This window comes from Aeromonas sp. S5(2024), from assembly GCF_041403025.1.
Classification (GTDB): Bacteria; Pseudomonadota; Gammaproteobacteria; order Enterobacterales; family Aeromonadaceae; genus Aeromonas; species Aeromonas hydrophila.
The window spans coordinates 1-57,259 of the sequence record NZ_JBGLRI010000012.1 but is presented as its reverse complement, the minus strand read 5'-3'; the positions used below and the strand labels follow the sequence as shown (position 1 = coordinate 57,259).

Genomic DNA, 57,259 nt, shown 5'->3' with positions numbered 1-57,259 from the left:
GGGCCCGCTCACCAGCATCATCTTCATCATCTTGCTGGCCCTCGGCGCCTGCTCCGGCTCCACCGCCGGCGGCCTCAAGATCTTCCGGGTACAGGTGGCGTTCGCCCTGTTCAAGAAGCAGATGCGCCAGCTGATGCACCCCTCCGGCGTCTTCCCGCAGAAGTACAACGGCCGCCCGGTCAACGACGCCATCATCCGCTCGATGATTTCGTTCGTGCTGGCCTACTTCGCCGTCATCCTGCTGATCGCCGCCCTGCTCGCCGCCATCGGGCTGGATCCCCTGACCGCCATCTCGGGCTCCATCACCGCCGTGGCCAACGTGGGTCCGGGCATGGGACCGGTCATCGGCCCCAGCACCAACTTCGCCACCCTGCCCGACTCGGCCAAGTGGATCCTGTCGTTCGGCATGCTGCTGGGACGGCTCGAGATCCTGACCGTGGCGGTGCTCTTCTTCCCCTCCTTCTGGAAGCAGTAACCAGCGAGTTCGCGAGATCGAATGGCGAAGGGTATCAAGACGAAGAAATGCAGAAGGGCAGCCACTGGCTGCCCTTCTTGTTGCATGAAGCATGAGGCCCCGCCTCACTCGGCCGGGTCTTCCCGCTCCAGCGCCCGGTTGACCAGCGGTTCGGGCAGGGTCTTGGTCACCTCCACCCCCAGCTCACGAAAGCGCTCCACCTGGGCGATCAGGTTGCCGCGCCCGTTGACCAGCCGCCCCATCGCCTTGTCGTAGCTCTCCTGTGCCCGGTGCAGGCTGCCACCCAGCTGCTGCATCTCCTCCACGAACAGCCGCAGCTTCTCGTAGAGGCGGCCGGCCCGCTCGGCGATCTGGCGGGCATTCTGGTTCTGCCGCTCGTAACGCCACAGGTTCTCTATGGTGCGCAGCGCCACCATCAGGTTGGTGGGGCTCACCAGCAGGATGTTGTTGTCGAGCCCGAATCGCACCAGCGAGGGATCGGCCTCCACCGCGGTGAGGAAGGCGGGCTCCACCGCCACGAACATCAGCACGTAATCGAGGGTGCGCACCCCGGGCAGCTGCTGGTAATCCTTGCGGCCCAGCTCGCGGATGTGGTTGCGCACCGAGGCGACGTGCTCTTTCAGCGCCACCGCCTTCTCCAGCTCGTCATCGCTGTTGTACCAGCGCTCGTAGGCGGTCAGCGACACCTTGGCGTCGATGATGATGTCCTTGTCCTGCGGCAGGTGAACGATGACGTCAGGCTGATAGCGCTTGCCCTTGTCCACCTCGATGTTGACCTGGGTGTGGTACTCGTGGCCTTCGCGCAGGCCGCATTCGCTGAGGATCCGCGCCAGCACCACTTCGCCCCAGTTGCCCTGCTGCTTGCTGTCGCCCTTGAGGGCGCGGGTCAGCGCCGCCGCCTCCTCGGTCATGCGGGCGTTGAGCTCGGCCAGGCGCTCCAGCTCGAACTTGAGGCTGTGGCGCTGGGCCGTCTCCTGGGCGTGGGTCTCCCCCACCTGGCGACGAAAGCCCTCGAGCTGCTCCTTGAGCGGCGTCAGCAGCAGATCCAGGCTGTTCTGGTTCAGCTCGCGGAAGTTGCCCGAGTTTTGCTCGAAGATCCGGTTGGCGAGGTTCTCGAACTGCTGGCTGAGCCGCAGCTCTGCCTCCTGTTGCAGTTGCAGCTTCTCGGCGGCGGCCAGCCGCTCGCTGCGCAGGGTGGCCTCGGCATCCTTGAGACGCGCGGTGAGCTTGATCAGCAGAGTCTGCTGCTGCTCCAGCTTCTGCTGGCTCTGCAACTTTTCATCCTGCAGCTCGTCACAGCGATCCTGCAGCGCCTGCTGGCGCTCCTCGCTCAGCAGCACTTGCTGGGCCAGCTGGGCCGCACCACGCCGGCCCGCCAGCCAGCCAAGGCCGACCGCCAGCACGGCGCCAGCCAGCAGCAGGCTCCAGAGCCCGGGCTCGATCATTTGCGGCTCCGCTGACGCAGAAAGAGTTCGAGATAGCGGTTGAGCAGCAGCCAGAGCAGCACGTAGAGCAGATAGGCGGCCAGCACCACCCACTTGTGACTGTTAACTCCGGTGTCGAGCTCGACGAATTCGATCCCCTTGATGCGGCAGTAGCCCCACATCAGCAAGGGGAAGACATAGAGCAGAGAAGCACGCCACAGAAATAACCACATGAGTTCATTCAATCCTGCAAAAAGACCCGCCTAGCTTACACAAGGGCAACCCGGCTTGCGATCCTGGCCGGCGCTATTCTCTGGCTTGCGAAGGGAAACTTGGATAAAATTAACCCCTAATAGGTATCAGGGGTGAGCATGACTCATTTTTTCTGTCGCTGGCTGACGCAAGCATTGGGGGGCTCTCGCAAACCGGAGGTGGTTTGTCACGAAGCGCGTCCCCCCTGGGCCATCGAAGAGTCCCAGTTCCTCTCTCTCTGCTCCCGCTGCGGTGAATGCTTCAAGGCCTGTCCCAACGGCCTGCTCAAACCGGCCAACCAGCCCGAATATGACGACACCCCCATCGCCGGCACTCCCGTGCTGGATCTCGCCTGCGGCCAGTGCAGCTACTGCGGCAGTTGCGCCAGAGCTTGTCCGACCGGCGCCCTCGACCTGCAGCTGGGCCGCCAGGTGCAGACCCGGGTGCGGATCGAGGCCAGCTGCCAGGCCCGGCAAGGCTTCTACTGCCTGCTGTGTGAAGATGCCTGCCCCCAGCAGGCGATCAAGGCCACCGCCGACGGCGTCAGCATCAACATGGCGGCCTGCGACGGCTGCGGCGCCTGCGGTCTCGCCTGCCTGCACGGCGCCATCACCCTGATCCCCCAGCTCTGAACCCAAATCCCGGACATGACAAAGGGGCCCGTGGGCCCCTTTGTCATGCTTGCCTGGCTTATGCCATGGCCAGAATCGAATCCTGTTCGATGCCGAGCAGGTGGCAGAGCCGGGTCGGATCACGCACCGCATCGGCCAGAGTGTACTCCCCCAGCACCTCGAGGAAGGCGTTCATGGCGCGGCGCAGAATACCCTGAATACGGCAGCCACCGGAGAGGCGGCAGTTCTCGCGCTTGCAGTCCACCGGGCAGAGCACGTGCTCCATGTCCATCACCACGTCACGCAGGTTGATGGAGACTGCTGAACGGCCGAGGCGGATGCCGCCATGCTTGCCACGCACCGTCTCTATGTACCCCTTGATGCCGAGCTGATGCACTATCTTGACCACGTGGTTGCGGGAGATGGCAAAGGTATCGGCCACCTCGGTGATGGTCGACAGGCGATCTCCCGGCTGAACCGCCAGAAAAGTCAGGGTACGCAGGGCATAGTCGGTAAATCGTGTCAGTTGCATGGTCGCACTTGCCTCTTACTACAAGTCAGAAATCAGGACGACAACCTAAAGCTAAGAGGCGGGGAAGCGCTTGCGCCCGCGCAAGATCCGCATCTTAATCTGAGTCGTGGAATGACAAGGTTAAGAGCAGCTCAGGCGGGTGTCGATGAAGATGCACATAAATCGACACTTTCTTTGATTGATCGCAAACTTGCAGAGTTAGTCCAAGGTTTTGGGGGGTTATGGCGGTTAAATTCGCCGGTTTTCCCCTCCGCCTCGGCCCGTGCAAGGCGACCTCATCGGCAAGGGTTCATGGCGGCTCAGTGCGGCAGCCTGAGCCAGTTTTTCAGGGCGCTGGAGGGGATGGAACTCTCGGAAGCGACCGCGAAGGCGCCCCAGTCCACCGCGCACTGCAGCGCATCCCGGATCGCCATGCCTCGTGCCAGCCCGTGGATCAGGCCGCCGGCGAAGGCATCCCCCGCCCCCGTGGTGTCCACCACCGACACCGGCCGCGCCGCCACCCGGATCTGCTCCTCGCCGTGAATGGCCACCGCCCCCGCCTTGCCTTCGGTCAACACCAGCCAGGCCAGCTGCTCGCCGGCGATCTGGCGGGCATGCTGCCAGGGGTCGTCCACCTCGCCGAGGTCGGAGCGGGAGGCCACCAGCACGTGGCAGGGGCGACGCGCCTGGCCGCCCTTGGGATACTGGGCCACCACGAAGCTCTTGCCGAGCATCTGGCGCATGTAGCCGATGATGGCCGTGCCCGGGTAATTCACATAGAGGCAGTCCACCCCCTCGCTCGGCAGATCCCCCGGCAGATCCGGGCGCCGTGGCCGCCGGAGGATGGTGCGCTCGCCGGTGGAGTCCACCAGGATCAGCAGCTCGCCGGTCTCACCGCCAAAGCGCTCCACATGGCTGCAGTCCAGGCCGTAGCCCGCCGCCTGCTCCAGCAGCCAGTCGCCGGTTTCGTCCAGCCCGATGCGCGAGGCGATGGTCACCTCGTGGCCGGCCCACACCAGCCCGATGCCGGTGTTGGCGGCGCCACCGCCGAGCCGGCGGCCCTGATCCAGGTATTGCAGGCGGGCACCGGCCACCAGGGGTTCGGAGAGAGAGAGCACGTGATCACAGTTGAGATTGGCGAGCAGCAGAATGCGGGACATGAAGAGACCTCACTGACAGGGGAGCCCAGTATATGAGAAAGGGCCGTGACGGCCCTCCCTGAAATCGCGGGGTTTGTGAGCCCGCTCGACGTTTGCCGAGCGAGCGCGCGACGGCTGCATCAGCCCAGTACCGACTCGGCGCTGACGTACTCGTAGCCGAGCGCCTGCGCCACCGCCGCCTGGGTGATCTTGCCCTTGAACACGTTCAGACCGGCTCGCAGGTGGCGATCGTCCTGCAGCGCCCGGGCATAGCCCTTGTCGGCCAGCGCCAGCACGAACGGCAGGGTGGCGTTGGTCAGCGCGAAGGTGGAGGTGCGCGCCACCCCGCCCGGCATGTTGGCCACGCAGTAGTGGATGATGCCGTCCACCACGTAGGTGGGCTCCTCGTGGGTGGTCGGGTGGGAGGTCTCGAAACAGCCGCCCTGATCGATCGCCACATCCACCAACACCGAGCCCTTGCGCATCAGCTTGAGCATGTCGCGGGTCAGCAGCTTGGGCGCCGCCGCCCCCGGGATCAGCACGGCACCGATCACCAGATCGGCCTGGGCGATACACGCCTCGATATTGGTACGGGTGGAGTAGAGGGTCTTGAGGGCCGGGCCGTACAGGCTGTCCAGCTCCCGCAGACGCGGCAGAGAGCGATCCAGGATGGTGACGTCGGCCCCCAGTCCCAGCGCCATGCGCGCCGAGTTGACACCGACCACCCCGCCGCCCAGCACCACCACCTTGGCGGGCGCCACCGCAGGCACCCCGCCCAGCAGGGTGCCGTTGCCCCCCTGCGCCTTCTCCAGGCTGTGGGCGCCGGCCTGGATCGCCATCCGCCCCGCCACCTCGGACATGGGCGCCAGCAGCGGCAGGCCGCCGCGATCGTCGGTCACCGTCTCGTAGGCGATGGCCACCGCCCCCGAGTGCACCAGCAGTTGGGTCTGCACCGGATCCGGCGCCAGGTGCAGGTAGGTGAACAGCAGCTGACCCGGCCTGAGCAGTTCGCACTCCTCTGGCTGGGGCTCCTTCACCTTCACTATCATCTCGGCCCGGGCGAAGATCTCCGCCGCGCTGGCCACCAGTTCGGCACCGGCTGCCTGGTACTCGGCGTCGGACAGCCCGATCGCCTCGCCTCCCTGCTGCTGCACCAGCACCTTGTGTCCCCGGGCCGTCAGCTCCTGCACTCCGGCGGGAGTCATGCCGACCCGGTATTCATGGTTTTTGATTTCCTTGGGTACGCCAATAATCATGCTCGCTCTCCTGCTGTGATCCCGCCGGCGGCCGTGTCGGCGCCGGGCAGGATGCCCAAAAATTGCAACAACCACTGCATCATGGTGGCCGAATCCACCTCTCCCTCCAGCGAGGAGAGGCTGCGCTGGTAACGATCGTCCGGCAGCAGATCCCGCCTCCGCTCGATCAGCGCCCGGTTGTACGCCACCGAGAATTCCGGATGTCCCTGGATGGCCACTATGTGGTCACCCTGCAAAAACATGAAATTGGGACAAAAATCATTGCCCGCCAACCGGGTGGCCCCCGGCGGCAGCTGCTCCACCTGATCCTGGTGGCTGGCCAAGATCCGGATGGTCTCGAGCCCAGGCTCCATCCAGGGTTGCCGCGCCAGCATGGGATGGACCGACACCCCCAGCCCCCAGCCCTTGGTGGACTTCATCACCTCGCCCCCCAGCGCCTGGGCGATCACCTGGTGGCCGAAGCAGACCCCGGCCAGCTTGACGTCGGCATCGTGGGCGCGCCGGATCCAGTCGCGCAGCGCCCGGATCCAGGGGATGTCGCTGTAGGCATCGTGGCGCGAGCCGGTGATGAGCCAGGCATCGCACTCGTGCAGATCGGCCGGCAGCTCGCCATCGAGCGCCGACCAGACCCGAAACTCCAGCCCGGGGGCCAGTGCCCGGAAGCCCTTGATAAACATCTCGGAGTAAACGGGGCCGAAATCCCCCACCAAGTCGGGGTCCAGCCGGTCACAATCGAGAATTCCCAGTCGCATCTGTTACTCCTTCACAGTGATAGCGGCGAACGAAGGTGGATTCCTGCCACCGGCCATGTCCGGGCTAGCTGCTGCATGGTTGATTACTTCATGGTCGGCATGGAGAACTCCGCGCCCGCCCGCAGGCTCTGGGGCCAGCGGGCAGTCACCGTCTTCATCCGGGTATAGAAGCGCACCCCATCCGGTCCGTGCATGTTGAGCGGCCCGAAGATGGACCGCTTCCAGCCGCCAAAGCTGTGAAACGCCATGGGCACCGGGATGGGAACGTTCACCCCTACCATACCGACCTGCACGCGGGCGGTGAAGTCCCGCGCGGTGTCGCCGTCACAGGTGAAGATGGCGGTGCCGTTGCCGTACTCGTGTTCGTTGATGAGCCTGAGCGCCGTCTCGTAGTCCGGCGCCCGCACGATGGCCAGCACAGGGCCGAAGATCTCCTCCCGGTAGATACGCATCTCGGGGCCGACCCGATCGAACAGGCTGCCGCCGATGAAGTAACCCTCGCCATGGCTCAGGCCCCGGCCGTCCACCACCAGCTCGGCCCCCTCGGCCACCCCCTGATCCACATAGCCGCGCACCTTGGCCAGGTGCTCGCGGCTGATGAGCGGCCCCATCTCGTTCTCCGGGCTCTGGCCCAGTCCCGGGCCCACCCGCAGCGCAGCCACCAGCGGCGACAGCCTGGCCACCAGCGCATCGGCCGTCTCATCCCCCACCACCACGGCCACCGAAATGGCCATGCAGCGCTCGCCGGCCGCACCGTAGGCCGCCCCCATCAGGGCGGAGACCGCCAGCTCGAGATCCGCATCCGGCATCACCAGCATGTGGTTCTTGGCGCCGCCCAGCGCCTGCACCCGCTTGCCGTGGGCCGAGGCGGTGGCATAGATGTACTGGGCGATGGGGGTGGAGCCGACGAACGACACGGCACCGACCCGCGGGTCGGTCAGCAGCACATCCACCACCTCCTTGTCACCGTTCACCACGTTGAGCACCCCGTCCGGCAGGCCCGCCTGCTTGAGCAGCTCGGCCATGCGCAGGGAGAGGGACGGATCCTTCTCGGAGGGCTTGAGGATGAAGGTGTTGCCGCAGGCGATGGCCACCGGGAACATCCACAGCGGCACCATGGCCGGAAAGTTGAACGGAGTGATGCCGGCGCAGACGCCCACCGGCTGCATCATGGAGTGGCTGTCGACCCCGCGCCCCACGTTGAGGGAGTGCTCCCCCTTGAGCAGATGGGGGATGCCGCAGGCAAACTCCACCACCTCGAGGCCGCGGGTCAGCTCGCCCTGAGCGTCGGAGAACACCTTGCCATGCTCGCGGCTGATCAGCCGCGCCAGATCGTCCCTGTGCTGCTCCATCAACTCCTTGAAGCGAAACAGCACCCGGGCCCGCACCAGCGGCGGAGTCTGCGCCCAGTCGGCCAGGGCACGCTCGGCGCTGGCGATGGCATCCTGGCACTCGGCGGCGGTGCTGAGCACCACCTGACCCTGCTGCTGGCCGGTAGCGGGATTGAAGATGGCCCCGAAGCGCTCGCTGCGGCTCTCGGTCGTCTCGCCGTCGATGAAGTTGCTGACCCTGTATGTCATAAATCCTCCGTGATGGGTTATGCGTGCCTGCCCGCGCCGCCCCGGGGAGCAGGCACGGGCAAGTGGCGCCGCGACGGGCGCCATCAACCGGTTAAAAGTCAGTCCTGGGCCTGCAGGGCGTCCTGCAGCAGGGTGAAGAGATCGTCGATCTGGCTGCGCTCGATGATGAGGGGCGGCGACAGGGCGATGATGTCGCCGGTGACCCGGATCAGCGCCCCCTTCTCGAAGCAGCGTACGAACACCTCGTAGGCGCGCTTGCCCGGCGCATCCGGTATGGATTCGAGCTCGATGCCCGCTACCAGCCCGTAGTTGCGCACATCCTTCACGTGCTTGCAGCCCTTGAGCGAATGGGCCGCCTCCTCCCAGTAGCCCGCCAGATCGGCGGCGCGGCTCAGCAGGTTCTCGTTGCGATAGATCTCGAGGGTCGCCAGGCCCGCGGCGGCGGCCACCGGATGGCCGGAGTAGGTGTAGCCGTGGAACAGCTCGATGGCCCCCTTGCCGGCCGCCATCATGTCGTCATAGATGGCGTTGCTCACCAGCACGGCCCCCATGGGGATGGCGCCGTTGGTCAGCCCCTTGGCACAGGTGATCATGTCGGGGATGACGTCGAACTCCTGGGCGGCGAAGGGGGCACCGAGGCGGCCGAAGCCAGTGATCACTTCGTCGAAGATCAGCAGGATGCCGTGTTTGGTGCAGATCTCCCGCAGCCGCTTGAGGTAGCCTTTGGGTGGCATCAACACGCCGGTACTGCCGGCGATGGGCTCGACGATCACCGCCGCTATGTTGCTGGCATCGTGCAGGAAGACGATCTTCTCCAGCTCGTCGGCCAGCGCCACATCCTCCTCGGGCAGCCCCTTGGTGAAGGCATTCTTGGCGATGTTGAGGGTATGGGGCAGGTGATCCACCCCAGTCAGCAGGGAGCCAAACCACTTGCGGTTGCCGGGGATGCCGCCTACCGAGATGCCGCCGAAACCGACCCCGTGGTAACCGCGCTCACGGCCGATCAGCCGGGTACGGGTGCCTTGGCCGCGCGCCCGCTGCCAGGCCAGCGCGATCTTGAGCGCGGTATCCACCGATTCCGAACCGGAGTTGGTATAGAAGACGTGGCCAAGCCCCTTGGGGGCGATCTCCACCAGCCGGTTGGCCAGCTCGAACGGCAGGGGGTGCCCCATCTGGAATGTCGGGGCAAAATCGAGGTGGGAAATCTGCTGGGAAACCGCCTCGGCAATCTCGCGCCGACCATGACCCGCGTTGCAACACCAGAGCCCGGCAGTGCCATCCAGTATCTTGCGGCCATCCTCTGAGTGATAATACATCCCCTCTGCCGACTTCAGGATGCGCGGCGCCGCCTTGAACTGCTGGTTGGCGGTGAACGGCATCCAGAAAGCGGACATGTCGGAGGGGGTATTGATGTCGCTGATCGGTTTCATGGTCACCTCATCCTTAAGGTGTTTAGTAACTATCGGCCAATGCCTATTAAATTAAACACCTGAAATCTTAAAAAAGGGCTCAAACTTGCCCCATATGGTATCACCCGGCTAGCTGCTCTGAGCGGGGTGGTATAAGATATTTAACACAAATTTAATAATAGTAAACAGTCAAGGAGTGTCTATCGATGGATATCGGTCACCGCCTCAAGGCGGTTCGCACCAAGGCGGCCCTCTCCCAGCGCGAGCTGGCGAAACGCTCCGGTGTGACCAACGGCTTTATCTCCCAGATCGAGAAAAATCAGGTGAGCCCCTCGGTCGCCTCCCTGCGCAAGGTGCTGGAAGGCATTCCCATGTCGCTGGCCACCTTCTTCACCGATGAGACGGAGATGGACTCCGAGGTGATCTTTCGCGCTGCCGACATGCCGGACCTCGGTACCCACCCCATCAGCTACCGCCTGGTGGGCCACAGCCGCGCCAACCGCGCCATCGGCATGATGCAGGAGATACTGCCACCGGGCGCCGACACGGGTGACGACATGCTGAGCCACGAAGGCGAAGAGTGCGGCATCGTCATCCAGGGCCAGGTGGAGGTCACCGTCGGCGAGCAGGTCTACCTGCTGACGCCGGGAGACGGCTACTACTTCGACAGCCGCACCCCGCACCGTTTCCGCAATGTGGATGAGCACGAATGCGTGCTGATCTCGGCCAACACCCCCGCCAGCTTCTAAGCCATGAGAGGGGAGATCCCGCCCTTTGGCGGACCCGGCACAGCGACCAGCCCCTTCGCGCCGGCCCCCGCTTTGGCAGGCGCCGACGGCCCGCGCTTGCGGTGCGGTTTGCCCCGCCGGATACCCTCGCCGGGACGGATTCCGGATGAGGCCAAACTGGCAAAGTGTTTAACGAATTGTTACAAGATGGATTTACAAGCGGCAGAATGTTTAGCATATTGATACGCGGAAACTGACTTTTTGCCGGTTCAAGGAGTGAACATGAGTGACCTGACCCTGGCCCAGTGGCAACACAAGGCCTCCCACCTGACCCTGCCCTCGCAAGCCTTCATCGACGGCAGCTACCGGGACGCCATCAACGGCGCCACCTTCGACTGCATCAACCCGGCCAACGGCAAGCTGCTGACCAAGGTCGCCGCCTGTGACGCCGCCGATGCCGAACTGGCGGTGCAGGCTGCCCGCACCGCCTTCGACGACAAACGCTGGAGCGGTCTGCCGCCCAAGCAGCGCAAGCAGATCCTGCAGCGCTTCGCCGAACTGATGCGGCTCAACAAGGTGGAGCTGGCGTTGCTGGAGTCGCTCGACATGGGCAAGCCCATCGGCGACGCCATGGGCTATGACGCCCCCGCCGCAGCCAACTGCATCGCCTGGAACGCCGAAGCCATCGACAAGATTTACGATCAGGTCGCGCCGGTCGAGGAGTCAGCCCTGGCGCTGGTGACCCGCGAACCGCTCGGGGTGGTCGCCGCCATCGTACCGTGGAACTTCCCGCTGGTGATGGCCTGCTGGAAGCTGGGGCCGGCACTGGCCACCGGCAACTCGGTGATCCTGAAACCCTCCGAGAAATCCCCGCTCACCGCCCTGCGCATCGCCGGTCTGGCCAAGGAGGCAGGCATCCCCGACGGCGTGTTCAACGTGCTGCCCGGCTTCGGCCACACGGTCGGTGAGGCGCTGGCCATGCACATGGACGTCGACTGCATCACCTTCACCGGCTCCACCAAGATCGGCAAGCATCTGGTGCAGTGCTCCGGCAAGTCGAACCTCAAGCGCGCCTTTATGGAGTGCGGCGGCAAGAGCCCCAACATCATACTGGCGGACGCGCCTGACCTGGACGCCGCCGCCAAAAGCGCCGCCGGCGCCATCTTCTACAACCAGGGTGAGGTGTGTACCGCCGCCTCCCGCCTGCTGGTGCAAAACAGCATCAAGCCGCAGTTCATGGACCGGCTGCTGGCCCATGCCCGCGAATGGATCTCGGCCAACCCGCTCGACCCTGCCACCCGCATCGGCGCCATGGTGGACCACATCCAGATGGAGCAGGTGCTCAACTACATCGCCATCGGCCAGCAGGAGGGCGCCAAGCTGCTGCTGGGGGGCAAGCGCACCAATACCGAGAGCGGCGGCTTCTACATCGAACCCACCATCTTCGACGAGGTGACCCCCGAGATGCGCATCTTCCGCGAGGAGATCTTCGGCCCGGTGCTGGCGGTGACCGGCTTCGACACGCTGGAAGAGGCCATTGCGCTCGGCAACGACACCGACTACGGTCTGGCCGCCGCGATCTGGACGGCGGATCTCAACAAGGCGGTGAAAGGCTCCCGCGCCCTGCGCGCCGGCACCGTGTTCGTCAACAACTGGGATGGCGGCGACATGACCATGCCGTTCGGCGGCTTCAAGCAGTCCGGCAACGGTCGCGACAAGTCACTGCATGCGCTGGAAAAGTACACCGAGCTGAAAAGCACCTGGATCCAGCTCGAATAGCATTAGAAATGACGCTTATCTGCGAATTGGGGGGAGAAATCCCCCTTTTTCATTTTTGCCCTTTCATCGCCGGCCTCAATCGATATAATCATCAAATAGACAAGCCCTTAAATATAAAGATAAAAATGTTATTTTTTCTGGGAAGTGTACTGTTTCTGGTGATAGGACTGCCGCTGCTGTTCTACATGCTGGGACACGGCGAGGCCTACGTGACTTGGGGTCCGTGGATCTCCGCCATCGCTCTCATGCTGTGGCTGTTGCTGGATGTAGACAAGATCCGCCGTGGTGGTGGCCGCTGAGCCGGGCAGTACGCCGTTAAAATCCGCTGATCATCATTTATTAACTTCTTTCCCCGCAAAAGGATCGCTACACTGATTTTTTGCGATGTTTTCCCGCATCCAACTCTCCAGTGAAGGTTATCCGCATGCAGCAACACGTTCAGCGCCAGGGCGTCATCTACGCCTTGTGCGCCTATACCCTTTGGGGGTTGGCCCCCATCTACTTCAAGACCATTGCCGCCGTGCCGGCCGCCGAGATCCTGACCCACCGGATGATCTGGTCGTGCGCCCTGCTGATGGTGCTGACCCTGCTTGGCCGCCAGTGGCACAAGGTACAGGCGGTGCTGCGCCAGCCGAAAGTGCTGCTCACCCTGGCCTTTACCTCCATCACGGTCGGCGGCAACTGGCTGCTGTTCATCTGGGCCATCAACAACGGCCACATGCTGGATGCCAGCCTCGGCTACTACATCAACCCGCTGTTCAACGTGCTGCTCGGCATGCTGTTCCTGAGCGAGAAGCTGCGCCGGCTGCAGTGGTGGGCGGTCGGGCTGGCAGCGATCGGTGTCGCGATCCAGATCATCGCCTTCGGCTCCCTGCCCTGGATCGCGCTGGTGCTGGCCTCGAGCTTCGCCATCTACGGTCTGATCCGCAAGAAGCTGGCCCTCGATGCGTTGACCGGCCTCTTGATCGAAACCCTGATCATGCTGCCGCCGGCCGCCATCTATCTGTGGGGATTTGCCGACAGCCCCACCAGCCATCTCACCCAGAATGACTGGCACCTCAACCTGCTGCTGATCGCCGCCGGTGCGGTCACCACAGCTCCCCTGCTCTGCTTCACCGCCGCCGCCACCCGGCTCAAGCTCTCCACCCTGGGCTTCTTCCAGTACATAGGGCCGAGCCTGATGTTCATCCTGGCGGTCACCCTCTATGGCGAGGCGCTGGCGCTGGACAAGATGATCACCTTCGCCTTCATCTGGAGCGCGCTGGTGCTGTTCAGTCTGGACGGGCTGCGCAGCGGCAAGCGCCGGCAGGCAGCGGAGCAGGCTTGACGGCAAGGGGGCGCAGCGCTGCAATAATCTACAAGCCCGCGTTCGGGTTTCAGGTTATCAATAGTCGATGAGCGCACCCCAATCCCGCATCCACTACTGGCAATCCCGGCTGCTGCCGGGGGTTGAACTCTCCCACTCCCACCACAGGGAGTTCAGCTATGGCCGCCATGTGCACCTGGACTACCACATAGGCCTGGTGCAGCAGGGCGGCCAGAAATTCATCCACAAGGGCAGCAGCCACCACCTGGTGCGCGGCGAGCTCTCCACCGTCAACCCGGACGAGATGCACGACGGCCTCAGCCTGCTGCCGGAAGGGTACGAGGTGCGGGTGTTCGCCATCGCCCCCGAGCAGCTGGCCCGCTGGCTGCCGGACAGCCCGGAGCCCTTCTTCGACCAGGGGCTGCAGCGCCGCCCCGACCTCTATCAGGGCTTCGCCCGGCTGCACATGTACCTGGACAACCCCAGCCCCGACGGCCTGCTGGCGGAGAGCGAGCTGCTGGCCCTGCTCGGCGAGCTGCTGCACCTGGCACCGGAGCGCCACGCCCTGGCCGACCCCCAGCTCAGGTACCTGCGCGACCATCTACTGGCCCGGCTGGATGAACGCCACAGTCTGGAGGATCTGGCCGCCCTGTTCGGACTGGATCGCTTCGCCTTCTTGCGCCAGTTCAAGAAGAAGACCGGCATGACCCCCTACGCCTGGCTCAAGCGACTGCGGCTCGAACAGAGCAAGCGCCTGCTCGGCAGCGGCCTGCCGGTGAGCGAGGTGGCGCTGGCGGTCGGCTTCTTCGATCAGAGCCACTTCCACCACGGCTTTCGCCAGGCGTTCGGCCTTACCCCTGCCGATTTTCGCCAGCAGATGCTGGCCGCCAGCGGGCGCGCCGACTAACTCCGCACTGCAATCTTTTACAATCCGGCGACTCCACAATCCGCCATGCTGTGAACTCGATACTGTCGCAGAGGTTTCCATGTTCACCAGCCTGTTTCTGACCATAGGTCTCATCCATCTCATCGCCCTGGCGAGCCCGGGCCCGGACTTTGCGTTGATCCTGCGCACCAGCCTGCACAGGCCCACCGCGCTGGGCGCAGCACTCGGCATCGCACTCGCCATCCTGGTGCACGCCACCCTCAGCCTCACCGGCATCAGCCTGCTGATTGCCGAGCACCCCTGGCTGTTCATGACGGTGAAGGTGGTCGGCGCCCTCTATCTGGGCTGGCTCGGCTGGGGGGCGCTCAAGGCGGCCTGGCACAGCTCGGCCGAGCTCACCCTGCACGCCGGCGGCGAGGCGCAGGGCTGGCGCAAGGGGGTGCAGCGCGGCATTGCCACCAACCTGCTCAACCCCAAGGCTCTGCTGTTCTTCATGGGGCTGCTGGCCGCCATGGTGACGCCGCAGGTGGACGGCCTGACCCGCGGCCTGCTGGTGCTGCAGCTGTTCCTGCTCTCCCTGATCTGGTTCGGGGTGCTGGCCTGGAGCCTCTCCACCGTGCGGGCCCAGCGCCTGCTCGGCCGCGTGCAGCGTCCGCTCAACCTGGTCACCGGCCTGCTGTTTGGCGCCGTCAGCCTCTCCATCCTGACCGGCATGGCCGGCGAGGCCTATGCCCTGGTCCTGCACTGACACCAATGTGCCAGCCATGAAAAAGAGGGATGGCCCGGGCCATCCCTCTTTACGTTCACTATTCCTGGCCGGGTAACCGGCCCTCTCACTGGCCCTTCATCAGAACCACTGGCCGTGGCGCTTGATGTAGATGCTCTTGACGGTCTGGGTCAGCCCCATGTAGGCCAGCATGGTGATCACCAGCCACATGAAGTACTTGGGCCCATCCAGGGTGATGAAGCCGAAGTGCTCGGCCAGCGGCGAGAACGGCAGATAGCAGCCGATGGCGATGGCGATCGAGGTGGAGAGCAGCACCGGCAGGGTGGCGGTACTCTGCAGGAACGGGATCTTGCGGGTACGCAACATGTGCACCACCAGGGTCTGCGACACCAGCCCCTCGATGAACCAGCCTGAGTTCATGATGGCCTGACCGTTGACCAGCGGATCCATGCTGCCGTTGGCGGTGGCATAGAGGGCGCCGGCACCGAACACGAACCACATCAGGCAGTAGGTGCTGATATCGAACACCGACGAAGTCGGGCCGAGCCACAGCATGAAGCGCTTGATGTTGCTCGCCTCCCACTTGCGCGGCCGCTTGAGGAACTCGGGGTCCATCTTGTCCCACGGCAGCAGCATCTGGGAGACGTCATACACCAGGTTCTGGATCAGCATCTGCATCGCCAGCATGGGCGCCCAAGGCAGCCAGGCGGAGGCCACCAGCACCGAGAAGACGTTGCCGAAGTTGGAGCTGGCAGTCATGTTGAGGTACTTGAGGATATTGCCAAAGGTCTCGCGCCCCTTGATCACCCCCTCCTCCAGCACCATCAGGCTCTTCTCCAGCAGGATGATGTCGGCGGTCTCCTTGGCGATGTCGGCACCGCTGTCCACCGAGATCCCCACGTCCGCATCCCGCAGCGCCGGTGCATCGTTGATGCCGTCCCCGAGGAAACCCACCGTGTTGCCGTTGGCCTGTAGCGCCTTCACCACCCGCGACTTCTGCAGCGGGGTGAGCTTGGCGAAGATGGTGGTGTGCTTGACCACGGTGCACAGCGCCACGTCGTCCATCACCTCGATATCCTTGCCAAGCAGCGGCACGCCGGGCTCCAGCCCCACATCACGGCACACCTTGCTGGTGATGATGGGGTTGTCGCCGGTCAGCACCTTGACCGCCACGCCGTACTCATTGAGGGCGCGGATGGCAGGTGCGGCCGAGTCCTTGGGCGGATCGAAGAAGGTGAGGAAGCCGCGCACCACCAGCTTGACCTCGTCGCTGGTGCGATAGTTCTGCTTGCACTCGGTAGCCGGGATCTCGCGGGTCGCCACGATCAGCACCCGATAGCCCTCGGCGTTGAACTCCTCGCTCTGGCGCAGCAGGGCACGGCGATCGGCGTCGGTCAGCTCCCGCACCTCCTGGCCATCGGCGATCTGGCTGGAGACGGCCAGCATCTCTTCCACCGCCCCCTTGGAGACCATCAGCTGCTGGCCCAGATCATCCTGCACAATCACCGACAGACGCCGGCGCACGAAGTCGAACGGCAGTTCGTCCACCTTGCTGTAATTGGCCGGCTTGCAGCTCTCCCCCAGCGCATCGGCGTGCTCGACCACCGCGATGTCCATCAGGTTCTTCATACCGCTCTGATGAAAGCTGTTGAGCCAGGCCAGCTGCAGGATCCGGTCGTCCCGCTTGCCACGCACGTCGTAGTGGTGCTCGAGGATGATCTTGTCCTGGGTCAGGGTACCGGTCTTGTCGGTGCAGAGCACGTCCATGGCGCCGAAGTTCTGCACCGAGTTGAGCCGCTTCACCACCACCTTGCGTTTGGCCATGGCCACCGCGCCGCGCGCCAGGTTGGCGGAGACGATCATCGGCAGCATCTCGGGGGTGAGCCCCACCGCCACCGCCAGCGCGAAGGTGAGCGCCGACATCCAGTCACCGCTGCTGACCCCGCTCAGCATGAAGACGATGGGCACCATCACCAGCATGAAGCGAATAAGCAGCTTGGTGACGCTGTTCACGCCGCGATCGAAGCTGGTCTCGATGCGCTTGTGGCTCACCACATTGCGGGCCAGCGAACCGAAATAGGTATCGCTGCCGGTGGCCACCACCACGGCGCGGGCGGTACCGCTCACCACGTTGGTGCCCATAAAGCAGATGTTGGGCAGATCGAGCAACCCAGCCTCCCCTGCGCCGGTGCCGTCCGCCGACTTGCCGGCCACGGCACCCAGGGTGTCGTACTTCTCCACCGGCAGCGCTTCGCCGGTCAGCACCGCCTGGCTGATGAAGAGATCGCGGGACTCGATCAGCTTGATGTCGGCCGGGATCATGTCCCCCGCCTGCAGGTGCACTATGTCACCGGCCACCAGCTCGGTCATCGCCACCTCCTTGCGCTGGGGGGCGACCCCGGGCGAGGGGCGGCGCTGCACGGTAGCGGTGTTGCGCACCAGCGACTTGAGCGCTTCGGCCGCCTTGGCGGAGCGGTACTCCTGCCAGAAGCGCAGCAGACCGCTCAGGCCCACCATGACGCCGAGGATGATCACCTTGACCCAGTCCTCGTCGCCCGGCTCGGCCATCAGCACGTCCATCACGTAGCTGACCAGCCCGAGCACGATCAGCACCATCACGAAGGGGTTCTTGAACGCCTGCAGCAGCTGGATCAGCGCATGAGGCGGCTTGTCGTGGGTCACCTCGTTGGGACCAAACTGGATCAGGCGGTTGGCGGCCTCGGTCGCGGTGAGGCCATCGATGTTGCCGCGCACGGCGGTCAGGGTGTACTCGAGGGACTTGTCGGCCTCATCGAGCACCCGGGAGGAGAGCTTCTCCCTGGCACTGGCCGGGGCAACGAACCCCTGCTGCTTGTGCCGGCTGGCGGTATGTTGTTTCATGACTCGTTATCCTGATTTCTACGCGCAAGCGAGCCCTGTCGCGGGTCGGGCCTGGCGTCAGTACTGATGTGAAAAGGCAATGGACCCGGCAGCGAACAGGCAGCCGCCGCACACTGGGCGGCCCGCAGACAGCAGTCTGCGCGACCACACCGGCATGCCCGGGTCGGATCAGGGGTCAGGACACCGCATCCCGTCCCCGCAGGGGATCAGGAGTGGGTAGGCGTGGACCCCGAGGGTCTAGGTTTGGGCTCTTCGGTCATGACGGTTCCTCCGAGTTGAGCGGCAGCAAGCCGGCCCCGGCATATCGAGGGCACGGCAGGTCATCGCCGGCGGACAGATCCGCGCGGCGGCGTTATCGACAGGAGGCAAGGGCCGCAACGGGGCGACTGGACCGATAAAGGAGATCAGGATAACCACAGGCAACAATAACGGCATGATGGCCGAATAATAATGAGGAGGGTTCATGGTCCGGTCACATGAGCAATCAACCGCACCCCATGAATATATTGAGAAATAGCCAGCGCATATTTCAAAATATATAAAGAAGAGACCTTCATTATTTAAATTCGCAACACAGCCTATCGAAAACCACGTTGTTTTCAATACGAGCTGTCCATCCTGTTATTTCACGCCGGCCTGTTTGTCCCTGTTCGCCAAAGATCCGGTGAACGGGCGCAACGGGCAGCCCCGGGCCCATGACAAAGGGCGTACGTGGCAAGGCGTGCAATTGCTGGGGCGCGAGGCGGCATGGCTCGCAGAGGGAGTGGAACAATCCGGGGAGCAACGCAGGTCCCGGCGGGACTGGGTTGCAAGAGTCGGGATGACTCGCTAGATGCCACACTCTGAGCGATCAGAGTGAGGAAGAAAAAGGGATATCAACCTCAGTTCTGATTAGTCCACATCGCGCTGTGCAATCGGCTACAACTGTCGCTTTCCATAATATCCTTCCATCTGTTGATAACACGCCAAGATTCTACCCAGAAATATTTGGCGGCGCAAAATATAAATTCATATTTTAATAAATCACCAGCCATGAATTGCCATTCTCCTATTTTCTCGCGAACGCTTCTCAACGCCTATTTGAGAATGGCTCAACCGACCGGCCGTGATGTCGATCGCTCCGTCAGCCCCCACTGACAGCAGTGCCCGCCGCGATATGGCCAGCGCGGCAGGTCTTTATACGGGATGAGGCTATGCTATCCATGTGCCGGATTCATATGGGGGTTACATGTTCAAGGCAATCCATGATCGTTCGCTGCTGTTCAGCCAGGCGCTGGGCATATTGATCTTCATCATCCTGATATCCATCAGCTTCTTTGGCCTCTACTCGGTGAAGAGCGCAGCGGATAAGATGGGCGAAGGCAAGGATGTCGTCGCGGACATACTGCCGCCCCCGCTCTACCTCATCGAGGCGCAACTGCAGGTCTATACCCTGCTGCATGCCGCGGCGAGCGAGCGGGAGGGGTTGCTGCAATCGCTCGCCCGCCTGGAGCAGGAGTTCAACGACCGCAATCGCTTCTGGCAGGAGAGTACACTCGACGACCAGCTCAAGCAGAGCCTGCTGGGGGAACAGCGCACCCAGGCCGAACGTTTCTGGCAACTGCTCGACAGTCAGTTCATTCCGGCCGTGCAGGCCGGCCGGCTCGAGCAGGCAGCGGCCATCGCCGCCCAGCTGCGCACCCTGTACCTGGCCCACCGGCTTGGAGTCGATGCCACCGTCAGCCGTGGCAGCCAGTATGCCGCCGAGCAGCTGGCGCAGCTCAGCCTCACCGCCCGGATGTGCTACTGGCTTCTGCTCGTCGCCGCGCTGACCGGCTGCGCCCTGGTCTTCTGGCTGGGCCGACCGACTCAGCAACGGTTGCTGGCCGCCGGCAAGGCGACCGCAGCCATTGCGGAGGGAGCCCTCGACAGCCCCATGCCGCCTCCCGGCGACGATGCCATCGGCGATCTGATCCAGCGCATCGGCCGGATGCGGGATCAACTTTCCACCCTGGTCGCCGCCCTGCAGCAGAGTGCGGGGACGCTGCATCAGCAGGCCACCGGCTTGAGCAGCCTCTCTCGCCAGCATGTGGACGACAGCCTGGCCCAGGTGGACGCAGCCCGTCAGGTGGAAGAGGTGATCGAGCAACTGCAGGCCCTGATCCAGCAAAGCGATGCCCAGCTGCAGCAGGTCACCGGCATGACGTCGGGCTCCGAGGCCCACGCCAATGCCACCCGGCTGGTCATTCAGGAGGTGGAACAGGTGATCCGTGCCCAGGCTGACGGAGTGAGGCGGGTCTCCGGCACCATCGGCGACCTGGCCGGCCTGTCCCAGCAGATCTCCGGTCTGGCAGGGGCCATTCACGGTATCGCCGAGCAGACCAACCTGCTGGCGCTCAACGCCGCCATCGAAGCCGCCCGGGCCGGCGAACAGGGACGTGGCTTTGCAGTGGTGGCCGACGAGGTGCGCTCCCTTGCCAATCGCACCGGCGAGGCCACGACGGAGATCACCAGCATCATCGGCCGGATCCAGGATACCAGCCAGCGGGCCGTCAACGAGATGGACACCGAGCTGGCCAGGGTGGGCAAAACGGTGGAGCACGTGGCCGACGCCAAGCAGAGCATCACCAGCATTGAGCAGGGCTGCGGCGAGATCTGCCAACGGATCGATCAGGTCGGAGCCCTGCTGGAGCAGGAGAAGAGCCTGATCCACGCCATCAACAGCAACGTCGGCGAGATGTCCCGCCTTGCGGCCAAGGTCAACGACAGCGCCCGCCATGCGGCGAGCGAAGCCGATACGGTGGCGACTAACTCCCAGGCACTGACCCGCCAGACCCAGCACTTTCACCTCGCGCCACCACCCCGCCATTGATCCCCGGGGCAGGGCCCGTCCTGCCCCCATTCGCACCCAGCTGGGTTAAATCGATAGCCTTGGACTCAATGAGGGAATAGGATCCGCACTCCCAATTCTTCATCCAGCTATAAGGATCAACAGGCATGAATCGAAAATGGTCGCTCCCCATCGTGGCAATCGCGGGGGGAGCGTTACTCTGGCTCGGCAACACCTTTGGTATGAAATGGGCTCTGATGGCCCTGATCGGATTCGGCTTCGGCTTCACCCTCTCCTTCAGCCGCTTCGGCATCGTGTTCGGTTGGCGCGAGATGCTGACCAAGCGCAACAGCTACTACGTGCGGGTTCACCTGCTCACCATCGCCATCGAAATTCTGCTGTTCACCTGCTTCCTCTCCTTTAGCCACGCCCTGTTTGGCGATGCCATGGTGGGCAACGTGATGGCCATCGGCATTCCCTTCATCGTCGGCGCCTTCCTGTTCGGCATCGGCATGCAGCTGGCAGGCGTCTGCGCCACCGGCACCCTCTACTGCTGCGGCGAGGGGCAACCCCGCTTCTGGCTGGTGCTGCTCTGCTACGGCATAGGCACCCTGATCAGCAACCAGTTCCGCCCCGAACTGGAGGCCACCTTCTCAAGCCATGTGGTACTGGCAAAAGACCTGACCGGCAATATCTGGAGCGGCATGCTGCTCAACCTGGCATTGGTCGCCGTGCTGTTCCTGCTGTTTCGCAAGAGCGAGCTCAAACGCACCGGCGAGCTCAAGCCCCTCTTCAGCGGCGGCAACCTGTTCTGGCGCGATGGCCGCTTCACCGTGTTGACCGGCGGCATCATCATAGCTCTGCTCAACTCCAGCGTCGTCGCCCTGCACGGCTCGGCCTGGACCATCACCGGCGCCGTCTATGACATGGCACTGCGCGGCGCCTCCCTGTTCGGCCTGTTCGAGGGACACCCCAAGCTGGCCCAGCCGCTGTTCATCAACCCCATGGTCGGCATGTTCTGGCTCGGCATTCTGGGGGCCATGCTGGCGCGCTGCATCAGCGGTGGCGGCACCTTCGCCCCGATGCGGCTCGGCAACAGCCTGGCCTCCATCCTCGGCGGCCTGCTGATGGGGATGGGCGCCATGTACAGCGCCTGCAACCTCGGCGGTTTCTTCGACGGCACCGCCTCCGGCAGCCTGCACGGCTGGGTCTGGATGCTGATGGCCCTCGCCGGCAGCCTGATCGGCATCCGCCTGCGCCCGCTGTTCAAACTCTGAGCCGCGAATCATCGATAACAACAACGGGGGCCAAGCCCCCGTTGTTTATTGGCAAGCACCCTGCTCCAGGCTCTCGGCTGAGAACGTCAGGCCTCGATCCGCTGGCGTTGCAGCCGCACCTCAGGGTTGGCAAAGTTCAGCTGATAGACCGAGTGACCGGCATGCAGAGTCACCTCGGCAGCGCGAGTGGCCGTAAAGGCAGGCGAGCGTTCGGCCAGCAGCGCCAGCCCCTGCGCGAAGAACTGCAGCATGGAAAGCCCCATGCCGTGCTCCATGTTGCGAATGAACTCACCATCGACACTCGACTCGTCGAACAAGATCAGCTCAGCATTGAAGCCCCGTGCCAACATGGCGCGTGCCATGGCCAGTTTGGCATCGGCAGGGGCGATGGCGTCATGGATGGCGTGCACCATCAAACAGAAGGTCTGCGTCCCCCCCTGCGCGGCCATCTGATCGAGCTGGGAGGCACTGAACGCCCGGATGATGAAGGCATCCACATCGAACTCGTGCGGGTGCCCGGCCACCATCCGCCAGGGAGAGTCCACGCACAGCGCCAGCTCCACTCCACCTTGCAGGCTGCACTGATACTCCACCGCGCCGATGTCCCGTCCCACCACATAGGCCAGATTGGGCTCGGCCCAGGAGGAGTTGTCAAACAGGGCGCGGGCATAGCCAGGGCGAAACTTGTTGACCAGCTGCGCCAGGTAGCCGCCGTAGGAGGAGCCAACCAGTATCAGGTTGTCGCGATTGCCACCGTAACGGAGCATCGCATCTTCGATGGCATTGAGGATATCGAGGGCAGCCATCACCCCGAAGTTCTGGTAGGCCCCATCGGGGGGTACCAACACCCCCTGAAAGCGCAACGGCGCAGCTGGCTGCACACCATCCAGCGCACGCAGCAGCGCGGTATCGGGTGTCTTGGCCGGCAAGCCCAACAGGGCGAGTGCACGCTCACGCTCCTCTGACAGCAAGGAGATGACGGCCCCCACCGCCGGACGCGAACGCATGCAGAAATAGTCGACACAAAGTGCAGCCATACCGTGCTGCGCGGCCACCTTCTCGCAAAAGACCTGGCTGTAGGCACCCAGATCACCGCCAAATCCCGGGATATAGACCACCAGGCCGCTGCCAGCCCGTTCGGCACCATGGATCCGGTAGCGTACCTGACGCTCGCCACACAACCCCAATTCCACGTCGGGATGACCGACCACCTCGTGTTCGTAATAGGACATGTTGCCAACCTTGTTGAAAGGCCATGCCATGGGCATCGCCTCGACCATGTCAGTTGGGGTCCTGATTATCCTTGCCCCACTCCCTGAACCGGGGAGCATGCGGCACAAAGAGCACCAATGGAATCTTATTTTTCCTGCTCACCCCATTCGGGCTGCTCGCTGCCGGTTCTTCCCCTACCTCAACCCCTTGAACAGCAGCAACAGGGCGAAGCCGGTGAACATCACCGCCGACAGCCGGTTGATCCCCCTGGCGAAGCGTTCGCCATAGCCTTGCGCCCCTACCCAGCGGAACACCAGGCAGTAGCCGCCATGCACCACCAGCACCACGGCGCTGAAGGTGACCGCCAGCAGCATGCACTGACCCAGCGCCCCGTGACGAAAGTCGATGAACTGGGGAAACAGGCTGGTGAAGAAGATGATCGCCTTGGGGTTGAGCAGGCTGATGAGCGCCCCCTTGATGAAGCTGCGACGGCAATCCCGATCCTGCCCGGCCCCCGGTACCGGGCTCACCGCCCGTTGGCGCCAGGAGTTGAGCCCCAGATAGAGCAGGTAGAGCGCGCCGCCCAGGGTGAGGATCTGCTGGCCCGCGGCCAGCCAGCGGGTGAACCACAGCACCGCCAGCGAGGCCAGGCTCGCCACCAGCAGGATGCCCACCGCCACTCCGCAAAAGCCGGCGATGGCGTGGCGGGTGCCCCGGGTCAGGGTGTTGCCTATGGTGTAGATCACGGCGGGCCCCGGGCTCAGCACGGTGCCGATGGCGAGCAGCAGATAGAGGGCGTAATAGTCGAGTGTCATCGGGCAAGATTCCAGCATGGATTGGCTGCCGCCCAGTATATTGACAGCCGCGACGCCAGCCAGACATAGTGGCGCTCGGCTTTATAAACCAGGAGTTTAGAGTGGATCGCTTGACGGCCATCGAGATCTTCGTCGAGGTTGCCCGCGCGGGCAGTTTTGCCGCCGTGGCGGATCGTTTCGCGATGACGCCGGCCATGGTCGGCAAGTACATCAAGTGGCTGGAGGCCAGGGTCGGCTCCCGCCTGCTCAATCGCAACACCCGTTGCCAGAGCCTGACCGAGGCGGGCCAGGAGTACCTCGCCGGCTGCCAGAATCTGTTGCAACACTACCGGGAACTGGAGCAGAACACCCTGGCCAATACCGGCCAGGCGGCAGGCAGGATCCGCATCAATGCTCCCGTCACCTTCGGCAGCTACCGGCTGACGCCGCTGCTGTGCCGCTTCATGGAGCGCTACCCGCAGATCCGCATCGAGCTGGACCTGTCGGATCGGCTGGTGGACGTCATCGGCGACGGCTTCGATCTCATCTTCCGGGTCGGCCAGCCCAAGGACGCCGGCTACATCGCCCGGCCCCTGGCCAGCTCCGATTCGGTGTTCTGCGCATCCCCGCACTACCTGCAACGCCACGGTACTCCCCTCACGCTGGCGGATCTGGCCCGCCACCACTGCCTGGGATTCAGCCCCTGGCTCGGCCAGTCGAGCCTGGCCGAGGCCTTTCCGCTCGAACAGCTGCACCTGTGGGACAGTCCCTTCATCAGCAACCACGGCAGCGCCCTCAAGGTGGCCGCCCTCAACCACGCCGGCATCCTGCTGCAGCCGCGCGCCCTGCTGCGCGAGGAGCTAGAACGCGGCACCCTGCAGGAGATCCTGGCGGATGCCCTGCCCGCCCCGCGCCCGGTCAACCTGCTCTACCCGGCCAGGGAGCCCCTGCCACTGCGCCTGCGGCTGCTCATCGACTACCTGAGCGAGCAGCGCCACCAGCTGTAGGGTGCAGCCTTACTCGCCGCGCTGTTTCACCCGGCGCAGATAGACATAGCCCTCCCCCGGGCTGCCCCAGCGCTGATGGGCCTCGGTGTCGTAGGCCCGATCCAGCAATCTCACGCTGTGGGGGCCGATCCAGAGGTACTGCACCAGGGTGCTGGCGCCGCCAAAATTGGTGGAGCAGCTGCCCACCTTGCTGTGGCCGGCGTACTCCCCCGACGGCTGGCGGGTCAGCCAGATCTCGCAGCCCTGACGCAAAGAGAGCTGCTGCGGTGTGAGAGAGTCGAGCAGCTCGGGCTGGCGCCAGGCACCGGCGAAGTCGATGGCCCGTGGCATGGTCAGCTCGGCCATCAGGATGCGGCCGTCGGGTACCAGCGAGAAGCGGTAGATGCGCTGGCGGAACGGGCGCACCGCCCGCTCGGTCAGGAACTGCTCGGCATAGACCCAGCGAAAACCCTTGTAGCCGGGCCAGATCTCCACCAGCCGCAGCTCGGCGCTGGTGAAGCGGTTGTCGTAGCTGGCCTGCTCGCGGCTGGAGAACTCGCCGGTAAACCAGGAGAGCAGCGGCTCCATGCTGGCGGAGGGTACCGTGGTGGTGCTGTCAGGGGGCGTGGTGACGAAGGGGGTGGGTGCCGCCCAGGCCAGGCAGGAGAGCAGCAGCCCGCACAGGGCCGCCATCAGGCTGGTCATCGAATCCTTCCGAATCAGTTTCATGGCGGCGATTATATGAGCGAACGGCGCCAATATCCGCAACCTTGATCAAATGATTGCCGATCCGAAGCAAAATCATCGTATTAGCGTCATGTCCCGGCCAGCGGGTGGCCGCCGCCTGCGGGCAGGATCCCGCCTGAACGCCGCGGCACTCTTCGCTTGTGGGCGCTCTTTGAATCGGTTATTTCTCTTGCAATGCCCTGTGCACCGGATGCCAGGGTCGGGCAAGCGCCGCAATCAGGAGCAAAAGATGAAAAGAGCCGTAATCGCGGGCATGGTGGCCATTCTGCTGGGTGGCTGCGCGGTGAAGAATCAGGTCTCCCACAGCCTGCAGGCGATTCCGCTGACCGCCTTCCAGCAGAGCGAAAGCAACCCCAACCAGCGCATCTACAAGGAGCCCGGCGTGGATCTGCGCCAGTACCATCAGGTGCTGCTCGATCCCTTGCAGTTCATCCGCCAGGAGAACGGCCAGTGGTACCTGCTGACCGCCAACGAGCAGAACGAAATCGGCCGCTACTACCACGCCACCTTCCAGCGCGAGCTGATGAACCACGGCGTCAAGATTGCCAGCGCCCCCGGCCCCGGCGTGATGCGGGTGCAGGCCGCCATCACCAACTTCGACCTGACCCGACCCGACCCCAAGCTGCGGGATCTGCTGCCCGCCAAGATCGCCATCAACGTCACCCGCGAGGTGATCGGCAAGGAGCCCTATCTGCTCAAGGTGGGCAGCATGGCCCAGTTGCTCGACTCCCAGAACGGCAAGCTGCTGGTGCGGCTGATGGATGCGCGCGAGAGCCCGGACACCACCCACAAGGACAGCCCCATCACCGCCAGCGAGATGGAGAAGATGATCGACCAGTGGGCCGCCGGCCGCGCCAAGCAGCTGGCCGACAACCTGGGCCGCTAGTCCGGCTCGCCGCCTCCCGGGCGCAAGACGCCCACCTCCGGCCCCGTGCGCCCGCACGGGGCCGCTTTTTTCCCCTTTCATTCGACAAGGAGCCGTCATGAACCGTCACCCCAGCATCAAGCACTGGCGCGAACCGCAGGAGCCCGAGCCCGGCCGCTACTCCGGCAGCGAGGAGCCACTCTCCCTGGGCAGCGCCCTCGGCAGGCACTACGGCTTTGCCCGCCTCGGCATTCACCACGAGCTACTGCCGCCGGGCCGGCGCACCAGCTGGCCCCACGCCGAGGAGACCGAGGACGAGTTCGTCCACGTGCTGGAAGGCACCCCGGACGTCTGGCTTGACGGTGTACTTCATCGGCTGCAGCCCGGTGACTCGGTCGGCTTCAAGGCGGGCAACGGGCTGGCCCACACCTTCATCAACAATACCGATCAGCCGGTGCGACTGCTCTGCGTGGGCGACACCGATCGGGCGGACAACCACATCCACTACGCCGTGCACCCCGAGCGCAACCGCTTCATCGGTGCCCGCCACTGGGATGCGGTGCCCGAGCGCGAGCTGGGGGAGCATGACCGCCTGCCCGACCAGTTGCGCGAGCGCAAGGGTCCCTGCTAGGGCCCGCAGCCGGCCAGTCGTCGGCAAACGGACGCAACCGACTATCCTTGATGGACCCAAGGCAACGAGGAACAGAGAGATGAGGACAGGAACAGTGCGGCTGCACCGGGTGCTCAAGGCACCGCCGATGCGGATATACCGGGCCTTTATCGAGGCCGATGCGCTGGCCAAGTGGCTGCCGCCCTATGGCTTCACCTGCCGGGTGGAGCAACTGGAGGCGCAGGTGGGCGGCCACTTCCGGATGGAGTTCACCCATTTCGGCAATGGCAACAGCCACGCCTTTGGCGGCGAATACCTGGAGCTCGAACCGGGCAAGCGCATCCGCTACACCGACCGGTTCGACGATCCCAACCTGCCGGGAGTGATGCACGTGACCGTGATCCTGACCGGGGTGGTGTGCGGCACCGAGCTCGCCATCGTGCAGGAGGGGATCCCCGAGGTCATCCAGGTGGAGATGTGCTACCTCGGCTGGCAGGAGTCGCTGGCCCAGCTGGCCGCCCTGGTGGAGCCCGAGATCCCGGCGCAGTAACCCGCCCACGGTGACCCCAAAAACGACAGAGCCTGCCACAGTGGCAGGCTCTTTTTATGCTGGGCAAAACCCGGACGACGGGATGAGCTTATTGCAGGTTGATGGCGCCCAGGTAATCCCCCTTGCCAAGCTCGACCCCGGCCTTGCGCAGCAGGGCATAGGTCATGGTGAGGTGGAAGTAGAAGTTGGGAATGCCGTACTCATGCACGCAGGTGTAGCCGTCCATCCCCTTTCCACCGGCCCAGTAGGGGTAGTAGTGGCCGCCCGCATACTGGCTGAAATCGGCATCCAGCTTGCTCTGCAGGTAGGTGAGGGTCTTGGCCACATGGGCGCGCAGATCCGCCATGGTCTTGGGGTCATCCCCCAGTACCGGCGGCTCGCTCAGGCTGGCGGTGGCCACCACGGCGCGGGCGCTGTCGCAGCAGATCAGCACCTGCTTGCTGAATGGCAGCATGTCGACGATCAGCCGATCGCCGAAGAAGTTCTCCACATTGAATTTCTTGGCAGCGGCGTAGGCCTCGGCCTTGGCCAGGCACTGGTCGAGGTTGGTCAGCATCTTGATAAACTGGGCGACGATATCACGATTCATAATGCGCTCTCGGTTGGTTGAAGGCAGTTATACGAGCGGCATCCACTATAGCGCATCCCCCCGTCTGTTCGAGCCCGCCCCCGCAAAAAGCAGAACCGACAGCGACAGGATTGGACAACCCCGCGCGGCAGGCCCGCTCGCCCTTGCCGACGCACTGAGTCCCTCTTTGGCTCTTTTTTGATCTGTGACATGCATCACGCTTTGGCAGGGGCGTAGGCTGATTCGCGCAGCCCGGGCATACCGCCGGGCCCCACAAAAGGAGAGTGCCATGAAAATCTATGACCGAAACCGCAATGCGCTCACAGCGGGTCAGCGCGTGATGATCGCCGCCACCGGCGCCGTCGACTTTCTGAAAGAGGCTCACACCGACAACCTGACCCCCTATCAGGCCGAGCATGAGAAGTGCGTGCTGCTGGCCAACTCCCGGGAGCAGTACGCCCCCATCGAGTTGATTAGACTAGGCTGATACCCCGCGTTCTCTGTCACCCTACTCTTTACAATTCACCCGGCCGCCACGCCCCGTCAGTGGCCGGGTTTCTGATTTCTCCTCTGCTGTTTTACCCACCCTCCCATTGCACTGATTCGATTAGCCCAGCGTCATCAAGCGTTAGCAGGCTCGAGCTTATGGGAAGCAAGGTGGGTGCCCGCATCTGAAGATCTGCCATTCGTTGGCACCTACTTGGGTGACCGTTGGCTAAATAGCTTCACCCGAGACTCAACCATGCGTTATAAAGGCACAATTGAGACCAATTAAAGCAACGTCGCCTTGGCCACCTCTCTGTGCTGACAAGCCAAGAGGCGAGGGCCAAAAACAGGCGCCGCACACGATATGGGTCGCAAAACACTCATCAGAGCTTTACGAGGGCACAGGGCCTCAAGGTTGTCACCGGGCAGGAGTCTTCAAGCGCTTGCGGCGCCCTCTCCTTGATGAGACACACGCGGGATAATGGGGAGAAAACATGAAGGATCAGGCTGCAACCGTACTCTGCTTTGAGCATGTCACCATAGCGAGAGACTGCATGGACACACTCCAGGCACTGGGGTTTAACGTGATTCGCATCGCCTATTCTGCCGAGGTGTTTACCAAGCTGCCGTTTCTCAATTTTGATTACCTCTTCAGCATCAACTTCAACCCCCTCCTCTCTCAAGCGGCCGAAGCGTTGCGCAAGCCCTACATTGCGTGGGTGGTCGATACGCCTTGCTATGGCATGCATCATGACGCCATCTCCAACCCCTTTTCCTTTACGTTTGTCTACGACCTTGCCGTAGCAAGCAGGCTCAAGGAGCGGAGCAATGGCAACGTCTACTACCTGCCGGTCGCCGTCAACGAGCAGCGCCAACTGCCAGCCGAGCCGGACTATGACCACGATATCTCCTTCATCGCCAACCTGACCCCGCCGGAATACCAGACCCACATCAAGCCACGGCTGGCCGCCGGACCACTGCAAACGCTGGAAGAGTTGATTGGGCACATCGATGCGCACCTGGAGGGGCGACCCCTGACCGCACAACTCACCGAATCTCATATACGGCTTGTGAAAGAGGTGTATCCGCTGAGCGGGCTAGCCTACCTGAGCGAAGATGAAAAACTGGCTTATCTGCTGGGGCGCGAACACTCCTATCGGGAAAGGGTGTCCTGCATCCAGGCTCTGGCGGCCCGGTTTGAACGGGTCGCCGTGTATGGAAACCCGGAGTGGGCGACACACACAGAGACCTATTGCGGATACGCAGAACATTACCAAGCGATGCCACGCCTGTTTCAACGCAGCAGGATCAACCTGAATCTGGTCCGCAGTTTCGTCGAGTCGGGGCTCCCCATGCGGGTGTTTGATATTCTTGGTGCCGGTGGATTCATGGTGACCAATGACAAGGAGGATCTGCATCATCTCTTCACCCCGGGCAAGGATCTGGTGATCTTCCGGGATAAGCAGGATCTGCTGGAGATCTGTCGCTATTACCTGAGCCACGAGGAGGAGCGCGCCGCCATCGCCGCCCATGGGCAACAGACGGTGCTGACCCACCACACCTATCGATCGCGCCTGATCAGCTTGTTCCAGACCGTCCAGAGTGAACTGGCAAGCATGCAACACCCTGACGTAAAAGCACATTCAAATCACTGACGGTCATGTTTGATATCAGACTGTGAGTGGCCATTCCCCCTGTCAGCCCGTGCAGGTTCGATGAGCGCAACGTCATCGAGCGATCCCGTTGGTCACGGCTTGCCTGCAAGGTGGCTCATTTCTGACTGGGTGGTTGGTGCCACTACAAATAGCCGCTTGCCGAGATGGCGAGTCAGCAGCAGCGGCGCCAGCAGGGTGAGCAGCAACCAGTGGGTGTGGGGCAGGATAAAGGTCCAGATGATCTCGTGGGGCAGCCAGGTCGATGCGGTTGCCGTCATAAAGGCGATGTCATAGGTCTGCCACAACCAGAGCCCGGCAAAGAGCGGGAGCAACAGTGGGCGGGGTGTCAGCAAAAACAGCGGTAAGAAAGCACAGGCGAGCACGGCACTGAATTCCAGTATGGGCAACGCCAATTCGGCAAAGGTACGCCCTTGGGAGAAGCCGCTCCATTGGAGAGACGTATCCTCGGTCAGTGCAGGCCACCAGGATGCGTATTGAAACAGGGTAAACGAAATCAGAAACAGCAAACTGGTCAGCAGCGCTAGCGCAACCTTTCGCAAAAACCAGCTCCTCACCCGGCGCAGTGTCGGCATCCATTTAGACATTAATGACTCCCATCTGGTGACGGGGCAGTATGCCTTGGCTGGCGGAGTGGTTAAAGCCACCTTGTGGGTTTGCCAACCCCTTTGCCTGAGCCACCGGGCGTTTCTGCCTCTAAGTTGAAACTAAAACAGACCTGTAGGTTCGATTAGCGAAGCGTAATCGGACGTTCGCGTGATTGGCTATATAACGGCAAGGCTATGCTTGGCTTTTCGGTCTCAACAAGGGAAAGAGGATGGCCAACTGGCGGCGGGCATGGTGGTCCGGCGGAACCTGGTTCTTTACCGTCAACCTGCTGGAGCGGCGCAACAACCGATTGCTGGTGGAGCAAATCGACCGGCTGCGCCACAGCGTTGCCAAGGTGCAACAGGCTCACCCCTTCGCCATTCATGCCTGGGTGGTACTACCCGACCATCTCCACTGCATTCTCTCTCTGCCGGAAGGGGACACCGATTTCCCCCTGCGTTGGCGGCTGATCAAGAGCCACTTTTCCCGCGCCTTGCCGGTGACCGAACGGCGCAGCCAGACCCGTGTACGCCACGGGGAGCGGGGTATCTGGCAGCGCCATTATTGGGAACATCTGATCCGGGATGAGCAGGATTACCGCCGCCATATGGATTACGTCCATATCAACCCGCTCAAGCATGGTCATGTCACGCGGGTGGCCGATTGGCCGTATTCCACCTTCCATCGTTACGTGGCGAGCGGCGTCTATCCATCGGATTGGTGCGGGTCGGTGGATGGGGTGTTGGAAGGATTGGAGTGAACACCTAAAAGGGTTTCCGACGTAAGCGTCAGATTACTCGATCGTCCGATTACGCTTCGCTAATCGAACCTACAACCCTACGTCTCTCTCAAAAGGTGGGTATCCCAGATTTTCCTCTATCTAGTAGTCATAGATGCAGTAAATACGATCGAATCTTCCTAACGCTAAATCCTCTCGGTGGACAATAAAATTCAACCACATAAAGTGCTCACTATAGAGGACTTTGAGCAGCACCAGATAATCTTCAGCATTGCAGCCTAATTCAGCCGCAGCGTGAAGTTCGGGGGCTTTATAGCGACTATCTCCATGGCTATTAATGCTGGCGATACCATCGTAATACGGCAGCGGCTGCTCGGGGATGAGCAATGCCCGGAAGTTGGGCGACTGCCACTCGGTATTATCCCATTGCGATTGAGTAAGAATCTGACCGGGGATTAACCCGTGCTCGTTCAATTGTATCAGCTCATAGCCCTTGAACTGATCTTGCCACTCTGGAGCCAATTCATCATCCACGACCTCAAGGGCCTCCAGCACCATAGCTTGTTGCGGTTCAGGTAGCGCTTGTAAACGTGCCTTGGCTAACCTTACTAAATGCGGGTTGTCACTATTAATCATGTCAGGGGCTATCATCTTAATGCTAGCAATCCCCTGAAGTTGATAAGCCGCCTCATACTCATAGTTTGCACATACAGCATCATCGAACTTAAGTTCAGCAATCGCTTTCCCAGAGTTCAGTTGTTGATCTTCAGCGACATAATAAACATGGCCGTGAAGCATTTCAGAGAATCGCCAGCGCTCCAAAAAGAACAACAATCGCCCCTCTCGGGGCAAGTAGGATTGTAACGCTTTCAGTTCACTACAATTGAGCTGCGCGATAAATTGCATGGGCACACGATAGGCTTGCGCAACCTCGTCCCAATCCCAAGATTGCGACCACCTATAATGCTCCTCGATATACTCGCGAGTATGGTCGAATTCCTCAGCGTAAGCATCCAGCATCTCATCCCGTCCAACCAAAGTCACCGGATAATCGATGCCGACAGGCAAATCCGGCAATCCCCCCAGCCGGCTGTTACCTAACTGGGCATAGTCTTCGATTGCATAGGAATAGAGATCGACACTACTGCGAATAAACGCCGATAGCGTATGGGCAAGATGCGGGTCTTTAAACTGCGCCAGCTTTTGCTCGAGTAGCTGCTGACGAATGGGGGAATTTTCTGCTAACAACATATCCATATTTACCTCCCCAAAAAATTATTATACCCCCTGATTTTGGTAACCCGGTCACTTGGTAGTGGGATCGATAGGTCGCCGCTTGCTAATTGCCCTATGATCTTCTCCGCTTGGGATAAATAAAAATAACGAGCTCATAGGTTCGAATAGCGAATCATATTCGGACGGTCGCGTCATTAAATATATTGCGATAACGGATATAATCAACCCGGCCTAAGCCGGGTTGGTTTTTTCAAGAGGCGGAAGAGATCAGAGCGCCTCCAATCTCGCATACGCCGTCACCAGCCACTTGGCGCCGACGTCGTCGAACTGGATCTGCACCCGGCTCTGCTGGCCGACCCCTTCGAAGTTGAGCACGATCCCTTCCCCGAATTTCGGATGGAGCACCCGCTGGCCAAGCTTGATGCCGCTGGCGTCGAAGCTCTGCTGTACCTCGTTCTGGCTGAAGCGGCCATATTGGGTGGGTCGGCTGACCTGGGTGCGCAGCCGGATCTCTTCCAGGCACTCGGCGGGCATCTCGCGGATAAAGCGGCTCGGCTTGTGGAACATCTCGCGGCCGTAGATGCGGCGGCTCTCGGCATAACAGATGTAGAGCTTCTCCATGGCGCGGGTCATGCCGACGTAACAGAGGCGGCGCTCCTCTTCCAGCCGGCCCGACTCCTCGGTCGATTGCTGGCTGGGGAACATGCCTTCTTCCACACCAACCAGCAACACCAGCGGGAACTCCAAGCCCTTGGCGCTGTGCAGGGTCATCAGCTGCACCGCGTCGGCATATTCGTCCGCCTGATTCTCGCCGGATTCCAGCGCCGCGTGGGCGAGGAAGGCGGAGAGATCGCTCATGTCTTCCAGCTCGTCCGGACGCTGATACTGGCGGCAGGCGGTGACCAGTTCGTCCAGGTTCTCCACCCGCGCCTGGGATTTCTCGCCTTTTTCCGCCAGATACATCGCCTTGAGGCCGGAGTGCTGGATGGCGATATCCGCCTGCTGGTGCAATGGCAGCAGGGAGACCTGCTCTTCCAGCGCGTCGATGAGATCCACAAAGCCGCGCACCGCGTTGCCGGCGCGGCCAGTCAGCACCTTGTCATTGAGCAGGGTCTTGGCGGACTGCCACAGGTTCTGGCCCTGATCGCGGGCGTTATTACGCAGGATCTCGAGGGTGCGATCGCCGATGCCGCGGGTCGGGGTATTGACCACCCGCTCGAAGCTGGCGTCGTCGCCACGGTTGTTGATAAGGCGCAGGTAGGCCATGGCGTCTTTGATTTCCTGACGCTCGAAGAAGCGCAGGCCGCCATAGATGCGGTACGGCATGGCGTCCTGCATCAGCGCCTCTTCCAGCACCCGTGACTGGGCGTTGGAACGGTAGAGGATGGCGCAGTCGGCCAGCAAACCGCCCTTCTCTTTCCAGTCCTTGAGGCGGCCGACCACGAAGCGGGCCTCGTCCACCTCGTTGAAGGCGGCGTAGAGCGATATCGGCTCGCCCTCGGCCCCTTCGGTCCACAGCTCCTTGCCAAGGCGCTCGGCGTTGTTGGCGATGACGCAGTTGGCCGCTTTGAGGATATTGGCGGTGGAACGGTAGTTCTGCTCGAGACGGATGGTCTCGGCCCCCTGATAGTCGGTCAGGAAGCGCTGGATGTTCTCGATCTTGGCGCCGCGCCAGCCGTAGATGGACTGGTCATCGTCGCCGACGATCATCACCTTGCCGGTGTCGCCGGCCAGCATCCGCAGCCAGGCGTACTGGATGCCGTTGGTATCCTGGAACTCGTCCACCAGGATGTTCTGGAAGCGATCCCGGTAGTGCTCGAGGATGTGCGGCTTGTTGAGCCACAGCTCGTGGGCCCGCAGCAGGAGTTCTGCGAAGTCTACCAGCCCGGAGCGATCGCAGGTCTCCTGATAGGTCTTGTAGATCTGCTGATAGGTGCGGGTGACGGGGTCGCCATAGAGGTCGATGTCGCCGGGGCGCAGCCCCTCGTCCTTCTTGCCGTTGATGTAGCCCATCACGGCGCGCGGGGCCCAGTGCTTCTCGTCGAGGTTGAGCGCCTTGAGCACCCGGCGAATGAGACGGTACTGGTCGTCGGAGTCGAGGATCTGGAAATCCTGCGGCAGCCCCGCATCCAGATGGTGGGCCCGCAGCAATCGGTGGGCGATGCCGTGGAAGGTGCCGATCCACATGCCGCGCACGCCGTCACCGATCACCTTCTCGACCCGGCCACGCATCTCGGCCGCCGCCTTGTTGGTAAAGGTCACCGCGATGATGGAGAAGGGTGAACAGCGTTCCACCTGCATCAGCCAGGCGATACGGTGCACCAGCACCCGGGTCTTGCCCGAACCGGCACCGGCCAGCACCAGCAGGTTGCAACGGGGGGCCGCCACCGCGTCTCTTTGCTTGTCATTGAGCCCGTCGAGCAGGGTTGAAACGTCCATCACCACTCCTGTTTATTTATACAGGCGGGGATTATACGACCTGCGGCGCCACAGACCAAATCGGCTTGTCGGTGATCGTTACAAGCCGGTTTATTGCCACCGAGGATGACGCGTTCCAACCGGGAAAAATCCATCAGCTGGCACCATTGGAAGCCACTTTTTGTACAATTTGAAGAAAACGCTTGCTTATAACCTTATGAATACAAACAGAAATGTCATTTGGAGCTAATTATTCACAGAATTTAAATCTGAAAACAGGCATCAAAACAACCACTTATAAAGCGATTTGCTTATATTTCAAACCGTTAACGCAAACGTTTTTCCTTTATGATCTCCTTGACCCACACCGTGGCTCACTTACAGTTAGCCAGCGTGCTTTATGGCCTGCCCCGGCAGGTTGTGGACCCTCACATAACAATCAAGGATACGATCGTGACTAAAGTGCTCAAGCTGGCCACCGTTGCCGCCCTCACTCTCGCTGCCCTTTCTGCCCAGGCAGCCTCCCAGCCCGCCGTCATCTACGACACCGCAGGCAAATTCGACAAATCGTTCAACGAAGCCGTGTTCCGCAATGGCGTCGAAGTCTACAACAAAGACAAAGGCGTCAAGGTCAAGGAGTTCGAACCCCAGAACGAAGCCCAGCGTGAGCAGGGTCTGCGTCGTCTGGCCAGCCGTGGCAACGGCCCGATCGTTGCCGTCGGCTTCAACATGGGTTCCGCGGTAGAGAAAGTAGCGACCGAGTTCCCGAAAACCCAGTTCACCATCATCGACATGGTGGTCGACAAGCCGAACGTCCAGTCCGTCATCTTCAAGGAGCATGAAGGTTCCTTCCTGGTAGGCGCGCTGGCTGCCATCGCCTCCAAGACCGGCAAGGTCGGCTTCGTGGGCGGCATGGACATCCCGCTGATCCGCAAGTTCGAGTGCGGCTACGAGCAGGGTGCCAAGTACGTCAATCCGAAGATCGAAGTGTTCCAGAACATGACCGGCTCCACCCCGGCGGCGTTTGCTGACCCGGCCAAGGGTGCTGAGCTTGCCAAGTCCCAGTTCGCCAAGGGCGCCGACGTAGTCTATGCCGCCGCCGGCGGTACCGGCATCGGTGTTTACCAGGCCGCCAAGGACGAAGGCAAGCTGGCCATCGGTGTGGATTCCAACCAGAACCACCTGCAACCGGGCACCATGCTGACCTCCATGGTCAAGTCGGTTGGCCTGGCCGCCTACCAGACCTGGGATGACGCCGCCAAGGGCACCTGGAAACCGGGTATCAAGAACCTGGGCCTGGCCGAGGGTGGTGTGGATTGGGCACTCGACAAAGACAACGAGAAGCTGATCACCCCCGAGATGAAGGCCAAGGTGGACGCCATCAAGGCCGAAATCATCTCCGGCAAGGTCAAGGTGCACGACTACATGAGCGACAGCACCTGCAAATACTGAGTAACCGCTACTACTCTCAACCCAACGACCGGCCCGCACGGGCCGGTTTTTAGTCTCTTTTCATGACCCGCAAGGACTGCATCATGGACCAGACAGATCGCTATGCCATCGAATTAAGGGGTATCGATAAGCGGTTTGGCGAAGTGTACGCCAACAAGCAGATCGACCTTAAGGTTCGTAAAGGCAGCATTCACGGTATCGTCGGCGAAAATGGCGCCGGCAAGTCGACCCTGATGAGCATCATCTACGGTTTCTACCACGCCGACAAAGGCGAGATGTTCATCGACGGCAACCCGTTCAAACCCCATGGCTCACAAGATGCGATTGCCGCAGGCGTGGGCATGGTGCACCAGCACTTCATGCTGGTGAACAACTTCACGGTTTTGGAAAACGTCATTCTCGGCGCGGAAAACGGCTGGCACCTGGGCAAGAGCCTGGCGGCGGCCGAAAAGCTGCTGGGCGAACTGGCACGGGACTATGGTCTCGAAGTGCCGCTGCACGAGAAGGTCGAGGATCTGCCGGTGGGCCTGCAACAGCGGGTCGAGATCCTCAAGGCGCTCTATCGCGGCGCCCGCATCCTGATCCTGGACGAGCCGACCGGGGTACTGACCCCGCAAGAGGCGGATCACCTGTTCGAGGTGCTCAAGAAGCTGCGCGATCAGGGCGCCACCATCATCCTCATCACCCACAAGCTGCGCGAGATCCTGGCCATCACCGATCAGGTCTCCATCATGCGCCGGGGTGAAATGGTGGCCCACGTCGCCACCAAGGATACCGACAAGGAGCAACTGGCCGAACTGATGGTGGGCCGCAAGGTGCGCCTCAAGGTCGACAAGGGGCCGACCCAGCCGGGCGACGCCAAGCTCAAGGTCGATGGCCTCAGCTATGTGGACGACGCCAAGGTGGAGCGGGTCAAATCCGTCAGCTTCGAGGTGCGGGCCGGTGAAGTGGTCGGCATCGCCGGCGTCTCCGGCAACGGCCAGTCCGAGCTGCTCAGCCTGCTCGGCGGCATCCTCAAGCAGAGCAAGGGCAGCTTCACCATCACCGGTGGCGGCCAGGCCCACGAAGTGAGCGTGAGCCACCCGGCCGACCCGGAGCGGGTGCGCAACTTCGGTCTCGGCCACGTGCCGGAAGACAGACACAAGATGGGTCTCATCAACCGCTTCGAGGCGAAAGAGGCCTTCATCCTCGGCTATCACCGCCGCCCCCAGTACAACAAGGGCTGGCTGCAGAACAAAGAGGCGATCCTGCAGGATTGCCAGGCCAAGATGGACAAGTGGGACGTGCGCCCGCCCCATCCCGAGCACAAGACCGCCAACTTCTCCGGCGGCAACCAGCAGAAGCTGGTGATCGCCCGGGAAGTGGAGCAGGACCCGGATGTGCTGCTGATCGGCCAGCCGACCCGTGGGGTCGACATCGGCGCCATCGAGTACATCCACCAGCAGATCATCGCCATGCGCGACAAGGGCAAAGCCGTGTTGCTGGTCTCGGTGGAGCTGGACGAGATCATGAGCCTCTCTGACCGCATCCTGGTCATCGCCGACGGTCGCATCGTCGGTGAGCTGGATGCCGCCAAGGCGGATGAACGCACCATCGGTCTGATGATGGCAAACATAGTTCCTGACGAGGTGGCGGCAAGCCAATCACAAGGAGCCACATCATGAAGCTCACAGCCACTTGTAACGGATTCGGCCTGTTGATGGTCAACCCCCCCGTCTCCGACCAGATTGCCAAGGAGGCTCGCCCATGAGCCAAGCACGTATCCCTGCCTGGATTTCCGTGGGCGTACTGCCCGCGGTCAACATCCTGCTGGCCTTCCTGGTGTCGGCCATCCTGTTCTACTACCTCGACATCAACCCGGTCGATGCCGCCGAGATCATGTGGTACGGCGCCTTCGGCACCGGTGAAGGGGTCGGTTTCACCCTCTACTACGCGACCGGCTTCATCTTTACCGGTCTGTCGGTGGCGGTGGCCTTCCACGCCGGCCTGTTCAACATCGGTGGCGAGGGGCAGGCCTATATCGGCGGCCTCGGCGTCGGTCTGGTCTGTCTGCTGCTGGGTGACTCCCTGCCGTTCGCCCTGTTGCTGCCGCTGGCCATCATCGTCGGCGGCCTGTTCGGCGCGGCCTGGGCCTTCATCCCGGCCTGGCTGCAAGCCAAGCGCGGCAGCCACATCGTCATCACCACCATCATGTTCAACTTCATCGCCGCCTCCCTGATGGCCTACCTGCTGGTCGAGGTGTTCAAGCCGGCGGGCTCCATGGCCACCGAGAGCAAGGTGTTTGCCGAGGCGAGCTGGCTGCCGAAGATGAGCGAACTGGCGGGAGCATTCGGCATGGAAATGTCGAACAGCCCGCTCAACATCAGCTTCTTCTGGGCACTGCTCTGCGCGGCCCTGGTGTGGGTCTTCATCTGGCATACCCGCTGGGGCTACGAGATCCGCTCGGTCGGCGCCAGCCAGAGTGCGTCCGCCTATGCCGGCATCTCCTATCCCAAGGTGGTGATCCTGGCCATGGTGATCTCCGGCATGCTGTCGGGCTTCTTCGCCCTCAACGTGCTGCAGGGTGAACTGCACCAGATCAAGCTCAACTTCGTGGAAGGCTTCGGCTTCACCGGCATTGCGGTGGCGCTGATGGGGCGCAACCACCCGGTCGGCGTCATCATCGCCAGCCTGCTGTTTGGCTTCCTCTATCAGGGCGGCGCCGAGCTGAGCTTCGAGTTCGGGGTGGACCGCAACATAGTGGTGGTGTTGCAGGGTCTGGTGATCCTGTTCTGTGGCGCCCTTGAGCACATGATGCGTCCGCGCATCGAGCAGCTCTATCTGGCGTTTGCCAACCGCTCTGCGCAAGTTAAGGGGGCCTGATCATGTTCGAAATTCTGATCCTGATGCTGGATGCCACCATCCGTACTGCGCCACCGCTGATCCTGGCGGCCATGGATGACAGGAATGTTCTGCGAGCAGAAGGGAGCATAAGCCATGTTTGAAATATTGATCCTGATGCTGGATGCTACCATCCGCACCGCGCCGCCACTCATTCTGGCAGCCATGGCCGGCATGTTCTGCGAGCGCTCCGGGGTGGTCAACATCGCCCTGGAGGGCAAGCTGCTGGCGGCGGCGTTCGCCAGCGCGGCGGCGGCAGCCGTCTCCGGCTCTGCCTGGATTGGGCTGGGTGCCGGGGTGGGTGTCTCCATCCTGTTCGCCCTGATGCACGGCTTTGCCACCATCACCCACCGCGGTGATCAGGTGGTGAGCGGCATGGCCATCAACATCCTGGCGGCCGGCCTGACCGTCACCCTGGGCCGTTACTGGTTCGATCAGGGCGGTCAGACCCCGGCACTGTCCGGCGCGGCCCGCTTCGCTCCCATCGACCTGCCCTATGCCAAGGAGCTGTATGACGTGCCTGTCATCGGCCAGCTCTACAGCGAGCTGCTGAGCGGCCACTCCCTGCTGGAGTACGTGGCGTTCGCCGCCGTGCCGCTGGCTTGGTGGGTGTTGTTCCGTACCCGCTTTGGCCTGCGCCTGCGGGCGGTGGGCGAGGCCCCGGCAGCGGTCGATACCGCCGGTATCTCTGTGGTGCGCATGCGCTACACCGCGCTCATCATCGGTGGCCTGCTGGCCGGTATCGGCGGCACCTACCTGGCGGTGGCCCAGACTGCCCAGTTCATCCCCAACATGAGCGCGGGCAAGGGCTTCATGGCGCTGGCGGCGCTGGTGTTTGGCAAGTGGCGCCCCTGGAACGCCATGGCGGCCTGCCTGCTGTTCGGCTTCCTCGATGCGGTCGCCATCCGGCTGCAAGGGGTCAGCATCGGTGGTTTCCCGATCCCGGTACAGGCCATCGAGGCACTGCCCTACATCCTGACCGTGTTCCTGCTGGCCGGCTTCATCGGCAAGGCGGTGGCACCCAAGGCGCTCGGCACCCCCTACGTCAAGGAGCGGGAATAGCCCCGCCCTTCATGCCATGCAAAAGGCCCGCACATGCGGGCCTTTTTTATTGAGCTGAACTCAGCCGACGGGGCGCACCAGCGCGGGCTGATGGGGATCGCTCAGCCGCTCGGCCAGATAGTCCACCAGCAGCCGTACCTTGGGGGAGAGGTGGCGGTTGTGGGGATAGAGGGCCCAGATCCCCTCCGCCGGCGCCCGCAGCTCCGGCAGCAGCTCGATAAGCTCGCCTTGGGCCAGGTGGTCGCTCACGTAATAGTCCGGCAGCTGGATGATGCCGATCCCCTTGAGCGCCGCATCCAGCAGGGCGTGGCCGCTGTTGCAGTGCAACAGGCCGTGCACCCGCACGCTGTGGGGGCGGCCATCCAGGGTGAAGTGCCACTCGTCGCTGTTGCCCACCAGACAGGTGTGGCGAGTGAGCTCGGAGAGGCTGTTGGGCATGCCGTGGCGGGCGGTGTAGGCGGGCGAGGCGCACACATAGGGTACCCGTTGCGCCAGCTTGCGCGCCACCAGGCTGGAGTCCTTGAGGTGGCCGAGTCGCAGCGCCAGATCGTAGCCCTCGTGCACCAGATCCAGCAGCTGGTTGGTCAGGTTGAGGGTCACCTCCAGCTGGGGAAAGCGCACCATGAAGTCGTTCACCAGCGGGGCGATGCGGCTCTCGCCGTAGGAGACCGGGGCCGTGATGCGCAGAGTGCCCTGCGGCACCGCCTGATGGCGCCCCACTGCCAGCTCCGCCTCATAGAGGTTGTCCAGCAGCTGGCGGCAGTGGCGATAGTAGATCTCGCCGAGCTCGGTGAGCCGCACCTGACGGGTGGTGCGCAGCAGCAGCTTGGCCTGCAGCCGATCCTCCAGCTGTGCCACCTGCCGGCTGACCTGGGCCACCGACACCCCCAGCTTGCGCGCCGCCGGGGTAAAGCCCCCCTGCTCCGCCACGCTGACAAATTCACAGATCCCTTCCCAGCCGAACATTATTACCTGTCTGTAAAAGTGATTTCAGATTTCGCCTTATTATCACCAAATAAGCGGGAAACTACACTGGATGTCCGAACCCATTCTCCTCACCCAGCTCAACAATAAGGACATCCGTCATGGCACAGGTTCAAAGCATCAAGTGTAAGGCCGCCATCGCCTGGGGCCCGGGCCAGCCCCTCTCCATCGAAGAAATCGACGTCATGCCGCCCCAGGCGGGCGAAGTGCGGGTACGCATCGTCGCGACCGGCGTCTGCCACACCGATGCCTTCACCCTCTCCGGTGAAGATCCGGAAGGGGTCTTCCCCTGCATCCTCGGTCACGAGGGGGGCGGTATCGTCGAATCCGTCGGCGAGGGCGTCACCAGCGTCAAGGTGGGCGATCACGTGATCCCGCTCTACACCCCCGAGTGCGGCGAGTGCAAGTTCTGCAAATCCGGCAAGACCAACCTGTGCCAGAAGATCCGCGCCACCCAGGGCAAGGGGCTGATGCCGGACGGTACCACCCGCTTCTCCAAGGATGGCCAGCCCATCTATCACTACATGGGCACCTCCACCTTCAGCGAATACACGGTACTGCCCGAGATCTCCATCGCCAAGGTGGACCCGGCCGCCCCGCTGGAAGAGGTCTGTCTGCTCGGCTGCGGCGTCACCACCGGCATCGGCGCCGTGATGAACACCGCCAAGGTGAAAGAGGGTGAGAGCGTCGCCATCTTCGGGCTGGGCGGCATCGGCCTCTCCGCGGTGATCGGCGCTCGTCTGGCCAAGGCCGGCCGCATCATCGCCATCGACATCAACGAGAGCAAGTTCGAACTGGCCCGCAAGCTGGGCGCCACCGACTGCATCAACCCGAACGACTACGACAAGCCCATCCAGGAGGTGATCGTCGAGCTCACCGATGGCGGCGTCGACTTCTCGTTCGAGTGCATCGGCAACGTCAAGGTGATGCGCGCTGCGCTGGAGTGTTGCCACAAAGGCTGGGGCGAGTCGGTCATCATCGGCGTGGCCGGCGCCGGCCAGGAGATCAGCACCCGTCCGTTCCAGCTGGTCACCGGCCGGGTCTGGCGCGGCAGCGCCTTCGGCGGCGTGCGTGGTCGCAGCGAGCTGCCGAGCTACGTGCAGCGCTACATGCAGGGTGAATTCAAGCTGGACGACTTCATTACCCACACCATGGGGCTTGAGCAGATCAACGAGGCGTTCGATCTGATGCACGAAGGCAAGAGCATCCGCAGCGTCATCCACTACTGAGCATGATCACCCCGCCCGCCACCGTGGGCGGGGTGCAGGAGTTCCCCCGATGAATCTGGACATAATCAGCAGCAACAAGAGCTTCGGCGGCTGGCACAAGCGCTACAGCCACGCCTCCGAGGTGCTGGGTTGCGAGATGCGCTTCGCCATCTATCTGCCCCCCCAGGCCCTCACCGGCCAGAAGGTGCCCGTGCTCTACTGGCTCTCCGGCCTCACCTGCACCGATGAAAACTTCATGCAGAAGGCGGGCGCCCAGCGCATCGCCGCCGAGCTCGGCATCGCCCTGGTGGCACCGGACACCAGCCCGCGCGGCGAAGACGTCGCGGACGACCCCGGTTACGATCTCGGCATGGGCGCCGGCTTCTACGTCAACGCCACCCAGCATCCCTGGCGCGACCACTACCAGATGTACGACTATGTCACCCGCGAGCTGCCCGAGCTCATCGAGACCCACTTCCCGGTCTCGACGAAACGCGCCATCAGCGGCCACTCCATGGGCGGCCACGGGGCGCTCATCGCCGCCCTGCGCGAGCCAGGCCGTTACCGCTCGGTGTCGGCCTTCAGCCCCATCAGCCACCCGAGCCGCTGCCCCTGGGGCCAGAAGGCGCTCGGCGCCTACCTCGGCAACAACCCCTTGCTGTGGCAGGAGTGGGACGCCTGCCAGCTGCTGCGCCACCACCCGGTGACACCGCTGCCGACCCTGGTGGATGTGGGGCTGGACGATCCCTTCCTGGCCGAACAGCTGCACATCGACGCTCTGGCCGATGCGGCCGCCGGCAAGGAGTGGCCGCTGGAGCTCAACCGCCACGCCGGTTACGATCACAGCTACTACTTCGTGGCGAGCGTCATCGAGGCGCACCTGCGCTTTCACGCCCGCCACCTCTGATCGAAACAGGCCCGTGACGGGCCTGTTTTTTTCTGGTCGGTAGACAAAACCAGTCAGCTACCCTGCCGGCTCACCTCGCCGGAGCCGGCGATCTCGCTCTGCAGCACGGGATCGCCCCAGTAGCTGACCGAGCCCGAGCCGGCGATGCCCACCTTGAGCCGCTCCTGGGCCCTGACCTCCACGTCGCCGCTGCCGGCGATATTGACTTCCACCTCGCGCCCCTTCAGCTCGGCCCCCAGCACATCCCCCGAGCCGGCGATGTTGAGCTCGACGGCCCTGGCCGTGCTGTTCCCCAGATCCAGGCTGCCGGCGCCCGCGATGTTGCCCTCCAGCCGATCCAGTTCGAGCCCGTCGGCGACGATGTCACCGACCCCGGCCACCGACAGCACCAGCGCCTCCCCCTTGAAGCCACGCAGCTCGCCGTTGGCGACCCCTGCCAGCGCCAGCTCATGGAGCGCGGGCAGGGTGATGGTGATCTCCAGCGGCTCGGTCGGATCGAGCCGGTAACCGTCCTTCACCTCGATCTCCAGCTTGTCGCCCCGCTCGCTCAGCACCAGGTAGGGCAGCAGGTTCTCCTGCCCGCGGATGCGCAGCCCGCGCGGCTCACCGGCCACCAGATGGACGCTGGCAGGCACGCCGGCCAGCACCCGGGTCACCTGCCGGCCCACCCCGTGCTGCTGCTCGATCACGGCCCCTGCCCCGCTCACCCGGGTATCATCCAGCCAGCTGCACCCGCTGAGCCCGACCGCCAGCACCATGCCCATCATCCATTTCATCGCCACTCTCCTCATTGTGTATTGGCCAGTCGTGGCCCTTTGGTCAGCATCCATCGCAAAGCCTGTGCCAGTTAGTCAACTGCATGATTTGTAGGAAAATATCCATTTTTACGCTACATGAACACAGCAAGTTGAGAGTCATTCAGACCATAATCTGGCGAATCTGACCATCCCCGAACGGGCAGGTGGACGACCGATTGGCGAGCCGTTTGCGGGGTCGCTATGCTGACAAGCCGTGGAAGTTTTTGGTTGCCGAGCCGGTCTGTTGAGCCAATAGTGGTACCTTGTGCGTACAAAGCTCTCCATTGCGGTAATGCCATTACCACTGTCTTGTCAGTCTTCACTGCCAACAAGGAGTCAGAGCGTGACCCAAGCCACTCTTCTCTATTCCACCGCCACCGGCCTGCCGGAGCCGACCCGTACCCCGCTGCTGACCGGCAGCGATCCCGAACACAAGCGCCGCGAGCTGCTCGCCTACTTCTGCCAGACCTTAGATCTCTACGACTCGCTGTTCGACTGCCTGGCCGACGAGCGGGCCTGGTTTGACAAGGCCATCCCCCTGCGCCACCCGCTCATCTTCTACTACGGCCACACCGCCGCCTTCTTCATCAACAAGCTGCTGGCGGCCCGCCTCATCGAGGGCCGGCTCGACGCCCGCATCGAGGCCATGGTCGCCATCGGGGTGGACGAGATGAGTTGGGACGATCTCGATGAAACCCACTACGACTGGCCCTCCGTCAGCGAGCTGCGTGACTATCGCGGCCGGGTGCGCGCCCTGGTGTGTGATTTCATCGAGCGGATGCCGCTCACCCTGCCCATCGACTGGCAGAGTCCGGCCTGGGTCATCCTGATGGGGATAGAGCACGAGCGCATCCACCTCGAGACCTCCAGCGTGCTGATCCGCCAGCTGCCGCTGGCCTGGGTACGCAGCCAGCCCCAGTGGCCGGTCTGTCCCGAGGCGCGGTGTTGCCGTGACGAGGTGCCCGCCAACACCCTGCTGCCGGTGGCCGGCGGCCGGGTGCGGCTCGGCAAACAGGACGCCACCTACGGCTGGGACAACGAATATGGCGAGCGCCATATCGAACTGGCCCCCTTCCAGGCCAGCCGCATGCTGGTGAGCAACGCAGAATTTTTCGACTTCGTGCAGGCGGGCGGCTACCAGACCCGCGCCTGGTGGGATGACGAAGGCTGGGGCTGGCGCCAGTATGCCAGGGCCCGCATGCCCACCTTCTGGGTCGGCGACCCCCTCGAACCCGAGCAACTGCAACTGCGGCTGATGACCGAGCAGGTCACCATGCCCTGGGACTGGCCGGTGGAGGTGAACCAGCTGGAGGCCGCCGCCTTCTGTCGCTGGCAGGCGGCCCAGACCGGGCTGCCCGTCCAGTTGCCGAGCGAGGCGGAGTGGATGCTGCTGCGCGAACAGCTGGCCGGCGATCAGCCGGACTGGATCGAGGCGCCCGGCAACATCAACCTGGCCCGCTTCGCGTCGTCCTGTCCGGTGGATGCCTGTCCGCAGGGCAGCTTCTTCGATCTGGTGGGCAACGTCTGGCAATGGACCAGCACCGCCATCGACGGCTTCGAGGGATTCAAGGTGCATCCCCTCTACGACGACTTCTCCACCCCCACCTTCGACGGCAAACACACTCTGATCAAGGGGGGCAGCTGGATCAGTACCGGCAACGAGGCGCTCAAGTCCTCCCGCTACGCCTTCCGCCGCCACTTCTTCCAGCACGCGGGCTTTCGCTATCTGGTCTCCCGCCATCAGGAGCCAGTCGTCGTGAATCCCTATGAAACCGACACGCTGGTCGCTCAGTATCTCGACTTCCAGTACGGGCCGACCCACTTCGGGGTCGCCAACTACGCCAAGACGCTTGCTGATCTTGCTGGCGAGCTGTGCAGCCGCCATGAGCGGGCGCTCGACATCGGCTGCGCCACCGGCCGTGCCAGCTTCGAACTGGCTCGCCGCTTCGCCCATGTGGACGGGGTCGACTACTCGGCCCGCTTCATCGACGTGGCGCTGGCGCTCGCCAGCCAGGACAGCTTCCGCTACGCGGTGCCGGTGGAAGGGGAGCTGGTGGAGTATTGCGAGGCGCGGCTCTCCCGCCATGAGCTCGGCCGTCAGCAGAGCGAGCGGGTCCACTTCAGCCAGGGGGATGCCTGCAACCTCAAGCCCAAGTACGGCGACTACGACCTGGTGCTCGCCTCCAACCTGATCGACCGGCTGCGAGAGCCCGCCCGCTTCCTGCGGGACATTGCTCCGCGCCTTCGCAGCGGCGGCCTGCTGGTGCTCACCAGCCCCTACACCTGGCTGACCGACTACACCCCCAAGGCCAACTGGCTCGGCGGTGTGCGCGAGAACGGCGAGGCCCTCGGCACCTATCAGGCGCTGCAGCGGCTGCTGGCGGCGGAGTTCGAGGAGCTGATGCCCCCGAGGGACGTCCCCTTCGTCATCCGCGAGACCGCCCGCAAGTACCAGCACACGGTGGCCCAGCTCACCGTTTGGCGCAAACGCTGACGAGGCGGCAAACGAAAGAGGGAGGCCCATGGCCTCCCTCTTTTTATCCGAACCGCTTACCCCTGCTGAACCTGGGGCACGGCCTCCTGCTCGTGGTAGCGACGAGCCAGCACGGCACAGACCATCAGCTGGATCTGGTGGAAGATCATCAGCGGCAGCACCATGACCCCGACGCTGGCGGCCGGGAACATGACGTTGGCCATCGGCACCCCGTTGGCCAGGCTCTTCTTCGAGCCGCAGAAGACGATGGTGATCTCGTCCGCCCTGTTGAAGCCGAGGCGACGGCTGATCCAGACGTTCCAGCCCAGCACCAGTGCCAGCAGCACGCAGCTCAGCAGCACTATGCTGGCCAGATCGTACCAGCCCACCTGATGCCAGATCCCCTGCACCACCGCCTCGCTGAAGGCCACATAGACCACCAGCAGGATGGAGCTCTGGTCAAGCTTGCCAATGAGTGGCCGGTGGCTGTCGACCCAACGGCCGATGAGCGGGCGTGACAGGTGGCCCACCACGAACGGCAGCATCAGCTGCACCATGATGGCCTGAATGGAGTGCCAGGTATCGACCCCCTCCCCCTGCACATTGATCATCAGCCCCACCAGCACCGGCGAGAGGAAGATACCGAGGATACTGGAAGCCGAGGCGCTGCACACCGCCGCCGACACATTGCCGCCGGCCATGGAGGTGAAGGCGATGGCCGACTGCACCGTGGCCGGCAGGGCACAGAGGTAGAGGAAACCGAGGTAGATGGCCGGGCTCAGCCAGTGGGGCACCAGCGGTGTGAGCAGCAGCCCCAGCAGCGGAAACAGCACGAAGGTGCTGGCCATCACCACCAGGTGCAGCCGCCAGTGGCCGAGGCCCGCCAGCAGGTTCTGGCGCGACAGCTTGGCGCCATGCATGAAGAACAGCAGCGCCACCGCCAGCTTGGTCAGCAGACCGAACCAGACGGCCACCTGCCCCTCGCAGGGGAAGAAGGAGGCCAGCGCGACCACCACAATCAGTACAGAGGTAAAGGGATCCAGACGCACGAGCGGTCTCCGGTGAAAGCAGATCCCGTCCCCGCGCGGGGCCGGTGATCGGGGACGACAGGAAACACAACAGGAGCTGTGGCACAGCTCCTGTTGAAACGAATCCCCAGCTTACCCCGATAAGCGGGAGGCGCAAAGTTGAGCGGCCCCCCTTTATCTGCCGGAAATTAAGCAAGCCCGGCTGGCCACCGGATCCGGCCAGCCTTGTGCTTCAACTCTGCTTGGCCAGCTTGCCGCCGGCTGTGCCGGTGGCCTGCTTGCGGGCTTGGCGCTTCTCGAAGCGGGAGATCCACCAGTAGGCCAGCGCCGAGAAGACCGCGGTCATGAAGACGTTGATGAAGAAGGCGCGCACCAGATCCACCCCGCTCGGGAAGGCGGAGGCGCTCATGCTCACCACGAAGATGGCGATCAGCACAGTCACCACCCCCATCCCGAACTTGCGCGATCCCATGCGAAACTCACGCGGGGTGTCGTCATGTTTCCAGCGGAACACGAAGTAGGCCACCATGATGAAGATCGGCGGCAGCATGGCGGTACCGGCGGTGAGGTTGATGGCGGTGTTCATCATCTGCTGCACCGACTCGGAGCCAAAACCGTTGACCACCAGCATCACGAACACGAAGGCAAACTGCCACCAGGCGGCGCGCACCGGCACCCCATGTTCGTTGAGCTGGGTGGTCTTCTCGCCGTAAACCCCCTGCGGGATCTCGGAGAAGTGGATCTTCACCGGCGCCGAGGTCCACATCATCATGGAACCGAACATGGCGATGAACAGCACCACGCCGACGAAGCGGCCCACCAGTGCCTCCGACAGCTGGAAGTACTGGGCCATGCCGGTGAAGATCTCCACCATGCCGCCGGCATAGGTGAGGCTCTCGCGCGGCACGAACACGTTCACCAGCAGGGAACCGACCGCATACATGGCACCGATGACGATGCCGGCGCTGATGATCACCTTGATGAAGGACTTCTGGCCGCCCTTGACGTCATTGAGGTAGGCCGCCGCCGTCTCGGCACCGCCCGCCGCCTGGAAGATCCAGCACATGATGCCGAGCGTCGCCCAGTTGACGGTGGGAGTCATCGCCTCCAGGGTGATGGGCTGGGCCGGCACATGATCGCCACTCAGAGCCATCAGGGCGCCCAGCACATAGATGGCGAACAGGGCAAACACCCCGTAGGCCACGATCTCGGCAATCTTGCCCAGCCAGCTCGCCCCCTTGGTGGAGATGTGGGTCGCCGCCGCGAACAGCACGATGGAGATGACCGAGGTGACCATGGGCGAGAAGCTGTACTCATAGCCCAGCATGGCGTAGGAGGCGTAGGCGATGACGTTGGGCAGCAGGGAAACGAACCAGAACAGGTTCACGAACCAGTAGAGAAACGAGCCCAGATAGGCCATCCGGGTGCCGAGCGGCTTTTTCAGCCAGTCGTACATGCCCGACTCGGAGTTTTTGTTGGCCGAGACGAACTCGGCGATGATGAAGACGAACGGGATGAAGTAGACCAGCGTCGCCAGCAGGAAGATGGGGGCGGAACTGAGCCCCAGCTCGATGTTGTTGTTGACGATGTTGCGCACGTTGAACACGGCGGCAAAGGTCATCGACAACAGGGCAAACTTGCCTATGGTGCCGCGTACGGATTCAGACATGGTGTCCTCCAGTGGACTCGCGCTCCCTGCGGGTAACGCTGTGACTCTGTGATGTGTTTGGCAAGGGTCTGTCGGCCCCGCCCTTTACTCTCTTGTTATGATCGGGCCGCTTGGACGGCCTCGTTGCTGAACCGGTGCCGTCTCCCGCACCGGCTCGCAATACCAGTCAGACGATCGGTGTGCCCGGCGCCATCGGCACCCGCGGCTGCAACAGCACGCTCTGGCTCTCGTCCGGGGTCTCGGCGCAGAGCAACATGCACTCGGAGCGCTCGCCGCGCATCCTGGTGGGCTTGAGGTTGGTCAGTACCACCACCTCGCTGCCCATCAGCTCCTCTTCGCTGTAGTGGGGCACCAGGCTGGTGACGGTCTGCAATGGCCGCTCGCCACCCACGTCGATCTGGACGATGTAGAGTTTGTCGGCCCCGGGGTGACGCACCACCTCCAGCACCTTGCCCACCTTCATCTCGACCCGCTTGAATTCGGCAAACTCGATCGTCTCGCTCATGCTCTTTTCCTTTTCTGGTTCAACGGTTTGCGGGTGGCCAACGGCCACCCGGTTTGATTGGGAGTCAATGCAGTGCCTATGGCGTCTGCATGGCGACCTGCGCCGCCGGCTCGGCCTCTTTCGCACGCGCCTCGGCGCTGAGGGAGGCCTCGTAGCGGTTGTATTTCCACCAGGCAAAGCCGAGGAAGATCAGGATCCCGCCGACGTTGTAGAAGACGATGGTCATGATGTCGGCGCCGGTCGGGAAGGTGGAGGCGAGGAAGCCCACCGAGAAGATGGCGATCAGCACCGACACCACGGCGATGCCGGTGGTGCGCGAACCCATCTTGAACTCCCGCGGCAGGTGGTCGAGCTTCAGGCGCAGATTGAGGTAGGCCAGCATGATGAACAGCGGCGGCAGCATGGAGGCAGCGGCGGTCATGTTGATGACGGTGTTCATCAGATCCTGCGCGGTGTTGGAGCCCAGGGTCGGGATCACCATCAGCGGCAGCACGATAAGGTACTGGATCCAGGCGGCGCGAGCGGGCACGCCGTTCTCGTTCAGCTCGACCGTCTTCTTGCCGAAGATGCCGGCCGGGATCTCGGAGAAGAAGATCTTCACCGGGGTCGCCGTCCACATCAGCAGGGAGCCGAACATGGCGGTGAAGGAGACCAGCCCCACGAAGCGGTTCATCAGGATCTCCGGCAGGCCGAAGTAAGCCGCCAGCCCTTCAAACACCTGCACCGAGCCGCCGGTATATTTCAGGGTGTCGCTGTGGACGAACACGTTGATCAACAGTGATGCGATGGAGTAGAGCACGCCGATAAAGATCCCGGCGACGATGATCACCTTGACGAAGGACTTGGAGCCCCCTTTCACGTCATTGACGTAGACCGCCACCGACTCGGCGCCACCGGCTGCCATAAAGATCCAGGTGGTGATGCCGAGGAAGGCCCAGCTGAAATCGGGGACCATGGCCTCTACCGTGATGGGGTCGGCTGGCTGTACGCCGCCCACCAGTGCCGCACCCGCCAGCAGAATGTAGGAGAGGGTCAGCAGCAGCATCAGGGACGAGGTCACCGAGGTGATGGGGCCGAGCATCTTGGCGCCGTTGGTGGAGACGTAAGTGGCAAAGGCAAACAGCACCATGCTCAATGCCGTGGTCGCCACCGGGGTGAGAATGTACTCGTAGCCGAGAAAGGCATAGGAGGCGTAGGCGATAACCCGCGGCAGCAAGGAGGTGAAGAAGAAGAGGTTCACGAACCAGTAGGTGTAGGCGGAGATAAAGGCCCAGCGACCGCCGAGGGAGCTCTTCACCCAGGCATACACCCCCGCTTCGGAGTTTTTGTTCAGTGATACGAACTCAGCAATGATCAGACAGAACGGAATGAAGTAAAAAATGGTGGCCAGAAAGAACATCGGTGCCGAGGCCAGACCGATTTCGATGTTGTTGTTGATGACGTTGTTGAAGCTGAATACCGCCGCGAAGGTGAGCGACAGCAGACCAAACTTGCCTATCGTATTGCGTTTGGAATCAGACATGGTGCATCTCCAGACCTCTAGTTATCTCGCGAAAGAGCGGGGCATGATTTGTAGGGTGAACCCCGCCCTTCCGGCTTTGTCAGTGCAGAACCGGCGGCTTGTTATTTGTTTTTGAAGTAGCCGCCTTCGACGGTGACCTTGATGATCAGCTTGCGTACCTGGCTGTCGCCGACGAAGCGGTACGCCTCGTCGTTCTCCAAGATCACCACCTGACCGTTGCCCACCTGCTGGCGCTCACGCACCTCGCCGGCCAGCCACTCGCGGTCCGTGGTGTCGTCATAGCCCTGCTCGACCCGCAGACCCGACTTGGGGGCCCACTCCACCGTCTCTTCTCCTTCCAGGTAGTAGTGGACGTCGAAGTAGCGGCGCTGCCCCTCAAACAGGGGGGTGGCCGGGCTGGCCCCCTCCTGCAAGCGGTAGGTGAGGGAGTCGCCGATGGAGTGGCAGATGCCGGGCTTGAGGTTGGCCAGGTTGTTGATGGCCTCCACGCAGCGGCCCCACTTCTTGCCCTCCCGGTAGATGTTTTTGAACAGGGTCAGGTTGTCCAGGGTGATCATGCGAGGTTCCTCCCGCCGTTGATGGTGAGATCGAGCCCGGCCAGCGCAGCCGGATTGAGGTTGCCGCGAGCGATGGGCAGCAGGGTCAGGCCGAAGCTGAACGGCTCGAAGCGCACCCGCCAGGAGTCCAGCACCTCGGAGCCCCAGGAGTTGGAGCCTAGCCCCAGCACCTTGTGATCCAGATTGAGGGTGAGATAACCGCTCGGTTCCAGCTCGTTGATGTGCTGCGCCGCGTGGATATGCTCCCAGCTGTAGGGCCAGACGCTCAGGTTGATGGGGGCATCGGGCCGCACGTAGAGACCGGCGCCGTGACGGTTGGTCAGGGTCGCCCAGCGCACCTGCTGGCGGTTGCCGTTGTCCTGCGGGAAGGGGTAGTGCTCCCACATCTCGCCCACCGTGCTCTGGAAGCTGTCGATCCAGTTGCTCTGGCGACTGTCCTGATAGTTTTCGCCCGGGCCCATGCCGTAGTAGTGCACCCGGTCGAGATCCTGACGAATACCCAGCTCGAAGCCGATCTTGGGGATGATGTCGTCATAACCGCCGTAGGGCTGGCCGGACAGCGCCACGTGCAGCTGACCGTTCGGGCTCAGGGTGTAGACGTAGCGGCAGCGCATGCCGAAGTCGAACACCGGCGGCGCGATCAGACTCTCCACCGTCACCTCGACCGTCTCACCCAGCTGACGCCAGCTTAAGGTGCGGAAGTGCTCCTGCATGATCTGCAGGTGGTTCGGATGCCACAGGCTCTCGTACTCCTGCTTGTGGTTGTCGATCATCGGCTTGAAGAAGGTGAGGCGCGGCGAGCGCTCAATCAGCTCATTGCCATCCTGCTGCCAGCTCACCAGCTTGCCGTCGAGGCGTGAGAAGCGCAGGGCAAAGCCGCTGCCGCTTAAGACAAGCTCGAGGCGCTCATCGGCAATCTGCAGCGCAGTGGCGTTGGGATTGGCAAAGGGCTGCAGCTGACGAGTCGACTCTTTCAGCTGGAACTGGTACTGGCCCAGCTCGTGCTCCGCTGCGCTGTAACGAGTGGCGGTGGCCTTGATGACCCGCAGCTGGACGAAGGTTTCCCGCCCATCGAGGGATGGCAGCTCGAGCTGCAGCTCTGTGGTGGCACCGGGGGCAATACCTTCCAGACGAATTTGCTGGCTGGCCAGCAGCTCGCCCTCGGCCTTCACCTCGACCAACAGGCGGATGTCGTCGAGATTGGAGAACCAGTAACGGTTTTCCAGCTCCAGCTTGCCGCTGGCGGCATCGAGAGCGCGGATCTTGACCGGACAGATCACCTGCTTGTATTCGCGCAGGCCAGGCCCAGGGGTCTGATCCGGATAGATGAGGCCATCCATGCAGAAGTTGTAGTTGTTGGGATAGTCGCCGTAGTCACCGCCGTACTTGTAAACGGGGCGACCCTGCTCGTCCTGATCCAGAATGCCGTGATCGCACCACTCCCAGATGTAGTGACCCTGAATGTGGGGATGACGGTCGAACACCTGCTGATATTCGCTGAGGCCACCCGGGCCGTTGCCCATGGCGTGGGCGTATTCGCAGAGGATGCGCGGCTTAGGCATAGGGAACTCGCCGAAGCAGTTCATCTGGGAGACGCGCGAATACATGGTGCTGACCAGATCCACCACCTCGGCATCGCGGTCTTCCTCGTAGTGCACCAGTCGGGTCGGATCCATCTGCTTGCAGCGGCGGTACATGGCCCTGATGTTGCAGCCGTAGCCGGACTCGTTGCCCAGCGACCAGATGATGATGGAGGGGTGGTTCTTCTGGGCGTGAACATGGCGCTCGATGCGATCCACGAACACCGGCTCCCAGAAGGGATCGTCTGTGATGCGGCTGAGATCGCCGACGTTGGCAAAGCCGTGGGTCTCTACGTCTGTCTCCGCCATCACGAACAGGCCGTACTGATCGCACAGCTCATAGAAGCGCGGGTCGTTCGGGTAGTGGGCAGTGCGCACCGAGTTGAGGTTGTGCTGCTTCATCAGCACGATATCGCGTTCCACCCGATCCATGCCGACCGCACGGCTCTTGAGGTGGTCGTTGTCGTGACGGTTCACCCCGTGCAGCTTGAGGTAGTGGCCGTTGACGTAGAAGAGGCCATCCTTGACCTTGATTTCACGCACCCCGACCCGCTGCGGGATCACTTCCAGCAGCTCGCCCTGTCCGTTGTAAAGGGAGAGTTGCAGCTGGTAGAGGTAAGGATCTTCGGCGCTCCACAGATGGGGGTTGGCCAGATCCAGCGTGAAACGACAATCACACTTGCCGTCGATGGCGAGATGGTCGAGCGAGCCGCTGGCGATCTCGCTGCCCTGATCCAGCAGCGACCAGACCAGACGGTGATCACGGGCAGCTGCACCCAGGTTCTCGAGCTGGATATCGCAGCTAAGGGTGGCGCTCTGGTTGTCATCGGCCAGCGCGGTGCGGATGAAGAAGTCCTGCACATGGGCGGCCGGTTTGCCCACCAGATAGACGTCGCGGAAGATCCCCGCCATCCACCACATATCCTGATCTTCGATATAAGTGGAGTCCGCCCACTGCATCACCCGCACCGACAGCAGGTTCTCGCCAACCTTGGCGTAGGCACTGATATCGAACTCGGCGGTGAGACGGCTGCCCTTGCTGAAGCCGATGTAGTGGCCGTTCACATAGACCTCAAAGTAGGTCTCCACCCCGTCAAACTTGATGATCACCTGCTCGCCGTCCCAGGCCTGGCTCAGCGTGAAGCTGCGCTGATAGGCGCCGGTGGGGTTGCTGGTCGGCACGAAGGGCACATCGATGGGGAAGGGAAAACCTTCGTCGGTGTACTGCAGCTGGCCATGCCCTTCCATCTGCCACATGTTGGGCACGGTGATCTGGTCCCACTCGCTCATGGGGCTGTGATAGAAGGCCTCCGGCACCTGCAGGGGATGGTCGAAGTAGTGGAACTGCCACTGACCGCCAAGGCTCAGAAAACGGCGGCTCAGCTCGCGCTGCATGGTGGTCGCCAGCGCATGGTCGGCATAAGAGAAGAAGTAGGCACGCGGAGCCAGCCTGTTTTCACCAACGAATTGGACGTTTTCCCAGTTATTCACATGTCCTCCCGGAACAAGGCAACTTTGACTGGGTAAACTCTAGATAAACATTTACTAAATATCAGCTTTGAATCGGTAAAGTTTTAACCTGATCACAATGCATGGATGGTTTTGTGAGCGAGATCAGAAGCGGGAGATAAAGGGGGGCAAGCTATAGAGGAGTGGCATGGATGTTGATAACAGCTGGCTGGACTGGAATAAAATCAACCATAAAACAACATGATATGACGTAATGGAATGATATGGGAAAGAGGTTTTCTTGGGAGAGGGATCGCACCACCGCAAGATGGTGCGACTAAAAGACAGAATATTTTACTAAAACTACCGAGTGGTACCGCGCAGGGTGAGCTTGCTCGGTACCAGCACCCGCAGCGGGATATCCCGCTCGTCCCGCAGCCGCTCAACCAGCAGATTGACCCCCTGGGAGCCCATCAACTCGGAGTGGATCCGCACCGTGGAGAGCGGCGGGAAGGTGAACTTGGCGGTCGGAATATCGTTGACGCTGATAAGCTCAATCTGTTGGGGAATCGCCAGTCCCTTCTCATGGATGGCACGCAGCACACCGATGGCGATGGAGTCGGAGGCGACGAACAGCGCCCTGGGCCAATCTCCCGCCAGCATCTCTTTGGCCAACTTGTAGCCGGAGGCGCTGGAGAAATCCCCGCGATAGAGGTCGCTCTCCTGCACCACACCAAGGCGCTGACCATAGTCGAGGAAAGCCAGTTCGCGCAGATCCGGGCCATCATCCTGGCCGCCGACATAGCCGATGCGCTGGTATCCCTGGGCGATGAAGAAGTCCACTACCTGCTGGCTGATCAGCGCCAGATCCACGTCAATCGAGTCAAAGTCCCCCTGAGAACGGCAATCCACGAACACCAGCTGGGCAGAGAGGGAGTGGAGCGCGGCGAGACGCTCTGCAGGCAGATGACCGATGACCAGGATACCGTCGACCGCGGAGAGATCGCGCCCCTCGGCACCGTTGTAGAAGTGGGTCAGCTCGATGTTGAGACGGGCACACTGGGTCTCGATGCCATAGCGGATGGCCAGATAATAGGGGTCGTTGACCTCGGTGCTCTGCGGGTAGGCATAGACCGCCAGGAAGTGCAGCTTGCTCTTGTGAACTCCCTTGCGGGCACCGCTGGTCTTGTACTCCAACCGCTCGGCGATCTCGAAGATCTTCTGCTTGGTCTCTTCCTTGACGCTCAGCGTCGGATCTTCATTGAGCACCCGCGACACGGTAGCCTGGGAGACCCCCGCCTCCAGTGCAATTTCCTTCAACGTGGCCATGCATACTCCTCTGGCGATGACTCCCGACAATACCAGACCAAGAGTAACGGGCAACGTGCTGACATCCCAGCATTTTTACTAAAAGAAACCCATCAGGTCGGCAAAATTCCAATGCAAAAAGGCCTCCCGAATGGGAGGCCTCTTCTAAATAGGTGCCTGACAGTGTCCTACTCTCGCATGGCGAATGCCACACTACCATCGGCGCTACCGCGTTTCACTTCTGAGTTCGGCATGGGATCAGGTGGTTCCACGGCGCTATTGCCGTCAGGCAAAAGCTTTACTACTTCAATAATGGTGCTGATACCCAGAGTCGAACTGGGGACCTCATCCTTACCAAGGATGCGCTCTACCAACTGAGCCATATCAGCACACTAACCGGTAAAGACCGCACTGTGTGCGCTATCTAAATCTTCTGTCCAACACAACCTGACGTTGTATCGCGACCAACCACATCGCTGTGATTGCTTAATTGATGCCTGGCAGTGTCCTACTCTCGCATGGCGAATGCCACACTACCATCGGCGCTACCGCGTTTCACTTCTGAGTTCGGCATGGGTTCAGGTGGTTCCACGACGCTATGGCCG

General features: G+C 62.5%; 49 protein-coding genes, 1 tRNA gene and 2 rRNA genes (1 of these 52 cut by a window edge). 24 read left to right on the top strand and 28 right to left on the bottom strand.

Annotated features, from left to right (window positions below; genetic code table 11):
• A protein-coding gene (locus ACB032_RS19415) for a TrkH family potassium uptake protein (RefSeq protein ID WP_024944658.1) crosses the window boundary here: on the top strand, positions 1–475 show its 3' portion. 968 nt of this gene lie to the left of the window's left edge; 475 of the gene's 1,443 nt are visible here — the last part of the coding sequence; its start codon lies beyond the left edge, outside the window; it ends in the stop codon at positions 473–475.
• Between the two features lie 104 nt (positions 476–579).
• On the opposite strand, the gene rmuC is transcribed toward ACB032_RS19415, so the two are convergent.
• Both rmuC and ACB032_RS19405 read right to left on the bottom strand, forming a co-directional pair.
• Positions 580–1,920 carry a DNA recombination protein RmuC gene (rmuC, locus tag ACB032_RS19410; RefSeq protein WP_101150384.1) on the bottom strand — a complete coding sequence of 447 codons (1,341 nt, stop codon included), beginning with the start codon at positions 1,918–1,920 and terminating at the stop codon, positions 580–582.
• Positions 1,917–2,132 (bottom strand): hypothetical protein, encoded by a 216-nt coding sequence (locus tag ACB032_RS19405; RefSeq protein WP_016349071.1) that lies wholly within the window; start codon positions 2,130–2,132, stop codon positions 1,917–1,919. The genes rmuC and ACB032_RS19405 overlap by 4 nt, the downstream gene beginning before the upstream one ends.
• 138 nt (positions 2,133–2,270) lie before the next feature.
• Between ACB032_RS19405 and ACB032_RS19400 the strand changes: the two genes are divergently transcribed.
• Positions 2,271–2,783, top strand: coding sequence for a ferredoxin-type protein NapF (locus tag ACB032_RS19400; protein ID WP_011704259.1), 513 nt, complete (start codon positions 2,271–2,273; stop codon positions 2,781–2,783).
• Positions 2,784–2,841: 58 nt separating this feature from the next.
• On the opposite strand, the gene ACB032_RS19395 is transcribed toward ACB032_RS19400, so the two are convergent.
• From ACB032_RS19395 to ACB032_RS19370, 6 genes are all read right to left on the bottom strand, one after another.
• Positions 2,842–3,294 carry an Rrf2 family transcriptional regulator gene (locus ACB032_RS19395; RefSeq protein WP_011704258.1) on the bottom strand — a complete coding sequence of 151 codons (453 nt, stop codon included), beginning with the start codon at positions 3,292–3,294 and terminating at the stop codon, positions 2,842–2,844.
• Positions 3,295–3,593: 299 nt separating this feature from the next.
• The gene (locus ACB032_RS19390; protein ID WP_371138582.1) at positions 3,594–4,433 is read right to left on the bottom strand and encodes a PfkB family carbohydrate kinase; all 840 of its coding nucleotides are present in this window, start codon (positions 4,431–4,433) and stop codon (positions 3,594–3,596) included.
• 119 nt (positions 4,434–4,552) lie between these two features.
• Complete coding sequence (ald, locus tag ACB032_RS19385) at positions 4,553–5,668, bottom strand: alanine dehydrogenase (protein WP_011704256.1); 1,116 nt, start codon at positions 5,666–5,668, stop codon at positions 4,553–4,555.
• Positions 5,665–6,420, bottom strand: coding sequence for a glutamine amidotransferase (locus ACB032_RS19380; protein WP_024944656.1), 756 nt, complete (start codon positions 6,418–6,420; stop codon positions 5,665–5,667). The genes ald and ACB032_RS19380 overlap by 4 nt, the downstream gene beginning before the upstream one ends.
• 83 nt (positions 6,421–6,503) lie before the next feature.
• The gene (locus ACB032_RS19375) at positions 6,504–8,000 is read right to left on the bottom strand and encodes a CoA-acylating methylmalonate-semialdehyde dehydrogenase (protein ID WP_011704254.1); all 1,497 of its coding nucleotides are present in this window, start codon (positions 7,998–8,000) and stop codon (positions 6,504–6,506) included.
• Positions 8,001–8,098: 98 nt separating this feature from the next.
• Positions 8,099–9,430, bottom strand: a complete 1,332-nt coding sequence (locus ACB032_RS19370; RefSeq protein WP_201976109.1) for an aspartate aminotransferase family protein — start codon at positions 9,428–9,430, stop codon at positions 8,099–8,101.
• 185 nt (positions 9,431–9,615) lie between these two features.
• On the opposite strand from ACB032_RS19370, the gene ACB032_RS19365 reads away from it, so the two are divergent.
• From ACB032_RS19365 to ACB032_RS19340, 6 genes are all read left to right on the top strand, one after another.
• Positions 9,616–10,158, top strand: coding sequence for a cupin domain-containing protein (locus ACB032_RS19365; protein WP_011704252.1), 543 nt, complete (start codon positions 9,616–9,618; stop codon positions 10,156–10,158).
• Positions 10,159–10,419: 261 nt separating this feature from the next.
• Positions 10,420–11,916 carry an aldehyde dehydrogenase gene (locus ACB032_RS19360; RefSeq protein WP_029305041.1) on the top strand — a complete coding sequence of 499 codons (1,497 nt, stop codon included), beginning with the start codon at positions 10,420–10,422 and terminating at the stop codon, positions 11,914–11,916.
• Positions 11,917–12,041: 125 nt separating this feature from the next.
• The gene (locus tag ACB032_RS19355) at positions 12,042–12,215 is read left to right on the top strand and encodes a hypothetical protein (RefSeq protein ID WP_016349064.1); all 174 of its coding nucleotides are present in this window, start codon (positions 12,042–12,044) and stop codon (positions 12,213–12,215) included.
• Between the two features lie 125 nt (positions 12,216–12,340).
• Entirely contained in the window at positions 12,341–13,243 is a 903-nt protein-coding gene (rarD, locus tag ACB032_RS19350) for an EamA family transporter RarD (RefSeq protein ID WP_011704249.1), read from the top strand.
• A 67-nt stretch (positions 13,244–13,310) separates the two neighbouring features.
• The gene (locus ACB032_RS19345) at positions 13,311–14,129 is read left to right on the top strand and encodes an AraC family transcriptional regulator (protein ID WP_041217253.1); all 819 of its coding nucleotides are present in this window, start codon (positions 13,311–13,313) and stop codon (positions 14,127–14,129) included.
• Positions 14,130–14,208: 79 nt separating this feature from the next.
• The gene (locus ACB032_RS19340) at positions 14,209–14,856 is read left to right on the top strand and encodes a LysE family translocator (RefSeq protein WP_371138581.1); all 648 of its coding nucleotides are present in this window, start codon (positions 14,209–14,211) and stop codon (positions 14,854–14,856) included.
• Between the two features lie 99 nt (positions 14,857–14,955).
• Here ACB032_RS19340 and mgtA read toward each other — a convergent pair whose 3' ends face one another.
• A complete protein-coding gene (gene mgtA, locus ACB032_RS19335) occupies positions 14,956–17,715 on the bottom strand; it encodes a magnesium-translocating P-type ATPase (RefSeq protein WP_371138580.1) in 2,760 nt (919 codons plus the stop codon).
• Between the two features lie 1,228 nt (positions 17,716–18,943).
• Here mgtA and ACB032_RS19330 point away from each other — a divergent pair.
• Together ACB032_RS19330 and ACB032_RS19325 are read left to right on the top strand one after the other, a co-directional pair.
• Positions 18,944–20,566, top strand: a complete 1,623-nt coding sequence (locus ACB032_RS19330; RefSeq protein WP_371138579.1) for a methyl-accepting chemotaxis protein — start codon at positions 18,944–18,946, stop codon at positions 20,564–20,566.
• Between the two features lie 125 nt (positions 20,567–20,691).
• On the top strand, positions 20,692–21,801 hold the full coding sequence (locus ACB032_RS19325; protein ID WP_324015978.1) for a YeeE/YedE thiosulfate transporter family protein: 1,110 nt from the start codon (positions 20,692–20,694) through the stop codon (positions 21,799–21,801).
• Positions 21,802–21,887: 86 nt separating this feature from the next.
• Here the strand turns inward: ACB032_RS19325 and ACB032_RS19320 are convergent, their stop codons facing one another.
• Together ACB032_RS19320 and ACB032_RS19315 are read right to left on the bottom strand one after the other, a co-directional pair.
• Positions 21,888–23,081 carry a DUF2920 family protein gene (locus ACB032_RS19320; RefSeq protein ID WP_371138578.1) on the bottom strand — a complete coding sequence of 398 codons (1,194 nt, stop codon included), beginning with the start codon at positions 23,079–23,081 and terminating at the stop codon, positions 21,888–21,890.
• A gap of 126 nt (positions 23,082–23,207) precedes the next feature.
• Entirely contained in the window at positions 23,208–23,828 is a 621-nt protein-coding gene (locus ACB032_RS19315) for a LysE family translocator (RefSeq protein WP_324017586.1), read from the bottom strand.
• Positions 23,829–23,929: 101 nt separating this feature from the next.
• Between ACB032_RS19315 and ACB032_RS19310 the strand changes: the two genes are divergently transcribed.
• Entirely contained in the window at positions 23,930–24,814 is an 885-nt protein-coding gene (locus ACB032_RS19310; protein WP_324017587.1) for a LysR family transcriptional regulator, read from the top strand.
• A gap of 9 nt (positions 24,815–24,823) precedes the next feature.
• Here ACB032_RS19310 and ACB032_RS19305 read toward each other — a convergent pair whose 3' ends face one another.
• The gene (locus tag ACB032_RS19305; RefSeq protein ID WP_324017588.1) at positions 24,824–25,498 is read right to left on the bottom strand and encodes a chromophore lyase CpcT/CpeT; all 675 of its coding nucleotides are present in this window, start codon (positions 25,496–25,498) and stop codon (positions 24,824–24,826) included.
• Between the two features lie 271 nt (positions 25,499–25,769).
• On the opposite strand from ACB032_RS19305, the gene ACB032_RS19300 reads away from it, so the two are divergent.
• The 3 genes from ACB032_RS19300 (at position 25,770) to ACB032_RS19290 (ending at position 27,565) form a co-directional block, all read left to right on the top strand.
• A complete protein-coding gene (locus ACB032_RS19300) occupies positions 25,770–26,426 on the top strand; it encodes a DUF3313 domain-containing protein (RefSeq protein WP_324017589.1) in 657 nt (218 codons plus the stop codon).
• Positions 26,427–26,523: 97 nt separating this feature from the next.
• The gene (locus tag ACB032_RS19295) at positions 26,524–27,036 is read left to right on the top strand and encodes a cupin domain-containing protein (protein ID WP_324017590.1); all 513 of its coding nucleotides are present in this window, start codon (positions 26,524–26,526) and stop codon (positions 27,034–27,036) included.
• A gap of 79 nt (positions 27,037–27,115) precedes the next feature.
• The gene (locus ACB032_RS19290; RefSeq protein WP_324017591.1) at positions 27,116–27,565 is read left to right on the top strand and encodes an SRPBCC family protein; all 450 of its coding nucleotides are present in this window, start codon (positions 27,116–27,118) and stop codon (positions 27,563–27,565) included.
• A gap of 88 nt (positions 27,566–27,653) precedes the next feature.
• On the opposite strand, the gene ACB032_RS19285 is transcribed toward ACB032_RS19290, so the two are convergent.
• Positions 27,654–28,154: a DUF1993 domain-containing protein gene (locus tag ACB032_RS19285; protein ID WP_324017592.1), complete on the bottom strand. Its 501-nt coding sequence runs from the start codon at positions 28,152–28,154 to the stop codon at positions 27,654–27,656.
• Between the two features lie 268 nt (positions 28,155–28,422).
• On the opposite strand from ACB032_RS19285, the gene ydfZ reads away from it, so the two are divergent.
• Together ydfZ and ACB032_RS19275 are read left to right on the top strand one after the other, a co-directional pair.
• Positions 28,423–28,620, top strand: a complete 198-nt coding sequence (gene ydfZ / locus ACB032_RS19280; RefSeq protein WP_041217242.1) for a putative selenium delivery protein YdfZ — start codon at positions 28,423–28,425, stop codon at positions 28,618–28,620.
• A 493-nt stretch (positions 28,621–29,113) separates the two neighbouring features.
• Positions 29,114–30,274 (top strand): glycosyltransferase, encoded by a 1,161-nt coding sequence (locus ACB032_RS19275; RefSeq protein WP_371138577.1) that lies wholly within the window; start codon positions 29,114–29,116, stop codon positions 30,272–30,274.
• 92 nt (positions 30,275–30,366) lie between these two features.
• Here the strand turns inward: ACB032_RS19275 and ACB032_RS19270 are convergent, their stop codons facing one another.
• The gene (locus tag ACB032_RS19270; RefSeq protein WP_371138576.1) at positions 30,367–30,879 is read right to left on the bottom strand and encodes a hypothetical protein; all 513 of its coding nucleotides are present in this window, start codon (positions 30,877–30,879) and stop codon (positions 30,367–30,369) included.
• A 230-nt stretch (positions 30,880–31,109) separates the two neighbouring features.
• Here ACB032_RS19270 and ACB032_RS19265 point away from each other — a divergent pair, with 230 nt between their 5' ends.
• Positions 31,110–31,640 carry a transposase gene (locus ACB032_RS19265; RefSeq protein ID WP_371138575.1) on the top strand — a complete coding sequence of 177 codons (531 nt, stop codon included), beginning with the start codon at positions 31,110–31,112 and terminating at the stop codon, positions 31,638–31,640.
• A gap of 120 nt (positions 31,641–31,760) precedes the next feature.
• Here ACB032_RS19265 and ACB032_RS19260 read toward each other — a convergent pair whose 3' ends face one another.
• On the bottom strand, positions 31,761–32,876 hold the full coding sequence (locus ACB032_RS19260) for a DUF1963 domain-containing protein (protein WP_371138574.1): 1,116 nt from the start codon (positions 32,874–32,876) through the stop codon (positions 31,761–31,763).
• Positions 32,877–33,122: 246 nt separating this feature from the next.
• Entirely contained in the window at positions 33,123–35,294 is a 2,172-nt protein-coding gene (gene uvrD / locus ACB032_RS19255; RefSeq protein WP_202012408.1) for a DNA helicase II, read from the bottom strand.
• Positions 35,295–35,726: 432 nt separating this feature from the next.
• Here uvrD and ACB032_RS19250 point away from each other — a divergent pair, with 432 nt between their 5' ends.
• The 4 genes from ACB032_RS19250 (at position 35,727) to ACB032_RS19235 (ending at position 40,667) form a co-directional block, all read left to right on the top strand.
• The gene (locus ACB032_RS19250) at positions 35,727–36,725 is read left to right on the top strand and encodes a BMP family protein (RefSeq protein WP_024944638.1); all 999 of its coding nucleotides are present in this window, start codon (positions 35,727–35,729) and stop codon (positions 36,723–36,725) included.
• An 83-nt stretch (positions 36,726–36,808) separates the two neighbouring features.
• Positions 36,809–38,389 (top strand): ABC transporter ATP-binding protein, encoded by a 1,581-nt coding sequence (locus tag ACB032_RS19245; protein WP_371138573.1) that lies wholly within the window; start codon positions 36,809–36,811, stop codon positions 38,387–38,389.
• Between the two features lie 82 nt (positions 38,390–38,471).
• On the top strand, positions 38,472–39,587 hold the full coding sequence (locus ACB032_RS19240) for an ABC transporter permease (RefSeq protein ID WP_371138572.1): 1,116 nt from the start codon (positions 38,472–38,474) through the stop codon (positions 39,585–39,587).
• Between the two features lie 114 nt (positions 39,588–39,701).
• The gene (locus tag ACB032_RS19235; RefSeq protein ID WP_016349044.1) at positions 39,702–40,667 is read left to right on the top strand and encodes an ABC transporter permease; all 966 of its coding nucleotides are present in this window, start codon (positions 39,702–39,704) and stop codon (positions 40,665–40,667) included.
• A 60-nt stretch (positions 40,668–40,727) separates the two neighbouring features.
• On the opposite strand, the gene ACB032_RS19230 is transcribed toward ACB032_RS19235, so the two are convergent.
• Entirely contained in the window at positions 40,728–41,633 is a 906-nt protein-coding gene (locus tag ACB032_RS19230; RefSeq protein ID WP_005307641.1) for a LysR substrate-binding domain-containing protein, read from the bottom strand.
• Between the two features lie 119 nt (positions 41,634–41,752).
• Between ACB032_RS19230 and ACB032_RS19225 the strand changes: the two genes are divergently transcribed.
• Entirely contained in the window at positions 41,753–42,880 is a 1,128-nt protein-coding gene (locus ACB032_RS19225) for an S-(hydroxymethyl)glutathione dehydrogenase/class III alcohol dehydrogenase (RefSeq protein WP_043164416.1), read from the top strand.
• Between the two features lie 49 nt (positions 42,881–42,929).
• Positions 42,930–43,766 (top strand): S-formylglutathione hydrolase, encoded by an 837-nt coding sequence (gene fghA / locus ACB032_RS19220; RefSeq protein WP_371138571.1) that lies wholly within the window; start codon positions 42,930–42,932, stop codon positions 43,764–43,766.
• Between the two features lie 53 nt (positions 43,767–43,819).
• On the opposite strand, the gene ACB032_RS19215 is transcribed toward fghA, so the two are convergent.
• Positions 43,820–44,542, bottom strand: coding sequence for a head GIN domain-containing protein (locus ACB032_RS19215; protein WP_223951095.1), 723 nt, complete (start codon positions 44,540–44,542; stop codon positions 43,820–43,822).
• A gap of 364 nt (positions 44,543–44,906) precedes the next feature.
• On the opposite strand from ACB032_RS19215, the gene ovoA reads away from it, so the two are divergent.
• A complete protein-coding gene (ovoA, locus tag ACB032_RS19210; protein ID WP_371138570.1) occupies positions 44,907–47,057 on the top strand; it encodes a 5-histidylcysteine sulfoxide synthase in 2,151 nt (716 codons plus the stop codon).
• 56 nt (positions 47,058–47,113) lie between these two features.
• Here the strand turns inward: ovoA and ACB032_RS19205 are convergent, their stop codons facing one another.
• From ACB032_RS19205 to rrf (ACB032_RS19160), 10 genes are all read right to left on the bottom strand, one after another.
• Complete coding sequence (locus ACB032_RS19205; protein WP_010635494.1) at positions 47,114–48,085, bottom strand: bile acid:sodium symporter family protein; 972 nt, start codon at positions 48,083–48,085, stop codon at positions 47,114–47,116.
• Between the two features lie 211 nt (positions 48,086–48,296).
• Complete coding sequence (locus tag ACB032_RS19200) at positions 48,297–49,733, bottom strand: amino acid permease (protein WP_371138569.1); 1,437 nt, start codon at positions 49,731–49,733, stop codon at positions 48,297–48,299.
• A 166-nt stretch (positions 49,734–49,899) separates the two neighbouring features.
• Positions 49,900–50,238, bottom strand: coding sequence for a tRNA-binding protein (locus ACB032_RS19195; protein ID WP_043163426.1), 339 nt, complete (start codon positions 50,236–50,238; stop codon positions 49,900–49,902).
• A 76-nt stretch (positions 50,239–50,314) separates the two neighbouring features.
• Positions 50,315–51,760 carry an amino acid permease gene (locus ACB032_RS19190; RefSeq protein WP_139388479.1) on the bottom strand — a complete coding sequence of 482 codons (1,446 nt, stop codon included), beginning with the start codon at positions 51,758–51,760 and terminating at the stop codon, positions 50,315–50,317.
• A 101-nt stretch (positions 51,761–51,861) separates the two neighbouring features.
• Positions 51,862–52,317 (bottom strand): beta-galactosidase subunit beta, encoded by a 456-nt coding sequence (locus ACB032_RS19185; protein ID WP_371138568.1) that lies wholly within the window; start codon positions 52,315–52,317, stop codon positions 51,862–51,864.
• On the bottom strand, positions 52,314–55,388 hold the full coding sequence (ebgA, locus tag ACB032_RS19180; RefSeq protein WP_371138567.1) for a beta-galactosidase subunit alpha: 3,075 nt from the start codon (positions 55,386–55,388) through the stop codon (positions 52,314–52,316). Before ebgA ends, ACB032_RS19185 begins: the two co-directional genes overlap by 4 nt.
• A 321-nt stretch (positions 55,389–55,709) precedes the next feature.
• Positions 55,710–56,675 (bottom strand): transcriptional regulator EbgR, encoded by a 966-nt coding sequence (gene ebgR / locus ACB032_RS19175; RefSeq protein ID WP_371138566.1) that lies wholly within the window; start codon positions 56,673–56,675, stop codon positions 55,710–55,712.
• A gap of 154 nt (positions 56,676–56,829) precedes the next feature.
• Positions 56,830–56,944, bottom strand: a 5S ribosomal RNA gene (gene rrf, locus ACB032_RS19170).
• Positions 56,945–56,967: 23 nt separating this feature from the next.
• Positions 56,968–57,043 (bottom strand) — tRNA-Thr (locus ACB032_RS19165).
• A gap of 106 nt (positions 57,044–57,149) precedes the next feature.
• Positions 57,150–57,259 (bottom strand): 5S ribosomal RNA (gene rrf / locus ACB032_RS19160); the annotation flags it as partial.

What these genes read in the sequence shown, in the direction of transcription:
- ACB032_RS19330 (WP_371138579.1), top strand. Translation starts at nt 18,944, where the DNA reads ATGTTCAAGGCAATCCATGATCGTTCGCTGCTGTTCAGCCAGGCGCTG.
- fghA (WP_371138571.1), top strand. Translation starts at nt 42,930, where the DNA reads ATGAATCTGGACATAATCAGCAGCAACAAGAGCTTCGGCGGCTGGCAC.
- ACB032_RS19400 (WP_011704259.1), top strand. Translation starts at nt 2,271, where the DNA reads ATGACTCATTTTTTCTGTCGCTGGCTGACGCAAGCATTGGGGGGCTCT.
- ACB032_RS19245 (WP_371138573.1), top strand. Translation starts at nt 36,809, where the DNA reads ATGGACCAGACAGATCGCTATGCCATCGAATTAAGGGGTATCGATAAG.
- ACB032_RS19390 (WP_371138582.1), bottom strand. Translation starts at nt 4,433, where the DNA reads ATGTCCCGCATTCTGCTGCTCGCCAATCTCAACTGTGATCACGTGCTC.
- ydfZ (WP_041217242.1), top strand. Translation starts at nt 28,423, where the DNA reads ATGAAAATCTATGACCGAAACCGCAATGCGCTCACAGCGGGTCAGCGC.
- ACB032_RS19285 (WP_324017592.1), bottom strand. Translation starts at nt 28,154, where the DNA reads ATGAATCGTGATATCGTCGCCCAGTTTATCAAGATGCTGACCAACCTC.
- ACB032_RS19380 (WP_024944656.1), bottom strand. Translation starts at nt 6,420, where the DNA reads ATGCGACTGGGAATTCTCGATTGTGACCGGCTGGACCCCGACTTGGTG.
- ACB032_RS19355 (WP_016349064.1), top strand. Translation starts at nt 12,042, where the DNA reads ATGTTATTTTTTCTGGGAAGTGTACTGTTTCTGGTGATAGGACTGCCG.
- ACB032_RS19265 (WP_371138575.1), top strand. Translation starts at nt 31,110, where the DNA reads ATGGCCAACTGGCGGCGGGCATGGTGGTCCGGCGGAACCTGGTTCTTT.
- uvrD (WP_202012408.1), bottom strand. Translation starts at nt 35,294, where the DNA reads ATGGACGTTTCAACCCTGCTCGACGGGCTCAATGACAAGCAAAGAGAC.
- ACB032_RS19225 (WP_043164416.1), top strand. Translation starts at nt 41,753, where the DNA reads ATGGCACAGGTTCAAAGCATCAAGTGTAAGGCCGCCATCGCCTGGGGC.
- ACB032_RS19395 (WP_011704258.1), bottom strand. Translation starts at nt 3,294, where the DNA reads ATGCAACTGACACGATTTACCGACTATGCCCTGCGTACCCTGACTTTT.
- ACB032_RS19320 (WP_371138578.1), bottom strand. Translation starts at nt 23,081, where the DNA reads ATGGTCGAGGCGATGCCCATGGCATGGCCTTTCAACAAGGTTGGCAAC.
- ACB032_RS19195 (WP_043163426.1), bottom strand. Translation starts at nt 50,238, where the DNA reads ATGAGCGAGACGATCGAGTTTGCCGAATTCAAGCGGGTCGAGATGAAG.
- ACB032_RS19190 (WP_139388479.1), bottom strand. Translation starts at nt 51,760, where the DNA reads ATGTCTGATTCCAAACGCAATACGATAGGCAAGTTTGGTCTGCTGTCG.
- ACB032_RS19230 (WP_005307641.1), bottom strand. Translation starts at nt 41,633, where the DNA reads ATGTTCGGCTGGGAAGGGATCTGTGAATTTGTCAGCGTGGCGGAGCAG.
- ACB032_RS19275 (WP_371138577.1), top strand. Translation starts at nt 29,114, where the DNA reads ATGAAGGATCAGGCTGCAACCGTACTCTGCTTTGAGCATGTCACCATA.
- ald (WP_011704256.1), bottom strand. Translation starts at nt 5,668, where the DNA reads ATGATTATTGGCGTACCCAAGGAAATCAAAAACCATGAATACCGGGTC.
- ACB032_RS19315 (WP_324017586.1), bottom strand. Translation starts at nt 23,828, where the DNA reads ATGACACTCGACTATTACGCCCTCTATCTGCTGCTCGCCATCGGCACC.
- ACB032_RS19370 (WP_201976109.1), bottom strand. Translation starts at nt 9,430, where the DNA reads ATGAAACCGATCAGCGACATCAATACCCCCTCCGACATGTCCGCTTTC.
- ACB032_RS19235 (WP_016349044.1), top strand. Translation starts at nt 39,702, where the DNA reads ATGTTTGAAATATTGATCCTGATGCTGGATGCTACCATCCGCACCGCG.
- ACB032_RS19240 (WP_371138572.1), top strand. Translation starts at nt 38,472, where the DNA reads ATGAGCCAAGCACGTATCCCTGCCTGGATTTCCGTGGGCGTACTGCCC.
- ACB032_RS19360 (WP_029305041.1), top strand. Translation starts at nt 10,420, where the DNA reads ATGAGTGACCTGACCCTGGCCCAGTGGCAACACAAGGCCTCCCACCTG.
- ACB032_RS19185 (WP_371138568.1), bottom strand. Translation starts at nt 52,317, where the DNA reads ATGATCACCCTGGACAACCTGACCCTGTTCAAAAACATCTACCGGGAG.
- rarD (WP_011704249.1), top strand. Translation starts at nt 12,341, where the DNA reads ATGCAGCAACACGTTCAGCGCCAGGGCGTCATCTACGCCTTGTGCGCC.
- ACB032_RS19365 (WP_011704252.1), top strand. Translation starts at nt 9,616, where the DNA reads ATGGATATCGGTCACCGCCTCAAGGCGGTTCGCACCAAGGCGGCCCTC.
- ACB032_RS19340 (WP_371138581.1), top strand. Translation starts at nt 14,209, where the DNA reads ATGTTCACCAGCCTGTTTCTGACCATAGGTCTCATCCATCTCATCGCC.
- ACB032_RS19325 (WP_324015978.1), top strand. Translation starts at nt 20,692, where the DNA reads ATGAATCGAAAATGGTCGCTCCCCATCGTGGCAATCGCGGGGGGAGCG.
- ACB032_RS19260 (WP_371138574.1), bottom strand. Translation starts at nt 32,876, where the DNA reads ATGGATATGTTGTTAGCAGAAAATTCCCCCATTCGTCAGCAGCTACTC.
- ACB032_RS19200 (WP_371138569.1), bottom strand. Translation starts at nt 49,733, where the DNA reads ATGTCTGAATCCGTACGCGGCACCATAGGCAAGTTTGCCCTGTTGTCG.
- ACB032_RS19295 (WP_324017590.1), top strand. Translation starts at nt 26,524, where the DNA reads ATGAACCGTCACCCCAGCATCAAGCACTGGCGCGAACCGCAGGAGCCC.
- ACB032_RS19215 (WP_223951095.1), bottom strand. Translation starts at nt 44,542, where the DNA reads ATGAAATGGATGATGGGCATGGTGCTGGCGGTCGGGCTCAGCGGGTGC.
- ACB032_RS19375 (WP_011704254.1), bottom strand. Translation starts at nt 8,000, where the DNA reads ATGACATACAGGGTCAGCAACTTCATCGACGGCGAGACGACCGAGAGC.
- ebgR (WP_371138566.1), bottom strand. Translation starts at nt 56,675, where the DNA reads ATGGCCACGTTGAAGGAAATTGCACTGGAGGCGGGGGTCTCCCAGGCT.
- ACB032_RS19345 (WP_041217253.1), top strand. Translation starts at nt 13,311, where the DNA reads ATGAGCGCACCCCAATCCCGCATCCACTACTGGCAATCCCGGCTGCTG.
- ACB032_RS19290 (WP_324017591.1), top strand. Translation starts at nt 27,116, where the DNA reads ATGAGGACAGGAACAGTGCGGCTGCACCGGGTGCTCAAGGCACCGCCG.
- ACB032_RS19405 (WP_016349071.1), bottom strand. Translation starts at nt 2,132, where the DNA reads ATGTGGTTATTTCTGTGGCGTGCTTCTCTGCTCTATGTCTTCCCCTTG.
- ACB032_RS19305 (WP_324017588.1), bottom strand. Translation starts at nt 25,498, where the DNA reads ATGACCAGCCTGATGGCGGCCCTGTGCGGGCTGCTGCTCTCCTGCCTG.
- mgtA (WP_371138580.1), bottom strand. Translation starts at nt 17,715, where the DNA reads ATGAAACAACATACCGCCAGCCGGCACAAGCAGCAGGGGTTCGTTGCC.
- ACB032_RS19300 (WP_324017589.1), top strand. Translation starts at nt 25,770, where the DNA reads ATGAAAAGAGCCGTAATCGCGGGCATGGTGGCCATTCTGCTGGGTGGC.
- rmuC (WP_101150384.1), bottom strand. Translation starts at nt 1,920, where the DNA reads ATGATCGAGCCCGGGCTCTGGAGCCTGCTGCTGGCTGGCGCCGTGCTG.
- ACB032_RS19270 (WP_371138576.1), bottom strand. Translation starts at nt 30,879, where the DNA reads ATGTCTAAATGGATGCCGACACTGCGCCGGGTGAGGAGCTGGTTTTTG.